Here is a 57,671-nt window from a genome sequence, read left to right as displayed (position 1 = left end):
CGGCTTTCGTCCCTGCCACACGTACAAGCGAGCCGGCTTTGAGCGGTGCTGTTGCTGCCACAAAGCAGGGTCAGTTCTGTCCTCGTGTGATAAAGGGTAACGGTGGCGCCTTCATGGTAAAGGTCAAGACAAAGGCTCAGCGTGCGGGTGAGAAGTTCGATTCCAAGGCGTTTGAGAAGAGACTTCACGAGCAGGCTATGATGGCAGCAAATCCCAACCGTCTGATTGGTGAGCTTTACTTGAAATCAGATGTAGTGGACAACCGTTATCTGTTCTTCTAAGAAAGTATATCGGATATATTGATATATAATAAAGCGGGGATGCGCATCTTGTATGCGTATCCCCGTTTTGTCATAGTGGTGCTTTCAATAGTTGGGATTAGATAAATTAGTCAACAAAATTAAACTGTATTATCGTCCGTACGTAGGATGGATACGCCCCGCAGAGGCAACAAGCATACAGCCCGGGGCAGAGCGTAGCGGCACCCTGGGAACAACACGATTGTATCCATTCGCCCTAAAAGGGCAAAAGCATTAATTATCAGACATTTACAATTTCAATATCCCATATGTTTTTATGCTTTTGCCCTTCCCTGGCGCGTTCATCCTATGTCCGTCCGATTATGTGGTTTAATTTTGTTTACTGGCTTACTTAAATTGAGTTCGATATAAGACAAGTTTCCGACAATTCATGGATGTTCACTCTTGAATCGAACTGCTGGAGCCCTGACATGGGAAAGGGGGGATGATTGTCTTCCCGTTCAAATGATGCAAATATTCGCTTTTGGGAGATATTTGATAGTTTTATATAAAACAGGGAGGATACCATAAGCATTATGGCATCCTCCCTGATTGCTTCGAGACAATTTGGATCTTATTTTATCAGTTCTATCGAGCGCTTGAGGAACGCATCGAGTGATGCGCCCTTGAGCATGCCGTTTTGCAGGAGAGCGAGGTCGATGAGCTGGTGTACGATGCTGTTGCCTTTGGCATAGTCGGTGAGTACGGCCTTTTTCTTGTCTTTCTGCTCTGTAATGGCTTTCTCGGTGTTCTGCAGATCGTCTTTTTCTTCCTGTGTGATTTCCTCCGGCTTCTTCTTGCCCTGACTTTGGTTGAGGGCAGCGCGGCGTGCTTCCTGGCCTTTCAGTTCGCTGACGATAGGTTTCAGTGCTTCTGCCGTGTTGGCGGCGCAGTCGTCGACAACCTTCTTTATCAGCGGATGGTCGCTGTTGAGGATAAGGTTGTAGCTGTCGGGCATCTGTGCGTAGAAGTTCATTCCGGCCTGGAAGCGGCTCATGTCTTTCATGCGTCGCATGTACTCGTTCTGCGTTATGACTACAGGCGAGCCGGTCTCGCCGAGGCTCTGTACCTCCACGTAGAACTCCGATTTCGGAAGTTGTGGCATCTGTGAGCGGAATACGTCTGACAGATTGTCACGTTCGTCGTCATTAAGTTCGCTTTTCTTGATGTCTTCCTTGGCGATGATACGGTCTATGATGTCGCTGTCCACGCGGGTAAAGCGACTCTTCTCCAGCTTCTGCTCGAGCATTGACACGACGGGAACGTCAAGCTGTCCGTCGAGCATCATCACGCTGTATCCTTTGGCCTTGGCCGATTCGATGTAGCTGTACTGCTCTTCCTTGTCGGTGGAGTAGAGGTAGACAAGCTGTCCGTCCTTGTCGGTCTGGTTGTCCTTGATCAGGGTGCGGTATTCGTCGAAAGTGAAGTATTTTCCTTCGCTGTCCTTCATCAGCGCGAAATCCTTTGCACGATCGTAGAAGCTCTCCTCGCTGAGCATGCCGTAGTTGATGAAGAGTTTCAGATCGTCCCACTTCTCTTCATATCCCTTGCGGTCTTCCTTGAAGATGCTTTGCAGACGGTCGCTCACTTTCTTTGTGATGTATGTCGAAATCTTCTTTACGTCGCGGTCACTTTGCAGGTATGAGCGGCTCACGTTGAGGGGGATGTCCGGAGAGTCAATCACGCCGTGCAGCAGCGTGAGGAACTCGGGTACGATGCCCTCGACCTGGTCTGTGACGAAGACTTGGTTGCAGTATAGCTGTATCTTGTTGCGCTGCAGGTCGATGTTTGACTTGATGCGCGGGAAGTAGAGTATGCCGGTGAGGTTGAACGGGTAGTCCACGTTAAGGTGAATCCAGAACATGGGCTCGTCCTGCATGGGGTAGAGCGTGCGGTAGAACGACTTGTAGTCTTCGTCCTTGAGCGTGCTCGGTGCCTTTGTCCACAGCGGTTCCACATTGTTTATGATGTTGTCTTCGTCGGTATCCACTTGCTTGCCGTCTTTCCATTCAGTCTTCTTTCCGAAAGCCACGGGCACTGGCAGGAACTTGCAGTACTTGTTGAGCAGTTCCTCAATCTTGCTCTTTTCGAGAAACTCCTTGCAGTCGTCATCGATGTAGAGAATGATGTCCGAACCGCGGTCTTCTTTCTCTGCGTCGTCGATTTCGTATGCCGGACTGCCGTCGCAGCTCCATTTCACGGCTTTTGCTCCGTCTTTGTGACTGCGTGTGACAATCTCCACTTTCTTGCTCACCATGAACGACGAGTAGAATCCGAGTCCGAAATGTCCGATTATGTTGTTGGCGTTGTCCTTATATTTTTCGAGAAAGTCGTTCACTCCCGAGAATGCTATCTGGTTGATGTATTTGTCAATCTCTTCTTCGGTCATGCCTATGCCCCGGTCGCTGATGGTGATGGTGCCGGCAGCCTCGTCTATGGCTATGCGCACGGTCAGGTCGCCGAGTTCGCCTTTGAATTCGCCCTTGTCGGCAAGTGTCTTCAGTTTCTGCGTGGCGTCGACGGCGTTGGATACCATCTCGCGCAGGAAAATCTCATGATCCGAATACAAGAACTTTTTGATGACGGGGAATATGTTCTCGGTTGTAACCCCGATATTACCTTTCTGCATGATATTTTTTATTTTTGTTATATGGTTGTTGTATTTTTTTAGTTTCTATGAAAGCAAATAGTGTGCCAAAATGTATGAGGGCGGGGATATCCCTCTTTAACCGTTGCATTGGGCAGATAACGGTTTAGCCGAATATCTATAGCAGGACGAGGGAGTTGATTCCACATACAACAAACTGGCGATATGCCTGCTTTTCCTGCTTTATGATTCTGCTTTTGTAAGAGTATGACATGAAAGACATGTGCCAAGACTGTGATAAGTTTAGCTGCATATCTGATCCAATCGACACTGTTTTTTGCGATTTCTTGTGTATTTTTCTGCATTTTCTTTTTGTTTCCGTTTTTTTTTATACTTTTGTATATCAGAAGTATGAATTATGAATATTGTCAATATATTAAGTTAAGAGATATGTACAGAATAATATTGTTTGTTTTCTTTTTATGCGACATCTCCTGTCTGTCAGCCGATGCCCCAAACAAGATGCTTCGTAAATTTCCAAAGTCGTCTCGGAGCAATGGTGTCCTTCTGTCCCAAAGCCGAAACCCAGTAAAGCCCAAGTCACAGGCTGTGGCGGAATCCGCGAAGCCCCTCACCGGTAGCATTTCCGGTCACGACTATGTAGACCTCGGTCTTAGCGTGAAGTGGGCTACGTGCAATGTCGGCGCCTCTTCTCCCTCCGGCTACGGCTCTTACTTTGCTTGGGGTGAAACATCTGACCTTGCGAACTGGGGCGGCAGCTGGCGCCTGCCGACAAAAGCGGAGATAGACGAGTTGGTAAATAAATGTAAGAAAGAATGGACTGTACAAGACGGCAACGAGGGCTATATTGTCATCGGTAATAATGGCAAGTCGATTTTTCTTCCTGCCGCCGGTTGGTACGGCGGTTCGTCGTCTCTCTATGTGGGTGTACTCGGTTATTATTGGAGCTCTTCACCCCGTTCCGTTGAGAGCGGGACATCCAGCGCTGTGGGGGTACGCCGTTTTTATTGGAGTTCCGACGGGAACGTTGACGATTCTGCTTACGGACTGTGTTTCGGCAGTGACTATTTCGATTCCTATTTTCACAGTCGCCAATACAGGCACAGTGTGCGGCTTGTATCAGAATGATACGGAGTACATCCACGTTTGTACAAAGTGCGGAAGAGTATCCTTACCGTATGATTCCTTTTGAGAAAAAGTCATCTGAATACTTGTATTTCATGTTTCGTCCGGACATGCCTTGCGGAGTTTTCAGCGGTGTATGATTTGTCGTTTAGAGGGTGAATATTTGGTTGTCTGATGATTTTTAAACGGCATTGTGTATGTTTTTAGTCGGGAAAATGTTAACTTTGCCTTTGACAAACTAAAAGCTATAAAACAAATGACAGAACCTGAAGTTTCCAAAAGACTGATAACAGACTACTATCGTCTGCATGTCGGAGAGGTGAAGGCCTTTGTCTTAAAACGCATGGACTATTCGGCTGAAAGCGAGGATATCGTGCATGATATATTTCTGAAATTGCTTGAATCGGACAAGATAGTCTCTGCTGTCACGTTGCCGTGCCTTGTATATACAATGGCGCGCAATATGATATATGATTACCTGCGGCATCGTGCGGTGGTTGAGGAATATGAGCATTATATACACAAGGTGTCGGGCAAGTTGGGCGAGGCCGGTTGCAGCTCGGTATATTCGGCTGTCGACATATGCGAGATTCTGGAGCGTGGCATGGCCCGACTGTCGGCCGGACAGCGCAGCATATATCGTATGAACGTGGTCGAGGGCATGCAAGTGTCGGAAATATCGGAGTGTCTCCATGAAAACTACAAGAGCGTGGAAAACCGTCTGGGCATTGCGCGTAAGATGATGAGGATGTATATGAGGCGCATGTTGGCATGACTTTAAATTGTGTGTAGATTTTTACGATTGGATATCTGCCATCAAGGGGTAGCCGTTTTTCAATATTTCCATGGGGAGGATGAGAAGGTGAGCAAAGTGAAACTTGTTTCATCTCTGACGGATATTGTGAAAGCGGCACTTTGGAGATGCGAAAGCGGCACTTTTGCAGTGTGAAAGTGGCACTTTGAGGATGCGAAAGTGCCGCTTTGGGTATATGAAAGCGGCTGTTTGTGATGTTATATTGCGTTGGCGGATGATGTTTTTGGTACTTTTGCACGGCATGGCCTTCCGGCAACGGAGGTGAAAACGGGCAAGAAAAACGGCGCAGCGGGTTCTCGGAAGGGTGTTTTGGGGACGAAAAGTGCTGCTTGAATTCTCCGTTTTACCGATTTAAGATATGTTAATGGGTGTTTTGGGACAGCCAATTCTCCGTTTTCTCCGTCGGATACACTGCGTAATATGTTTACAGAATAAAGCGGTGTTTGTTCCATAATGCGTTTTAAATATGGAATACGGCGGATGTGGTTCGGTTTTTTTTATTACAAAAGTGCCTGTTTTCGGAGAATTGAAAACGGAGAATCTCCGAAAACAGGGTGTACAACTGCTTCTTATATATTGTAATCAAATATTTTATATTTCAATCTGTTATATATAATATATATTATATATAACAGATTGAAATATACCATACGTGAATCGTATATAGTGTATACCTTGTTTTTCAATTCTCCGAATTCTCCGTTTTTGATATTGCACCAATAATTTTGACATTGTCTGCGCGTCAGGTTGTGGTAGACACATGACGGGCATACGTCGCTTTGTCAGTGAAGTTTACGGGGACAGGGTGTATGGCTGTGCATCTGTGCTGTGTTGCGTGAACGAAGGAGGCATGACGCAGTTGTCAGAAAAACCAACATGTTTCTTGAAAAAGCGGAGAATTGGCAGTCCCGATGTACCCATTAACATATGTTAAATCGATAAAACGGAGAATTCGGACCGCATTTTTCATACCGAAATTTGCGTTTCGGAGAATTGTTTCCGTTTTTTGGAGAATTCGTCCTGAGGGGCGTCAATAAAATAGTTATAAGGCTTTTCCTTTGTTTTGCCACAACATGACGAGGCGGCAATGTAGCGAAAGTACATAAAAAGTATTTTATAACGCTTTTATTATCGATGTTTTTAAATACAAGAAAACTGTTATAGTTGCAGTTATTTGAAAGAATTATTGTACTTTTGCAGTGTTTTTTAAAAGCATACGCAATTATGTTTAAGAAGAAGAGAAGATGGCACGTTGACCCATCGCAGGGAGTCACCGAGCTGGATAAGCAGGTGATGTATTGGGAGAACAAAGGCAAACTCGTACCTACCCGCGACTTGATACTGACTCCCGAGCAGATAGAGGGCATCAGGAAGAGCGGCGAAGTGAACACCGGTGTACTCGACGAGGTGGCAAAACATATACATGCAGGTATGAATACACTGGAAATAGACAAGATTTGTTATGACTATTGTGTGGGGCACGGAGCCGTACCGGCATGCCTCAACTATGAAGGTTTTCCCAAAAGCGTGTGTACAAGCATCAACGAGGTAGTGTGCCACGGCATTCCGAAAGAAGAGGATGTGCTGCAGGAGGGCGACATTATCAATGTGGATTTTACGACTATTCTTGACGGCTATTATGCCGATGCCTCCCGAATGTTCATAATAGGCAAGACAACCCCCGAAAAGGAACAGCTCGTGAGGGTGGCAAAGGAGTGCCTGGAGATAGGGGCCGAGACGGCAAAGCCATATTGTTTTGTCGGTGACATCGGCCACGCCATACAGAAACATGCCGACAAATATCACTACGGAGTGGTGCGCGATCTTTGCGGACATGGAGTGGGGCTGAAGTTTCACGAGGAGCCGGAAGTGGCACACTACGGTTATCGCGGCACCGGTATGCTGCTCGTGCCGGGCATGGTGTTTACCATCGAGCCCATGATTAATATGGGAACGTGGAAGGTGTTCATCGATGCCGACGACGAGTATGGCTGGGAGGTCATCACGGGCGACGAGAAACCCAGCGCACAATGGGAGCACACGTTTCTCATGACAGAACACGGCGTTGAGATATTGACAAGATAGAAGATGGTACATGGCTGACGATAAGCATATATATATATTAGGTATAGAGAGCAGCTGCGACGATACGTCGGCAGCCGTGCTTCGCGACGGGGTGCTGCTGAGCAATGTCACGGCGAGTCAGGAGATACACAGGAGCTATGGTGGGGTTGTGCCGGAACTGGCCTCGCGCGCCCATCAGCAGAATGTGGTGCCGGTGGTGGATCAGGCCGTTAAGCGTGCCGGGATATCCAAGGAGCAGCTGTCAGCTGTCGCCTTCACGCGTGGTCCGGGACTGATGGGCTCGTTGCTCGTCGGGGTGAGTTTTGCCAAAGGATTCGCTCGCTCGCTCGGCATACCGCTGATAGATGTCAACCATCTGCAGGGACATGTGCTTGCACACTTTATCCGTGAGGATGGTTCCGATGCGCCGCTGCCGCCGCTGCCGTTCCTGTGTCTGCTCGTAAGCGGCGGGAACTCGCAGATAGTGCGTGTGAATGCCTATAACGACATGCAGGTGCTCGGGCAGACGATAGACGACGCGGCAGGAGAGGCCATCGACAAGTGCTCCAAGGTGATGGGGCTGGGATATCCGGGAGGGCCGATAATAGACCGTCTGGCCCGGCAGGGCAATCCGCATGCCTACAAGTTTGCCGAGCCTCAGATACCGGGGCTTGACTACAGCTTCAGCGGATTGAAGACATCATTCCTGTATTCGATGCGCGACTGGGTGGCTGCAGAGCCGGACTTCATCGAGAAGCATAAGGAAGACATTGCTGCCAGTCTGGAATATACCGTCGTGGACATTCTGATGAAGAAGTTGCGCAAGGCAGTGAAGCAGACCGGCATCAACCATGTGGCAGTGGCCGGGGGCGTGAGTGCCAACAACGGGCTGCGCAATGCTTTCCGCGACCACGCCGAACGCTACGGATGGACAATATACATCCCGAAATTCAGCTATACAACGGACAATGCGGCAATGATCGGCATTACGGGATATTATAAATATCTGGACGGTGACTTTTGCAGCATAGACAAGCCTGCATTCTCAAAGGTAACATTTAAATAAAAAACATATGGATTTTGAAAGTAAGATAATCAGCAGGGAGATAAGTCTGCAACTTTGGGAAATGGAGAAGACGCTGGGAACAGCCGAGAGCTGTACCGGCGGACGTATAGCAGAGGCGATTATATCCATGCCGGGAGCTTCAAAATATTTCAAGGGAGGCATTATATCTTATGTAAACGAGGTGAAGGAAAGTCTGTTAGGTGTAAGCCATGACATTCTGATGGAAAAGACGGCAGTATGCGAGGATGTGGCCGTGAGCATGGTGAAAGGAGCCTGTAAGACTCTTTGCACTGACTATGCCATTGCCGCCACCGGAATAGCCGGACCGTCGGGCGGCTCGCCCGGAATACCGGTAGGAACGATATGGCTGGCATGCGGTTCACGCGATAAGGTGGTGACATACAAGGTGGAAGAGGACCATGGCAGAGATATCAATCTTGCCATAGCTACCAACAAGGCTTTGCAGATGTTTCTGGATTTTCTGAAAGGAGAGAGCGCCGATGCAGAAAATGCAGATGCTACTGAAGTGTCTAAAAAGGAGGGTATAGCAGAATAATATAAAATATTTCTTAAAATATTGATTCTTTTGGGTTAATGTTTTGGATATTATAAAAAATATATTAACTTTGCACTCTGTTTGGAATAAGTTATAAAAAAGGAATCAAAAACTTAGATAGAAATGTCGAAGATTTGTCAGATTACGGGAAAGAAAGCACAGATAGGTAATCATGTGTCCCACTCAAAACATCGCACCAAGCGTAGCTTTGATGTAAATCTGTTCAGCAAGAAATTCTATTATGTAGAAGAGGAATGTTGGATTAGTTTGAAGATCAGTGCCGCCGGATTGCGTATGATTAACAAGGTGGGTCTCGACGCCGCTCTTAAGCAGGCTGTAGCAAAGGGATTTTGCGAGTGGAAAGACATTAAAGTAATAGGAGACTAAGCACTATGGCAAAGAAAGCAAAAGGCAACAGAGTACAGGTCATTCTGGAGTGTACTGAAATCAAGAACAGTGGACTGCCCGGCACAAGCCGTTACGTTACGACAAAGAATCGTAAGAACACTCCCGAGAGAATGGAATTGATGAAGTACAATCCTATTATGAAGAAGATGACGCTTCACAAAGAGATTAAATAACTATATAATATAGCGCTTAAGATATGGCAAAGAAAACCGTCGCCACCCTCCATGAAGGTTCAAAGGATGGGCGTGCTTATACAAAGGTCATCAAGATGGTGAAGAGCCCCAAGACCGGTGCTTACATCTTTGATGAGCGTATGGTTCCTAACGAAGACGTTAAGGACTTCTTTAAGTAAAGATTTTATCTTATAACTTATTAATATAAAAAGACAGGCCGTACGATTGATGTATGGTCTGTCTTTTTTTGTATATCATGCAGAAGGCTCTGTGTTGCGGGATTACTCATGATGATACGGTTCACCCTTGATGATGGTGCATGCTCTATATAGTTGTTCGGTGAATATGAGGCGTACCATCTGATGTGAGAACGTCATCTTGGACAACGATATCATTTCGTTGGCCTTGTCGTATATCTGTTGTGAGAATCCGTATGGTCCGCCTATTACGAAGACAAGTCTGCGGGCGGTATTCTGTTTCTGTACGAGCCACTTTGCAAAGTCCGTGCTTCTATATTCTTTGCCGTGTTCGTCCATAAGTACTACATAGTCCGATGTCTGTATGTATTTTACAATCAGTTCGCCTTCAAGTTGCTTTTGCTGATTCTCTGTCAGCTTCTTCGTGTTTTTCAGTTCGGGGATGGTAATGATATCAAACGGCATGTAATGGTTTATGCGCTGCACATAGTCATTTATGCCTGCTGTAAAGTTCTTGTCAGCGGTTTTCCCAACGAGTATCAGCAGTGTCTTCATTTGTCCTCGTATTCGTGCTTACGTTTCGGATTCATCGGAAACCATCCTTTCTTTACACGTTTCTTTTGGTCGAACAACTCTCCGATGGACCATAGCAGCGATGCTCCTGTTACACCGAGTACTGACGAAACGATAACGTTTTCTACGAACAGGGCGGAGGCAATGGCTGCCACTCCTGTCAGTAGGAAGATCCACCAGAAACGTGTGCCAGTGTGATATTCCGTCTTTATTACTATTGGATGGAATACGCCTATAATAAGAAATGTGCTGACTGCTATGATTATTCCTGTGAAATACAACTGCATATGGGTATGTTTTGGTTGTGGTTATAGAGTGATGTCGGTTATTTCAGTTATCTCAGGTCTATTATCTCGACGTTGGGATATGATTTGGGATTGAAGCGGAACATGTTGTCGTTCAGTGCCGACCTTTTCAGACCGCTGATGCTTATTGTACTCCATTTGTTGCCTTGTCTCATCTTTATTTGCGACGGTACATAGGTGGTCTTGTTGGCATAGATATACATTTCCTGAATGCTACGTTTGCTGTTTGTTGCCTTGAGATGTACTTCGTAGTTGCTTCCGGTAGTCTTCATACTGTATGTGAATCCGCTTTTATATATGTTTATGAAGTTGTACGGATTGATGGCCTGCAGTTCGTTTTCTCCAGGTGTGTTGACGTTTACTTCGTTGTTGTTCTTCATATAGGTCCATTGGGTCTTTCCGTCGAACCAAACGTTGGCTTGTGATGTTGTGGCATAGAATTTCTTTCCCTTCACCGATATTGTTCCGCTGATGCCTCCGTTCTGTACGTTTGATATCTTGAAGTTGGCTGTAACCCCCGTCCGGCTGCTTATTGTTGCTGCTATCTTGTCGAGTACGCTCTTTGCCGTTTGGGCAATCATGATGTTGCACATTAACATCGATATTAATATAAGGCTGATTTTTTTCATTGTCTTGTCTGTTACATTAAATAAATAGGTCAATCTCTTTAATTACTGTATTTACACAAATATCCGTTTCTGTCTATCTCTTTGTCCATGAATTCAGCAGATTGTCGAGGCTGACCTCGTCTTGAATCATTACTTCTCGTGGCTTGCTTCCCATGGCGGCCCCTACAACGCCGGCTTTCTCCAATTGGTCCATCAGTCGTCCCGCACGGTTGTAGCCTATCGAGAATTTGCGCTGTATGAGGCTTGTACTTCCCGATTGATTGAGTACTATCAGGCGTGCCGCTTCTTCGAACAGCGGATCAAGATGCTGCATGTCTACGTCGGGTGCGCCGTCTGCTCCGCTGCCGGTGTCGGTGTCTGGCTCCGGAAGTTCGAACGGTGTGAGATAACCTTGTTGTCTGGCGATGAAGTTGTTGATGTTCTCTACCTCCGGAGTGTCTACAAATGCGCATTGGACACGCACCGGTTCATTGCCGTTGAGGAAAAGCAAATCGCCACGTCCTATCAGTTGGTTGGCACCGGGGCGGTCGAGGATGGTTTTTGAGTCTATCATCGCACTCACTTTGAAAGCTATTCTTCCAGGGAAATTGGCTTTGATGTTACCTGTGATGATGGTTGTTGTGGGTCGCTGTGTGGCAATTACCATGTGAATGCCTACAGCGCGTGCCAATTGGGCAATGCGTGCTATGGGCAGTTCTATTTCTTTTCCTGCAGTCATTATCAGGTCTCCGAACTCGTCGATGATGACCACGATGTATGGCATGAACTTGTGGCCTTTTTGCGGGTTTAGCTGTCTGTCCTTGAATTTTTTGTTATATTCCTTTATATTTCTTGCTCCAGCTATTTTCAGAAGGTCATAGCGTGTGTCCATCTCTTTGCAGAGGCTGTTGAGTGTGCGCACAACCTTTGTTACGTCTGTTATTATAGGTTCTGAGTCTTCGTCAGGAACTTTTGCCAGGAAGTGGTTGGCTATTGGGCCGTATATGCTGAACTCAACCTTTTTCGGGTCGATCAGCACAATCTTCAGTTCTGCCGGATGTTTTTTATACAGCATTGATGTGATGATGGTGTTCAGTCCAACGGACTTGCCTTGTCCGGTAGCGCCGGCCACGAGCAGATGGGGTATCTTTGCCAAGTCAAACATGAACACCTCGTTTGTGATGGTCTTGCCAATGGCACATGGCAGTTCCATAACGCTTTCCTGAAACTTCTTCGAGTTGAGTATGCTCTCCATCGACACGATGTTAGGCTTGGCGTTCGGCACTTCGATACCTATGGTCCCTTTGCCGGGTATAGGGGCAATGATACGTATGCCCAATGCAGAAAGACTTAGTGCGATGTCGTCTTCCAGATTGCGTATTTTAGAAATGCGGACTCCTTGTGCAGGGGTTATCTCATATAGTGTTATGGTCGGGCCGACAGTGGCCTTGATGCTGCTTATTTCCACACCGAAGTTGCGCAGTACCTCGACAATACGGTTCTTGTTTGCCGTCTGTTCAGCCATATCGATATATGGTTTGCCGTCGTTTTCATACTTTTTCAGCAGGTCGAGAGTGGGATAGTGATAGTTTTCCAAGTCGAGTTTCGGATCGTATGGTGCCATCTCTTCATCATCGGGATTTACTAATTTTTTTCCATGCGCTTTCTCTTCGCTCTTGCCCACTTTGATATCCATTTCAGGGTCAGTTCTTTTTGTGCTTTCGGCTTGTGTGTCTGTCATATCGGCACGGTCTTTCGGATTGTCGTTTTCCGCTCTTTCCGGTGTATCCTGCATAGCGGTATCTTCATCGAAATTTATAGTCTGTGCTTCGGGGTTGTCAAATGTATCCGGGTCTTCCACGATGTGTTCCGGTTCCGTCTCCATCTCGTCGCTTTCCGTCTCCAGTCTCATTTCCTTGTTGTTGCTTATTTCAAACTTCACCCTGTCAGTGAAAAATTTTACAGGATTGAGCATTTTTCTTATAACATATATCGTTTCGGTACTGATATATGTGAGGAAACCGACAGCCACAAGACACAGCAGTGCAGTCAGTCCGGGCGATCCTACAAGGTTTTCTATCCATCTTGCAATGTATTGGCCATGGTCGCCGCCGGTGTTGAAACTGCTGTTTGGAAACAATGGCGTAATGAATTTGGCAAGTGTCACCGAGGCCCATACCATAATGATTGTCATGCAGATAAACCATTTCGACAGGTTTATTATGTATACCCTCATCATCTTTAATGATATCATTATCAGGAATGTGGGTATCAGGAATGCCGCAATGCCGAAACAGCGTTTTACGAAATAATATGCTGTATATGCGCCTATCGAACCGCAGTTGTTCATGAATTCTCTTTTCTCGTTCATGATTTCTCCTGCTCTCGGGACTTCAATAAGACTCTGGTCTGCATTCCCTGTGGTGAAAAATGATATGAATGCCATCGTCATATATATGGCTATGATTAGTGAAGCGAGGCCGGTCATAAAGTTCAGTTTCTCGTTATGGAATACTTTGCTGAAGCCGATGCTTTCGCTGAACGATGTTGTATTATTTGCTTTTTTACGTTTTGCCATCTCCAAACTTTCTCAATTATTCTGCAAAAGTAGCAGAAAAAACTTATATTTTATAATAAACTCATTGCTTTTTTGTATTTTTGCAGTTTGAAAACAGCCGATAATGAAAAAACTATTATATAACAAGTACGACAAGTCGCGTATAGCGTCGTTGCCACGTGTGCTTTTTGAGGGACGCATTGTTGTGGTCCTTTCCGATTTCGAGGCTGAGCGAGCCGTAGATTATTTGCTCTCAATGCCTATACTCGGTGTTGATACGGAGACACGTCCTTCGTTCAAGCGGGGTGTCGTACATAGAGTTGCCTTGCTTCAGGTTTCGTCATATGACACCTGTTTTCTTTTTCGTCTGAATCATATAGGAATATCCCCTGTAATAAAACGACTGCTCGAAGACACAACCGTGCCTAAGATAGGTCTGTCTCTTAACGATGACCTTACAATGTTGCGAAGGGTTGCAGACTTTACCCCCGGCAATTTTATTGACTTGCAGGATCATGTCAGAGAGATCGGTGTAGAGGATCTTAGTCTGCAAAAGCTGTATGCTAATTTTTTCGGACAGAAGATAAGCAAGCACCAGCGGCTGACCAATTGGGAAGCCGATGTCCTTTCAGACAAGCAGAAACTTTATGCAGCTACGGATGCCTGGACATGTATCAATCTCTACGAAGAGCTTCAGCGTCTTAAGGCGACTGGCGATTATGAGCTGATAATAAAGGATTCAGACATTAAAGCGTAGGTATGATTATATGTCAATGATTCATTGTATGTTCTTTCGAAATTATATAATTACACTATAAACAATGTATAAGCAGATATATCTAAAGCGAGGCAAGGAAGATAGTCTCAAGCGCTTTCATCCATGGGTATTTTCGGGTGCCATCCATCATGCCGATGACGGTATAGAAGAAGGTGATACAGTGAGAGTAATCACCTCATCTGGTGATTTCATCGCTGTGGGACATTATCAGATAGGGTCTATTGCAGTTCGTGTCTTGTCTTTTCGTGACGTTACTGTGGATTCGTCTTTTTGGGAGTCGCGCATACGCTCGGCACTACGTCTGCGCGTTGCCATGGGTATAGCCGACAATTCCACAAACAATACTTATCGTTTGGTGCATGGCGAGGGAGACAATCTGCCCGGACTTGTGGTCGATGTTTATGGAAAGACAGCTGTCATGCAGGCTCACAGCGTGGGCATGCATATATGTCGTATGGATGTGGCTCAGGCTATCGTCAAGGTTTCTGACGGACGGATAGAGAATATATACTATAAGAGCGAGACAACCTTGCCGTTCAAGGCTGACCTCGGACAAGAGAACGGATTCATCTATGGCAGTAGTGATGACAATACGGCAATGGAAAACGGTCTGCGTTTCCATGTAGACTGGCTGAAGGGGCAAAAGACCGGTTTCTTTGTCGACCAACGTGAAAACCGTAGTCTGCTTGAGCGTTACTCTTATGGTCGCAAGGTGCTCAATATGTTCTGTTATACCGGTGGATTCTCCTTTTATGCCATGCGTGGCGGGGCTTCCCTTGTGCATTCCGTGGACAGTAGTGCCAAGGCCATTGAACTGACACGTCGCAATGTTGAACTGAATTTCCCTGGCGATACCCGTCATGAAGCATTCTGTGAAGATGCTTTCAAGTATCTTGATGAGGCCGGGAGTCACTATGATATCGTGATTCTCGATCCGCCGGCTTTTGCCAAGCATAGGGGGGCCATACGTAATGCGCTCAAAGGTTACTGCCGTCTAAATGCCAAAGCCTTTGAGAAGATAAAAAGCGGCGGCATATTGTTCACGTTTTCGTGCAGTCAGGTGATAACGAAAGACAATTTCCGCAATGCTGTCTTCACGGCTGCCGCCATGTCAGGACGTAAAGTACGCATACTTCATCAGTTGCACCAGCCTGCCGATCATCCCATCAATATTTATCATCCTGAGGGCGAATACCTCAAAGGACTTGTATTATACGTAGAGTGAGCCTTGACAACAAAAGATATTGTATCGGCGTATATTGACCGCTATGGGATGCTGGACAGCAAAGCCAAGCATATCGTAGCTCTCAGTGGAGGAGCTGACAGCGTGGCCTTGCTTCTGCTCTTGATGTCTTTGGGCTATGATGTGGAGGTGGCCCATTGCAATTTCCATCTGCGTGGTGAGGAATCGTGCCGCGACGAGCGTTTCGTGAAGTCATTGTGTGACGAACGCGGCGTGCCTTTCCATGTCGCTCATTTTGCAACTGCCGAATATGCTTCGCTTCACAAGATAAGCATTGAGATGGCCGCTCGTGAATTGCGCTACCGATATTTTGAGCAGTTGCGCCATGATATAGGTGCTGCCGATATCTGTGTGGCTCATCATAGCGACGACAGTGTTGAGACGCTGCTGATGAACCTTGTGCGTGGCACAGGTATACACGGGTTGACTGGCATACGTCCGATAAACGGATATGTGCGTCGTCCGCTCCTTTGCATCAGCCGTTCTGACATTGAAAGTTATTTAGCTTCTGAGGGTCAGGATTATGTCACTGACAGTACAAACCTTGTAGACGATGTTACGCGCAACAAGTTCAGGCTGAACGTAATTCCCCTGCTGAAAGAGATAAATCCTTCGGCAACAGACAATATCCGTCGTACTGCGGAATATGTCGGTGAGGCCGTCCGTGTGTTTGATGATGCTATGTCCGCCGGTCGCCGTCGCGTGACGGAATCTGTCGGTCAGGATGTTATTGTACCGTCTTGCAGTGGGGTCATTTTGGTGACGGCCCGTCTGATGGCCGAACCGTCACCCGAAAGCCTGCTGTACAGTATACTCAGTGACTATGGTTTTACTTCGGCTCAGGTTGAACAGGTGTATGCCAATATTGATGTATCATCATCGGGGCGTGTTTACTCCTCTTCCGGATTTGATCTACTTATAGACCGTGGGCGCATTATTATCGAACCGCGGCACGTAGCGATAAGACTTATGAAAATAATAGACCCTGGGGTATATGTCCTTTCTGACGGGCGTCGTATTACTGTTTCACAGCATGATATCGATAGCGATTTCGTATTGCCACGTACTGCTGATACGGTGTGTCTTGATGCTGATAAAGTGTCGTTTCCGCTCGTTTTGCGGCCTGCTGCTGCCGGTGATCGTTTCGTGCCTTTGGGTATGCGTGGTTCAAAACTTGTGAGCGACTATCTCACTGATCGTAAGCGTACTCTTTTCGATAAGCGCCGCAGTATAGTGCTTGCCGATTGTAATGGAGATATAGTCTGGCTGGTGGGTGAGCGTCCGGACAATCGCTTTCGCATAACTACGCATAGCCGGAGAGTAGTCAGGCTGAAAATAGAAAAAGCTAAGAATTAAAAGTCAAGAGTTATGATGTGCTTTACCTGATTGGTATAGTAATCATAACTCTTGACTTTTTACTCTTTATTTTTAATTCTTGACTTCCAGCGTCAGTTCTTCCGCATTTTCTTTTTTGTCAATGCGTATTGTCGTGCCTGGTGCCGGTTCGTTGTTTATTATCAGTTCGCTCAGTCCGTCCTCTATATAAGTTTGTATGGAACGTTTCAGCGGGCGCGCCCCGAACTGTACGTCATATCCTTTTGAGGCAACAAACTCTTTGGCCTTATCGCTTATCTCGACTTTGTATCCCAATGTTTCCACGCGCTTGAGCATCCCGATGATTTCAATATCCGTTATCTTTTTTATAGCCTCAAGATCCAGCTGGTCGAACGTTACAATTTCGTCAAGACGGTTGAGAAATTCGGGTGAGAACTGTTTGCTGAGTGACTTCTGTATTATACCGCGTGCATATTCCTTGTCTTTCTCGTTGAGTGCCGGACCTATGGTTGTGGCATTGAATCCTACACCACGCGAAAAATCTTTTAACTGCTTTGTTCCGGCATTGCTTGTCATTATGATTACCGTGTTGCGGAAATCGACAAAGCGGCCGTTGCCGTCTGTCAGTCGTCCTTCGTCAAGTACTTGCAAAAGCAGGTTATACACATTGCCGTGAGCCTTCTCTATCTCGTCCAGCAATACGATGGAGTAGGGATGACGGCGCACACGCTCCGTCAGTTGTCCGCCTTCTTCGTAACCCACATATCCCGGAGGCGCTCCGATAAGTCTTGACACGTTGAAACTTTCGGTATATTCGCTCATGTCAATGCGTATCAGTGCATCTGTCGAACCAAACATGAACTCGGCCAGTTTTTTTGTCAGATAGGTCTTTCCTACACCGGTCGGGCCGAGAAACATGAATGCGCCAATAGGGCGGTTGGGGTCTTTCAGTCCCACACGGTTGCGTTGTATGGCTTTCACCATTTTGTCTATGGCTGCATCCTGTGCTATTACGGCACCTTTCAATTCGGCAGCCATGCCTTTCAGGCGTATTCCCTCGGCCTGTGCCATGCGTTGTACGGGAATTCCGGTCATCATCGAAACCACGTCAGCCACATCATGTTCGGTCACGGTCTGACGTTCACCGCTTTCTCCGTTTGTCCATTTCTCATTTAGTTCTTTCAGTTCTGCTTCCAGTTCCGTCTGTCTGTCGCGGTATCCCGCAGCCAGTTCAAAGTTCTGATTTATCACAGCACTTTGTTTCTTCTCTTTGATATACTTTATTTCTTTCTCCTTTTCGGTTATCTCAGGCGGAATCTGTACGCTACCCAAATGTACCCGAGAGCCGACTTCGTCAAGTGCGTCAATGGCTTTGTCGGGAAACTGTCGGTCGGTGATGTATCGGGCTGTCAGTTTGACACATGCCTCAATAGCCTCATCCGTATATATTACATGGTGATGGCGCTCATACCGGTCTTTTATATTGCTCAGTATTGTAAGTGTCTCGTCGGCCGTTGTCGGCTCAACAATCACTTTTTGGAATCGTCGTTCCAAAGCTCCATCTTTTTCTATGCTGTTGCGGTATTCGTCAAGTGTGGTAGCACCTATGCACTGTATCGTGCCTCTTGCTAATGCCGGTTTTAGAATGTTGGCTGCATCCATGCTTCCAGGTGTAGAGCCGGCTCCCACGAGTGTATGTATTTCGTCAATGAATATTATAACATCGGGGTTCTGTTCGATTTCCTTTATCAGAGCTCTTATTCGCTCTTCAAACTGACCGCGGTATTTTGTTCCCGCCACTAAAGACGTCATGTCGAGACTTATCACCCTTTTCCCGAAAAGCACCGGTGATACATGGCGTGAGGCTATCATTTGTGCCAGTCCTTCGACAATAGCACTCTTTCCTACTCCAGGTTCACCTATAAGTATAGGATTGTTTTTTTTGCGTCGGCATAAAATCTCTACAACTCTCATTATTTCACGTTCGCGTCCGACGATAGGGTCTAATTTTCCCTCGGTGGCAACTTGTGTCATGTCGGTACCGAAGTTGTCGAGAACCGGTGTTTTACTTTGCTGTTTCTGCGTATGTGCTATTTTGGATGAGTTGCTGGTATGATTTTTAGAATCATTAATTTGCTCCATATCATCCTCATCCTCATCAGGCAATCCTATACCGTCGTAAGTGTTGTTGTTTAGTTGCAACATGGCGAAAACGTCTTCATAATTTATATTGTTAATCTCCAGTATATATTTGGCTCCGTTGTCAACTTGATCGTGCAGTATTGCGAGCAGTAGGTGTTGTTCGTCTACACGTTGTGTATGTTGTATACGGGCTTCAAGAACAGCGAGCTTCAATATATTGCTAGCTTTTTCATTTAATACAAGTTCAGTTGTTTTTATCGGTAGTCTGAGTTCGTCTTCTCTAACTCGGTCTTCCAAATCTGCTTTTACGGATTGTAAGTCGATGTTAAGTCTTCTAAACACCTCTGCTACCGGACCGTTTTTCATTTTGAGCATACCGAGTAACAGGTGTTCCGGGCCAACCGATCGACTGGCCAGTCGTGTGGCTTCCTCCCTACTGTAGGCGAGTATTTCCGATACTTTAGGTGAAAATTGGCTGGTCATATTTTTTGGTTCCTCCTTTTATTTCTTCAATGATTTATTATTTCTGTTATGTATTTGCAAAAGGCATGCCAAAAAAGTGTTTTAATTGCAAAGAAGATAAAATACTTGTCTAAATAGCTTCATTACACGACTTATTAATACGGGCATACAGAGCAGGCAAGATGGTGGGAAAGTATAGCTCCAAAATGAGATTACGGTTATATATTATTAATTTTGAAGACCTACTAAACCCATAGGTATTACTGTCAGGACAAGTCAGTAATAATGGTTCGTTTCGGTTAAGACAAAGAGTGCCGGGCCATAAATTTCATGGCCCGGCACTCTTTGTTATTATTGCTCTTTTAGTCTTTGTTCAAAAATTAGTTTTTTCTTACAACCAGTTTCGTATTCTTTAAGCCGTCGGTTGTTGCTGTCAGCGTGACTTTTCCTGCTTCACGTTTAGAGCGCAGTATGACCGTAGCTGTTCCATTATAGAGACGACGCTTGTTGCCAACGGTTAGTTCTTCGCTCGTGATGTCACCATTGATTACACCGACAATCTCCGCAGGGCCGTCTATAGCAAATGTCAGATTGTTGTGTGCTCCCCGCACCCGGCGTCCCTTTTTGTCGACGGCAGTTATGCGTACGTGTTGCAGATCCGTTCCGTCGGCTTTCCAGTCTGCATTATCCATCTCTGCTTTCAGTGCCATAGCATCTGTTGTTGTCTCTATTCTGTGACGCGCCACTATCTTTCCGTCTGTTTTTGCCACAGCCTCTATATATCCTGCTTCATATTTCACACCATCCCATTTGATCTTATTGCGTGTCTTAGGTTCTTTCGAATTCTTTTTGACTCCAATACTCTTTCCATTGATAAATAGTTCCACCTCGTCTGCATTGGTATATGTATAGAGCGACATGGAGCTTCCTTGCTTGCGGTTCCAGTGGTCAGACATGCGCTGCGTACCTACTTTCACGTCATTCCACACTGTATTGTCATCGCTGTCGATGATGCCGATGTGCACTACTGGTTCCTCCGGTTTGAATATGCTTCTGAGGAAATAAGCTATCGGTTTCGGTTCGAGTGATATGTCAAACACTCCTTGTGCCCATCCCTTTGCAGGCCAGCCGTTAGATTCTCCCAGATAGTCTATCATGCCCCAATATGCCAAACCGACCACTTTGTCGAGATCCATTTCATAATAGTTAGGTCCCATCATTGCCGTATTAGCCTCACTCTGATAGAATATCATATTGGGGAAACGGCGTCTGTCACCAGGAAAATACATATAGCGATAGTTGTACGATGCTATGTCAGTCTCGTGCACAAGCGGTGCCGGCAGCGAATCCGTCTTCTGATTACGTCCGCGGGGATGCATGGCTACCGTTACAGGCCTGGTCGTATCGTAACGGTGGAGCAATTCGCGTTGCAAACGATATGGGGTAACTCCCCAATCGGCATATGGCAGATTCCAGTATGTCTGTAATTCATTGCCGAGACTCCACATCACTACCGACGGATGGTTACGGTCACGACGTATGAATTCCGGGATATCCTGCTGCCACAGATTTAGCCACTCCGTTCGGCCTCCTGCAAACTGTGTGAGCCATTTGTCGTAAAGTTCGTCTACCACGAGCATTCCATATTTGTCGCATAAGTCAAGAAAAGATTTGCTGTAAGGATTGTGAGAAGTACGTATATGATTGAATCCATACTCTTTGAGCAACTGTATCCGCTTCTCCATTGCACGTGGATATGCGGCAGCACCGAGAGCACCGAGAGTGTGGTGATTGGCTATGCCTTTGAATATCACTTTCTTGCCATTGAGCTTGAATCCGAATTCGGGTGAATATTCTATCGAACGTATACCGAAGTGTTCCTCCACTCTGTCTGCCACGGTCCCGTCCGGACGCATCAGTGTCACAACAGCTGTATAGAGATAAGGAGATTCGCAACTCCACAACTTCGGTGCATCCATGGTAATGCTGTCCACGATATGTTCGTTTATCTTCTGACCACGGTTGAAAGGTATATCCTTTGTGGCATCGTATACGGCATTGCCTTCGGCATCCAGAATCCTTGTGTTTACTTTCAGGTCTTTTATCTTCAGATAGCACGCCATTTCTGCCTGTATCTTCACTGTGGCTTTTTGCTCGCTGACAACCGGAGTTGTGATATATAGCGGGTGACGTGTGAAGTACTGTTGACCGTCTGTCACTATCAGATTGACGTCACGAAACAATCCACCACCTGTATACCAACGTGAATTTTCAGGTCTTTGTGTGTTGGACTTGACTGCAATCACATTCGACTGACCATATTTGAGCAGTTTTGTAACATCAATATCAAATCCTACATATCCGTAGTCAGTTCCTCCAACACGCTGTCCGTTCAGATAAACGTCTCCAACAAGCATTATGCCTTCGAAATCAAGTATAACGCGCTTGCCTTTCCATGAGGCGTCGGGGGTGATGTTCTTACGATACCATCCTATGCCCATTTCCTTGAACCCACGCGAGCTGAGACGGCTTTTCACATTGCTTGCGGCATCACTGTTGTCGGCTTTTTCTCCTTTTTCCGGAGCTATCCACGGCTGATGTATCTGAAAATCGTGAGGCACGTTTATCGTTTGCCATCCACTGTCATCAAAATCAGGAGTTTGCGCACCATCCACATCACCGGCATGGAAACGCCAGTCAAAATTCAGACTTTCAACAATGCGCGGATTGTTGTCGGCCATCATTGGCAAGATTGCCATCACGGCTAAAAAAAATAAAGATATACGTTTCATATTTTAGTAGAATTGTTATTGTGCAAAGATACGAATAAAAGCCGAAAAAACTGACAAAATATAAAAATAATGCGTTGCCGAAACTGCTATAAGAAAAGATTCTGTATAAAATCAGAAGGATACCGAAACACAATTCCGGTACCATTGTCCGGTTGGTGTTCCAGTATCCTTTCCTTCTAAGCTATGAAAAACACAATTATCCTTTATTACAGATTGAGCGACTTTTTAATGGCTTCAATTTTCTCCGCAGCAGCCTTTGTGCAACGCTCGTAGCATCCGGCACACTTCATTGTACTATCCTTTATTTCAATATAGAACTTTATCTTCGGTTCAGTACCTGACGGACGTACGCTTATCTTTGTCTCGTCGTCACAGAACCATTGCAGCACGTTGCTTGTTGTCGGCATATCCATCTTAGTTACTGTTCCGTCGGCACATTTCTGTTCCAATGTCTGATAGTCTTTCCATACAACAACCTTGCTTCCTCCCAATTCTTTTGGCGGGTTGTTGCGGAAGTCCGTCATCATCTGCTTTATTTCGTCGGCTCCGCTCTTTCCTGGTTTTACAACGTTGATAGTGAATTCCTGTGAGAATCCATACTCCACATAGATATCCATCAGCAGATCATAAAGCGTCTTGCCTTGGTCTTTGGCATATGCACAAATCTCAGCCAGCAAAGAGCATGCCGATACGGCATCTTTGTCACGAACGAAGTCTTGTGCCAAGAATCCGTAGCTCTCTTCGCCTCCACCAATATATTGTTGCTTTCCTTCCGACAATGCAATTTCTCGTGCTATCCATTTGAATCCCGTATAGCAGTCGCGCATCTCGATGTTCTGTTTCTCTGCAATCTTTCGTATAACCTCTGTCGTAACGATAGTCTTGACGATAAAATCTCCTTCTTTCATCTTACCCGTAGCTTTACGGTTCGTGATGATGTAATATAGGAACAACAGACATGTCTGATTGCCGTTTATCAGAATCCACTCGCCTTTGTCATTCTTACATGCCATGCCCACACGGTCAGCGTCGGGGTCACTGGCCATCACGATATCGGCATCCATAGCTTTGGCGTCGCGCAATGCCAAAGTGAGAGCCTCGCCGTTTTCCGGGTTGGGTGATACCACAGTCGGGAAATCACCGCTCTTTATCATCTGTTCTTCCACGCAATGTACGTTCTCGAATCCCCAGAACTTCAACGAACGCGGTATCATTGTCATACCCGTGCCGTGTAGTGGAGTATAAACAATCTTCAAATCCTTCTGACGTTCAATTACTTTCGGGTCAATGCAAATTTCCTTTATGCGTTCCAAATAAACCTTGTCTATTTCTTCACCGATAATCTGTATCAGCTCTTTATTGCCTGCAAACTTTACGTCGTCTACAGTCACTTTGTTCACTTCATCGATAATTCCGGTGTCGTGTGGTGAAAGTACCTGTGCACCGTCCTCCCAGTAAGCCTTGTATCCGTTGTATTCGCGAGGATTGTGACTGGCCGTAACGTTGACACCCGCTTGACACTTCAGATATCTTATGGCAAAAGAGCATTCCGGTGTAGGGCGCATATCGTCAAACAGATAAACCTTTATTCCGTTTGCCGAGAAAATGTTTGCCACCGTCTCTGCAAACAGACGGCTGTTGTTGCGGCAGTCGTGGCAAACAACGACTGATATCTCGTTGCGGTCTTCAAAATTCTTCTTCAGATAATTGGCGAATCCTTGTGTCGCCATACCAACAGTATATACGTTCATTCGGTTGCTTCCGGCTCCCATTATACCGCGCAAACCTCCTGTTCCAAATTCAAGGTCTTTATAGAAACACTCGATAAGATTGGTCTTATCCTCATCTGACAACATTTTCTGTACGGCTTGTTTGGTCTCTTCATCAAAAGCCGGTGCAAGCCATTGCTGTGCTTTTGCCTCACATTGGGCAATAAGCTGGGTGTTATTTTCCATAATTGTATAAGTTTTATAAATCAATTTATTTTTCACAAAGATAATAAAAAAATAGATAATCAGTTATATGTATGTACTATTTTTGTTTTTTTTAGCTAAAAACATTCATTGAAAAGATGCAAAGCGCATATGTAAGAGCTGTGTCTTACTTCTCGTTAAGCATCTTGTCTATTTCCTCGAACTTGCGGCCCATGTTCAAGTTCAAATATATTCTGTAAAGTGCAGGAGCCCATTTGTCCTTGTCGTCAGGAGCTATTGTACGATACTTTTCCATGTATGGACAGGCCTTGTCGTATAATTCTTTTAGTTTGTTTTTCACACTCTTTGTTGTACTGCCTTTTTTCTCCATGTCCAACGCCATATTGATATATGCCATACCTGCATAGAAATAGGGTTCCGGCAGAGAGTCATTGATGCTTATGAGCAAGTCGCTCGTCTTTATACAGTCCTCATCCCTGCCCATATTGAACAGCAACATAGATTTGGCCAATAGGAACAACTTGTTTTTGTCGTCAGTATCCAAAGCCTTGTCTGCAACTGCCAATGCGCTGTCAAACATATTATGTCCTGTATAGTAATCTATCAGCCTTGGGAAGAAATATTCATATTGTGGATAGCGCCTGAATCCTTCGTTCAGTGCTGCTACATATCCTTTCCCGTCGCCCGTTTTCTTGCATGCGGCAGCCTTGAAACGTAACAGGTGTCGCAGACGCGATGTGTCCTTGAGTGCCATATCATAGTATTTCATTATCATTTCCGCACTGTCAAGTTTGTACCCGCAATATGAGGCCCAATAGGCGGCCTCTGTCATCTTTCTGTCGGAATCAATATAGTCATATCCGTCGAACAACGGCTGGGCTCCACAATCTATATACATATCATAAAAAGAGAAAGCTTTGTCATAGTTCTTCTTCCTGACATGATAGGCTCCGCCATTGTACAGGTTGGCCCGATAGCCATTCAATTCGGCTGCATTTTTGCGTCTGTATGCCGGTTTCACCTTTCCATGTTTATCAGGCATCATATCCACCGAGTCGAGCCGCTCAAGAATCGTAAACATACGTTTCGTATGATCGAATAGTGCGGCTGTATCATACTGCTCTTTCAGATACAGTTTTTCATTGCCCTTGTCATATTGTTTTTTCACAATCTGATACAAGAGTAAGTGAATCTTTGCCTTGCTGCGCCCCACAGAGTCATCCGCAAGCAAATCAGTAATGATTTTCTCCGCCTTATCCAGATTGTTGCCGCTCTTCAGATAAGACCGTGCCTGAGCCATCTCTTTTCGTTGAGCTCTCAGGCACGGTGTTGTCAATAGTAAGAGAAGCAGTATGTAAACGAGCCTCTTTGTCACTTTTACGTTTTATTTTTTAGTTGTTGCCAAGCAAAGCCTCCATTTCAGCCGATTTTTCTTTCTCACCGAGTGAATAGTATATCTGATATAACGGATATGCCCAATTAACCTTCTCGCGGTTAGGATCGAGTTCGCGCGCTTTCTCAAGATATTCTTTAGACTGAAGGAGTATGTTTTTCACCTTATTAAAATTCTCGGTAGTAAGATTGCCTGTCTTCTTGTCTGCCACCTTGTCTTTGAGTTCGATGGCTTTCGAGTTCAGACAAACACCGGTGTTGAAGATCACCTGCACGAATGTCGGGTCGATCTCGGCTGCTTTCTTATACGAAGCCACGGCTGCATCCCACTGCTGTGAATTCATTTCGGCCTCACCTTTGAGTGCCCATGCCATCTTGTTCTGCGGATAAGCGGCAACTTCCTCTTCGGCCCACTTCTTCATGGCGTTCTTATCGCCCGACTTGATATAGTAGTCCATGAGCAGATTGAAGTATCTGTCCTCTTCAGGATGCTGTGTATGCAACTCCTTTACGGTGTTCACATATGACAGTGTGTCCTCTTTTGTTTTTGCACCGTCCTTCTTGGCGAAGAGCAGAATTTCGTTGGCATCGGCCTTTCTCTCCGGGTCCTCGGCCGCTATCTTGGCATATTTTGTGGCAGCGGCATAATCCTTGTTTTGGTAAGCCAGAAGACCGGCAAAATAAGCTATCTGCGAACGATATTCGTCTTTAGACAGATCCACGCCCTCAAACATCGGGCTTGCCGTACAGTCAACATACAATCCCCATGCCTTTTGGGCATCCTCAGATTTTTTGTGAGTGTGGGCATATTGTCCTGCTGCGATCAGTCCGAGACGTCCGTTGGTGTATCTGTCTTGATTGGCCTTGCGGAAACGTATCTTCACCTTGCCTTTCTCATTGGGTTGCACGTCATACTCGTCACACTTCATTGCTGCCTCCAGCGCCTTCACGATACTGGAGTACATCAATGCCGAGTCGGCTTCGGGTTTGTCCTTCATCACAGCATGTTCGCCGGCCAGCTGACCCTGATGTTCATATTCTTTGTAGCAGATGTTGTTGAGTGTATTCCATGCGGCAGCTTTATCTTTTGTCGCATCCGATGTCAGCGCAGGCGTAATCACTTTCACTGCTTCCCCATATTCTCCTTTGTCACAGAGTTTCTGTGCCTGTTTTACCAGGTCGTCTTGCGCAAACGCAGTAGTGGCGGACATGGCTGCCATAACTGCCATCATCATAATTTTTTTCATTGTGGTAATTTGTTTAAAAGTTAATCATCGTTGTCTCTATACGGTGAGGGCGCTTTCGGAAGTTTTATTCCAAGGGCTGTTCCTGTCCGGCATTCTCATCCGGTTCACCTTGTTCTGCCTCGTCCTCGTCTGTTGCACTCATCACTTTGCATACGCTGGCGATAGTGTCGTTCTTTTTCGTCAGGTTGATCAGACGCACACCCTGTGTCGCTCGTCCCATCACTCTCACGTCGGCCACTTTCAGACGTATCAGTATGCCGCTCTTATTGATTATCATGAGGTCGTTCTCGTCGGTTACTACCTTTATGGCTACCAGACGGCCTGTCTTTTCTGTGATGCTGAGTGTCTTCACGCCCTTGGCTCCACGTGCCGTCTTGCGGTAGTCTTCAATACCAGTGCGCTTCCCATATCCCTTTTCGCTCACCACCATGATGGTTTCTGTCTGAGGATCGTTCACGCACACCATGCCTACCACTTCGTCGTCGCCCTCATCAAGGCGCATGCCCCTGACTCCGGTCGATACGCGGCCCATCACTCTTACGTCATTCTCGTTGAAGCGGATGGCGCGTCCGTTGCGGTTGGCTATTATCAGTTCGTTGTTGCCGTTGGTCAGTCTTACTCCAACCACCTGATCTCCATCGGCTATGTTTATTGCAATCACGCCGTTGGCTCTCGGCCGGCTGTAGGCATCAAGGCACGTCTTTTTTATAATGCCGTTCTTTGTAGCGAACACTACATAGTGGTTCTTTACAAATTCCTCATCGTCAAATTTTTTGATTCGCAGCACGGCATTGATAGCGTCGTCCGATTCTATGTTGAGCAGGTTCTGTATTGCGCGGCCCTTTGCGTTCTTTGTGCCTTCTGGTATTTCGTAGCACTTCAACCAATAGCAACGGCCTTTTTGGGTGAAGAAAAGCAGCGTGTTGTGCATCGTGGCAGGATATATATATTCTGTAAAGTCGGAATCGCGTGTCTGCGCTCCCTTGCTGCCCACGCCACCGCGGCTCTGCTCGCGGAACTCTGTAAGCGCTGTGCGTTTTATGTATCCCATATGGCTGATGGTTATCACCACAGGATCGTCGGGATAGAAATCCTCGGCATTGAACTCATCGCTGGAGTATTTTATTTCGGTACGGCGTTCGTCTCCATATTTCTCTTTGACTTCGAGCAGTTCTTCCTTCATCACTTTCTTACATAGCTCCGGGTCGTCCAGTATTGACTGAAGGTATGCTATGAGTGCCTGCAGGTCCTCATATTCCTTGTGTAGCTTGTCCATGTTGAGGCCGGTGAGCTGTGCCAGACGCATATCGACAATGGCCTTGGCCTGTACGTCGTCAAAATCGAAACGCTCTTTCAGTTTCTCCACGGCTTCCTGCGGTGTCTTTGAGGCACGTATCAAGTGCACCACCTCGTCAATGTTGTCGCATGCCACAATGAGTGCTTGCAATATGTGGGCGCGGTCCTGTGCCTTTTTCAGGTCGAATCGTGTGCGGCGTATTGTCACGTCGTGGCGGTGGTCTATGAAGTAGCGCACGCAGTCTTTAAGTGACAACAGGCGTGGACGACCCTTGACCAATGCAATGCAATTCACTGAGAATGAGCTTTGAAGAGCCGTCATCTTGAAGAGTTTGTTGAGCACAACATTGGCGTTGGCCTCACGTTTCACGTCTACCACGATGCGCATGCCCTGACGGCCAGACTCATCGTTGACATAACTGATTCCCTCGACTTTCTTTTCAACAGCCAAATCAGCGATGTATTTCACCAAATCGGCTTTGTTTACACCGTAAGGAATCTCCGTTATTACAATCTTGTCGTGGGTGTCGCCGCTCTCAATTTCGGCCTTGGCACGCATCACTATGCGTCCTCTACCTGTCTCATAGGCGTCTTTCACACCTTGTATACCATATATATACGCTCCCGTGGGAAAGTCGGGTGCCTTGATGTACTGCATCAGTCCGTCGGTGTCTATATCCGGATTGTCTATATACGCGCAGCATCCGTCTATGACCTCGCCAAGGTTGTGTGTGGGGATATTTGTTGCCATACCCACTGCAATACCGTTGCCGCCGTTGACCAGTAGATTAGGGATTTTTGTGGGCATCACTGTAGGTTCCTGCAACGAATCGTCGAAGTTGTTGGCCATGTCTACGGTGTCCTTCTCCAGATCGTCCATCACATGCTCGCCCATCTTCGACAGACGGCACTCGGTGTAACGCATGGCAGCAGCCGAATCTCCATCGACAGAGCCGAAGTTGCCCTGTCCGTCAACCAGCGTATAGCGCATGTTCCACTCCTGAGCCATGCGTACGAGGGCTCCATATACAGAACTGTCACCATGGGGATGATACTTTCCAAGAACTTCGCCCACCACGCGTGCACATTTCTTGTATGGTTTGTCACTGCTGTTGCCGATACCCATCATTCCGTATAGGATACGGCGGTGCACAGGCTTGAAGCCGTCGCGCACATCGGGAAGGGCACGGGCCACGATGACTGACATCGAATAGTCGATGTACGAGGATTTCATCTCTTCCTCGATGTTGATTTTAATGATTCTGTCTTGATCTAATGTCTGATCCATTGAATGTTATTGAATATATCTCTGTTTTGATTATTATTCCTTGCATTTCTGCCGAATTTACGCTATCATGCCAGAATCAACAGCGACACTGACATTTATATGCAAAATGGCATTTAAGCATGTTTTTGGCCGTTTTGACGGCATTTGTCTCTTTTTAGCTTTCAAAGATACTACATTTTTTCAACATCAAAAAATATATTAAGTAATTTTAAACAAGCGTCACTCCGATATTAATTGTTTCGTCTTCTAAGGACTATTGCATCCGTGTGAATAGGAATAGTCAAACCGGTTAAAATCAAACCAATGCCATAGAGCTTTCACAAAGTGCCGCTTTTGCGTTCCCAAAGTGCCGCTTTTGCAGTGTAAAAGCGGCACTTTCGTATCCTAAAAGTGCCACTTTTGCAATATCGGTTGAGATTGTCGTCAACCTATAAAACTGAAGTTTCTCATGTAAAAAAATAGTTTGCTCTAATTGTTTGGATGGAAAAGGAGGTATTGTATATTTATGAGTATGTATAAAAAAGACAACAAGCGCTCTGTAACGAGTTTGTGCGCTTGTTGTCTTTCAAAAAAAATGGTCTCGGCTTTTTCTGCCCTGAGTTCCCCTTGTCTAATAGCTTCTGGCAATGATCACTCGGCACTTGGCAGGCTTGCCGCTCACCATGTCTACGCCCGGTGTCTGTTCATAGGCGAATGGTACGCAGCGTATCGTGGCCTGTGTATCTTCTTTTATCTTTGCCTCAGTCTCGGCAGTTCCGTCCCAGTGGCAGAGGAAGAAGCCACCGTTCTTGACCTTTTCCTTGAACTCTTCGTAGTTGTTACACTCGTACACGTGGTCGTCGCGGAACTTGCGTGCTTTCTCGAAGATGTTTTCCTGGATGTCACCGAGCAGTTTCTCCACATATTCTACAATTCCGTCGAGCGATACAGTTTCTTTCTCGAGTGTATCGCGTCGCATCACTTCGAGTGTGTTGTTCTCGAGGTCGCGGCCTCCCATGACAAGGCGCACTGGTACGCCCTTGAGTTCGTAGTCGGCAAATTTGAATCCCGGTCGTTTGTTGTCCGCATCGTCATATTTAACGCTGATGCCTGCGGCACGCAGCCCTTCGACGATGGGAGTGAGACGCTCGGTGATGGCCTTGAGCTGATCGGCACCTTTGGTGATTGGTATGATTACCACTTGTATGGGGGCGAGTTTCGGAGGGAGCACAAGTCCGTTGTCATCGGAATGGGTCATGATGAGCGCACCGATGAGTCGTGTTGACACTCCCCATGATGTGGCCCATACGTATTCAGGACGGTTGTCTTTATTAAGATATGTGACATCGAAAGCCTTGGCGAAGTTTTGTCCGAGGAAGTGGCTCGTTCCGCTTTGCAGCGCCTTTCCGTCCTGCATCATGGCCTCGATGGTATAGGTGTCAAGTGCTCCGGCGAAACGTTCGGTCTCGCTCTTTACTCCCTGTAGCACTGGCACTGCCATCCATTTCTCGGCAAACTCGGCATATACGTGAAGCATCTTCTGTGCCTCGGCTTCGGCCTCTTCGCGTGTGGCGTGCGCGGTGTGTCCCTCCTGCCACAGAAACTCGCTTGTGCGCAGGAACGGACGTGTACGCATCTCCCAGCGCATCACGTTGCACCACTGGTTGCACATCAATGGCAGGTCGCGCCACGATTGTATCCAGTTCTTGTACGTGTTCCATATTATCGTTTCAGATGTAGGGCGGATAATGAGTTCCTCTTCAAGACGTGCTGCCGGATCCACTTCTACACCGCTTTTGTCATCCTTGGCGCGCAGTCGGTAATGTGTAACCACGGCACATTCCTTCGCAAATCCCTCTACATGTTCAGCCTCTTTCGAGAGGAACGACTTGGGTATGAGCAGGGGAAAATATGCATTCTGTACTCCTGTCTGCTTGAACATGTCGTCAAGCTGGCGTTGCATCTTTTCCCAAATGGCGTAACCATAAGGTTTTATTACCATACATCCTCTGACGGCAGACTGTTCTGCCAAGTCGGCCTTGACAACCAAGTCATTGTACCACTGACTGTAGTTGTCGGCTCTTTTTGTTAACTCTTTTAGTTCCTTTGCCATATTGTATTGCTTATTTTTCCAAAATTTGCCTGCAAAAATACAAAAAAAACTTGTAACCGATATGATATTTGAATAAATAGATTATCTTTGCATCACGAAAAAAAATGTTTAACTAAAAAATAAGTGACATGAAGAAAATCAAAGCATTGGCCTTGGCTCTCTGCCTCGGCATTATCATGGTAGGATGTAATAACACACAAAAGGGCGCTACAATAGGAACGGCTGGCGGTGCGGTTTTGGGCGCGATAATCGGTAAGATAGCCGGTAATGCCGGAGTGGGTGCTGCTATCGGCGGTGCTGTGGGTGCCGGAACGGGTGCCATCATCGGCAATCGTATGGACAAGGTGAAGAAGCAGGCCGAGGCCGTACAGAACGCTCAGGTGCAGCAGGTGACCGACGCTAACGGTCTGCAGGCCGTAAAGGTGACTTTCGACTCTGGTATCCTCTTCCCCACAAGCAGTTCGACGCTGCAGGCTTCGGCACAGAGTTCGCTTATACAGTTTGCTAATGTGCTCAAGCAGAACACTGACGCAGACGTGGCCATTCAGGGTTATACCGACAACGATCCCTGGAAGGGTTCTACAGCCGAACAGAGTGTGCAGAAGAATCTGAATCTGTCACAGCAGCGTGCACAGTCGGTATCTACATTCCTCATCGGTCAGGGTGTGTCCGGCACACAGATCAAGTCGGTGCAGGGATTCGGAGAGCAGAATCCCGTGGCTGACAACTCTACGGCTGCCGGTAAGGCCCAGAACCGCCGCGTTGAGATTTATCTCTATGCAAGCCAGGCAATGATAAACGCTGCCAACAACGGAACTCTCAAGTAAAGAGTGGGAATGACGTATATTCTGAAAAGAATACGCAGGACGATAAGATGGATGGTGGTAGCCTTTTTCGGCTCCACCATTCTTTCTGTTGTGGCCCTTCGTTTTTTGCCCGTATGGTTCACCCCGCTTATGTTCATACGTGTGGTACAACAGGTTGCCGACGGGCGCCAGGTTAGATTGTATCACCGGTGGATGCCAATAGATAAGATTTCACCGGATTTGCCGGTGGCAGTAATGGCAAGTGAGGACGGGCGATTTCTCGAACATCACGGTTTTGATTTTCAGGCTATAGAACATGCAGCCCGGCAGAACATTAAGAATGAAGGCAGACGCAGGCTCGGAGCCAGCACCATATCGCAGCAGACGGCCAAGAACGTGTTTCTTTGGCCTGGCCGTACATGGTTGAGGAAAGGACTGGAGGCTTACTTCACCGTACTGATAGAACTTATGTGGAGCAAGGAACGAATAATGGAGGTTTATCTCAACTCGATAGAGATGGGTGAAGGCATCTATGGTGCCGAGGCTGTGGCAGAGCATCATTTCGGATGCCATGCCGGTGAACTTACACGGAGCCAGTGTGCGCTGATAGCCGCTACCCTTCCTAATCCGCGCAGATACAGTTCGGCTGATCCGAGTGCCTATATGAGGAAGCGCCAGAAAAGAATTCTCCGTGAAATGAAGTATGTAAAGGGATGGAAAAAGGAGAATATTTACTGATTTTCATATCAACGAAGCAGAGGGAGCTGTATTAGTCAGTTCCCTTTTCTGTATAGAACTCAATTAACCGTGTCAGTGCCTGACGGCAAACGGGACAGAATTCCTGTACATCGTTTGTTCTCATGCGGCAGTTTTCCGAACCACGGAAAACGCCTTTCGACTGATATCCGCCGCCTTCGAAGAGTCCGGCTTTTTTTACGGAAATCAGATTTTCCCATTTATCCTTGAAGTTGTGCATGGTTGTAAGGTTGGGTTCCCATGGCTCTGTGTCGGCAAAATACATAGGATCGTCGTCGCCATATTCGTATTCGTCACCCAATCCGCCGAAACTGTGGCCGAATTCGTGTACCACTACAGGTTTGAAGTTGTCGCCGCCGGTATAAGACAGGTTGTAAGAGTTGTATATACCTCCGCCGCCATATTTTTTCGTGTTGACGAGAACAATGATATGTTCATATGGTGTGCCTGCCAGTAAATCGTGCAAGCGTTTGAGGCGGAGTGTGGTAAGGTAGCGGTCGGAATAGAATGTATCGAAATGTGAACCGAGTGCGGTGTTCTTCCACAGTCCGCCGGCAGGTTCGCTCGTCCCGCTGTCGTGTGACGGTGACATTACAGCTGTGATGTGGAAACGGTCTTTCATTGTCTTGAAAGGTTCGTGGGCAAACATTGCCTCGTCGGCCGTACGGACATCTTCAAGAAAGGCGTTCATTTCCTCATCGGTATATCCTTCGGCTATATAAGTTATGTGTATGCACCGTGTGGTGTCAGTAGCCTGTCGGAATGTGGTGTGTGGCGTGATATTTTTCTCTCCGGCATGCCTTATCAGGATGTCTTTCGGGTCGATGGTATGTGTCAGGACAGCAATGTTACGGTCGTGGCTGTCCTGTAGTTCAACGGTGATGCTGACAGTTTTTTTCGGATAAGGCACGAGGAATACGTTTTCAAAACTGCGGCTCGTGTGCTTAGCCTCGGATGTGGCCAGCCATTCCTGGAACAGGGTGGAGAATGAGTTACGGTAGATCACTGTTCCGTCGTTCAGGTCGCGGACCGTTATTCGGCCGTTGCCTTTTAATGGAAGTTCGGACAGCCGGTGTCTGCGCCCGTACCATCGTGGCATTGATATTGGACTATCAAGGTATATCGCCTGATGGGCAGAGTCGCCTGCGAAGATGTAGTCAAGCCGTAAAGTTCTGTCCTCGAAGTACTTGTCAAACTCCTGGGCTTGGACGGTGGTGGAGAATAATGTCAATGTAATGATTGCAAGTTTTTGAATTGTTGTTCTCATATTTCCTTTATTAGTATTTTAATGTAATCCCGTTGCCAGTCTTCAACATGTTCTGTGTTATCTCCGTATTTCAGAACGTCTATGTCCATGGGAATTATACCTTCGGACTTGCTGGCATCGGTGCTTCCGCATTCTATTTCGATGTTTTTCAGAATTTCACGGAGACATTCGCGTGTGGCAGAGCAATGACCGGATACAAGAATGTTGAGGAATTTCTCGTCAGTGGAATTTGTTCCGGATTTCATGCCTATTGGTTCCGTCCACATCTTGCGGCTGCATTTCATGTCGGTGATGATATTTCCGAGCCTGTTGAGAGCAAGCGAGATATTGGCATTTTGGCCGGTGTTTGTGCCAAGTGCCATTATGACTTTTTGTGGTGATTGTCTGCTTATTGTTGCCATTATAGTCTTTGGTTTAGTGGAGGATGCTGTGTTCAGGCTTTATTTAATAAGTTCTGTTTCTAAAAATGCGTCAAACTTGTCTTGGTATCCATTGAATACATTGATGTCTACATCCCCATGTATACCATTTGTCTTTCCATCGGGACACAACTGCCAATAGACGAGACGCACGTCGGGGCGGTATTCGCCGTAGCGTGCTATCCAGATGTTGTAGTCTCGCTTGATATCTGGGGCGTCGGCCAGATACTTGTTGACAAATGTCTGGTTGACATAGAGTATAGGCTTTACACCGGTATGTTGTTTTACGATGCGCATCCATGTTCTGATGGCATCTGCAAGTACGGCAGGACCGCCCATCTTCATTATCTGTCTGTTGCTTGGTTCCACATCGAGCACAGGCGGAAAGTCTCCTTTACGGAAAAAAGTGTTGCGTATGAAATAGCGTGCCTGGGAGGCAGCGTCCGACTTTACCGAATAGAAATGGTATGCTCCACAGTGCAGACCGTGACGACGTGCCTGGCGGTAGTCGTCGGCATAGTATTTGTTGCGTATGGATATTCCCTCTGTTGACTTTATGTAAACGAACGATACGGGATAGTCAACGTTGCCGCTGACACGTTTTTTGCTTATGTTGCCAAGATGAGTTATGCGCAGTTTATTCCAATGGATGGGATAATACTTTTTTCCTTTGCCGTGCTGATAGCGTGAAATGTCTATGCCGTAGATGCGCTCGGACGTGTAATGCATGCGTTCGCCACGGTACTTTCCGGTGTCCCATTCTCCGGCTCTCAGCCTGTCGGTACTTACTTCGAATCCGAAGCCATGACGGGTGTCTCTATACCAATGGCCTTCATAAAAGGTTCCGTCGGATGATGTATATTTGCCGTGTCCTGATGGAATGAGAAGTCTGTCAAACTGTCCGTAGTATGTGCCTATACTGTCAGTCCGTCGTCCTATGGTCATGGTGTCGGCATGCCATATACCGCATATTGTTCTTCCGCTACAATCTATTGATATACCGTTTCCGCTTCTTGTCGTTTTAAGCCATCTGCCGTCTTTCCATACACCTCCTCTGTATTCAATGAATACCGATGGCTTTGGTGTGATTGCACTGTCATTTCTTACAGTGCGGATGATGGCGAGTGAAGTATGGCCGGTAATTCGGCTCAACACAGAGTCGGTATGTTTCAACATCTTGTAATTTCCGGTAATGTTTTCTGCATGGGCGACTATCATGTCATATCCTTCATCGTGTACGTTGTGCACACCAAGGTAGTAATGTATCTCGTCTGTTATGGAGTCGAGTTCCGCTGTTTTCTGCCTTATTCTTTCTCTGCATTTCATTATAATGCGGTGAAGATTTTTCTCAGACATGTTGATCACATGACCTTGGCGGATGGAGTCGGGGGTGGTGGACAGATTGGTGAAGCAAGAGTCATTGCTGATACCGCTGAAATAAAGCAGTGGCCGTCCATCAGCAGTCAGTGTGTTGTATGAACTGTTTTCATTAGACGGAATGTAGTAGGGACTGGGTGGCTTTGACGTCACAATTGTGTATATTCCGATTCCGACGGCTGCAATAAGGAGTATGGACGCACAGCCTTTTCGGGCTGTTTTCTTCTTTATCATTATAAAGTCTTTCACATCAGAGAAACTTGAAATATTTAGTCGCTATATTTAAACTTACCACATTAAACAAAAAACACTGTAACTTTAAACTTTGTGAGTGTATTTCCCAATGTTTAATGTTACAGTTTTTATGTTGCAAATATTATTGTATTGCAGATGAAAGAATCGTATATTATCCGTTCATTGAGAGCAGAAACTCTTCATTGTTGCGTGTCTGTAGCAGTCTGTCACGCACAGTGTTCATAGCCTCCATAGGGTTCATCTCGCTTATGAACTTGCGTATGATCCACATGCGGTTGAGTGTTGTAGGGTCTTGTAACAGATCGTCGCGACGGGTACTTGATTGTACGAGGTTTACTGCGGGGAATATGCGCTTGTTGCTTAGCGAACGGTCGAGCTGAAGCTCCATGTTTCCCGTACCTTTGAATTCCTCGAATATCACTTCGTCCATCTTTGATCCTGTGTCGATGAGTGCAGTGGCAATGATGGTCAGGGAACCGCCGTTTTCTATGTTGCGTGCTGCTCCGAAGAAGCGTTTTGGTTTTTGTAGCGCGTTGGCGTCGACACCACCTGTGAGTACTTTGCCACTGGCAGGACTCACTGTGTTGTATGCACGTGCCAGACGTGTTATCGAATCGAGGAATATCACCACATCATGTCCGCATTCTACCATGCGCTTTGCCTTTTCAAGAACTATACCAGCTATTTTTACATGACGGTCAGCGGGTTCGTCAAACGTAGATGCTATAACTTCGGCATTGACCGTGCGGCTCATGTCGGTAACTTCTTCCGGACGTTCGTCTATGAGCAGCATCATGAGGTAGGCTTCGGGATGGTTGGCAGCGATGGCGTTTGCAATATCCTTCATGAGGATGGTTTTACCCGTTTTAGGCTGTGCCACTATTAATGCACGTTGTCCTTTTCCTATAGGGGAGAACAAGTCTACGATGCGCACGCTGGGATTGGTTGTGGTACGATCACCGCAGAGTTGAAACTTCTCTTCGGGGAACAATGGTGTGAGATGTTCGAAAGCTACTCGGTCGCGCACTTCCGATGGTTTTCTTCCGTTAATGGTGTTAATGTTGCTTAACGCAAAATATTTCTCGTTTTCGTGGGGCGGACGTACTGTACAGTCCACCACGTCACCGGTCTTGAGTCCGTATTTCTTTATTTGTACTGGTGATACGTAAATGTCGTCAGGTGAAGAGAGATAATTGTAATCGCTGGAACGCAGGAAACCGTAGCCGTCAGAAAGGACTTCGAGAACTCCATTGCCAGAGATTATGTCATTGAAGTCAAAGATCTGTTTGGGGCTTATGGGTATTGGTTGTGGTACATGCGAAAACTCCATCTCATGATGGTGTATGGTGGGACGGTCGAAAATGTCGAGTGTCGGTATGGCTCCCTGATCTTCTATAGGCAAATCGACAATAGTGATAAAGTCGGTTCCATCGCCGGGGTCTCCTTCCCAAATTCTAGTATCACTCATTTTCCTATTGTTGTCGTTGTTGTTGTAATTGTGTTGCGATATTTTCTCTTGCAGTTGTTCTATAAGTTCTTTTCCGTCAGGAAAAGCGTCTTGTTTTTCTACTGGAGCGAATTCGGCTTCGGGAACTATGTCTGAGATATCTTCTGTATTTTCGGTTGGTAGAACTTCTGATTCCTCAGGCTGTTCTGTTGCATTATCTGTGTTAGATAGGGGTAGTTCCGTTTCATAAACGGGCTTCGTTTTTGGTTTGCGTCCACGTTTGGCCGGTTCTTTAACTACTGTTACAGGGTCTTCTGCCGGCTGTTCGCTTTCAGGTATTTGTGGTAAGTCGTTTTCCTGCATTTGTGGCAATTCACCAAAAAGCGATGCCGGTTTTGTTTCGGCTATTTTCCCCTGTTTGTTTTTTAAATCAAAGTTTTCGCCTTCTTTACCATTAACAGTGTATACCTTATTGGTGTCTTTCTTTACAATTCTTGTTCTTTTTCTTTTAGGCGATATTGCAGCATTGGCAGCACTGTCCTCAGCTGCCTTATCTAATATTGCATATACCACACTTTCCAATTGATCTTCGGGAGAAACTTTCACTCCCAACTGTTCCGCGATTCCCATAAGTTCTGGGATATTCATGGATTCAAGTTCTTCTTTTGTATACATACTTCTTTTCTAAGTATATTGTGTTTTGGATTTCTGAATTTGTGATAAAAATGTTTCACGAATGGAAACGCTGTTTAGAAAATCTCTGCAAAGGTACTACTTATTTTTTAAACAGCCAAATAAAATAGGATAATAATCATCAACGGTCAGAGATGGATTATTTTTATTATGGTATTATTCGCTTTACTCATTTTTTTAAAGTAACTTTGCATATTCTTATTTCATTAAGTTACAGATGATTTCAGTAGAAGGACTAAAAGTAGAATTTGGAATAAAGCCTTTGTTTTGTGATGCAAATTTTGTCATCAACAGTCGTGACAGGATAGCTTTGGTTGGTAAGAACGGTGCGGGAAAGTCTACAATGTTGAAGATATTGTGTGGCATGCAGAAACCTACAGCTGGTGTGGTAGCAGTTCCCAATGATACAACGATAGGCTATTTGCCGCAGGTGATGCGTTTGCAGGATGATACAACCGTGCGTGAAGAGACAAAGAAGGCATTTGCGGGTAACATGCAGATGAAGGAACAATTGGATGATATGAATCGTCTGTTGGCGGAACGTACCGACTATGATAGTGATGAATATATGGAGTTGGTGCAGAAATTCACCCAGGAGCACGAGCGATATATGATGATGGGGGCTGAAAATTATGAAGCAGAGATAGAGCGTACACTCTGTGGACTTGGTTTTCTGCGTTCGGATTTTGACCGTCCTACTTGTGAGTTCAGTGGCGGGTGGCGTATGCGTATAGAGTTGGCAAAGATTCTGTTGCAGCGTCCTGATGTTCTGCTTCTTGACGAGCCTACCAATCATCTTGATATAGAGAGTATTCAGTGGTTGGAGCAGTTTTTGGCGCAGGCGCCTGGTGCAGTCGTCCTAGTGAGTCATGACCGTGCTTTTATAAATAATGTTACCAACCGCACACTTGAGATTTCGTGTGGCAAGGTTGTGGATTATCGTGTGAAGTATGATGAATATGTTGTGTTGCGGAATGAACGCCGCGAACAGCAGTTGAGAGCATATGAGAATCAGCAGAAGGAAATAGCTGATATGAAAGACTTCATAGAGAAGTTCAGATATAAACCAACTAAGGCTGTGCAGGTGCAGAGCCGTATTAAACAATTGGCCAAAATAGTACCAATAGAGATTGATGAGGTTGACACGTCGGCTCTAAGATTGAAGTTTGCTCCGTGTTTGCGAAGTGGTGATTACCCGGTGATATGCGATGATGTTCGAAAAGATTATGGCGTTCATACGGTTTTTGATCATGTGACGTTGACCATAAAACGTGGTGAAAAGGTGGCTTTTGTAGGAAAGAACGGTGAAGGCAAGTCTACACTTGTTAAATGTATCATGGGAGAGATAGCACATACAGGTACGCTTAAGATAGGTCATAATGTTCAGATAGGATATTTTGCACAGAATCAGGCACAGATGCTTGATGAGAATATTACTGTGTTTGAAACGATTGATAATGTAGCCAAAGGTGATATCCGTATGCGTATAAACGATATTCTTGGGGCTTTCATGTTCGGAGGAGAAGCTTCGGACAAGAAAGTTAAAGTGCTCAGCGGAGGGGAACGCAGTCGTTTGGCGATGATAAAACTGTTGTTGGAGCCGGTGAACTTGTTGATACTCGATGAACCGACAAACCATCTTGACATGCAATCTAAAGATGTTCTAAAAGAAGCTGTACGGGCTTTCGACGGTACGGCAATTGTGGTCAGTCATGACCGTGAGTTTCTTGACGGCTTGGTGACAAAGGTATATGAGTTTGGGGGAGGTTGCGTGAAAGAACATATCGGAGGTATATATGATTTCCTTCGCGAGCGTAAAATTAGCTCTCTCATTCAGTTGGAAAATACCAATTTCCCGGATTTGGCAAAGACAAATAAGGCTAAAGAATCTGTAATCTCACCGCTGAATGCATATAATGATAGTATATATTCAAAGCAGAAATCAAATTATGCCGAGCATAAGGAACAACAGAAAAAATTACGCAAGGCGGAAAAAGCTGTATCAGAGTCGGAAGCACGGATTGAACGTATGGAGAAAAGACTGAAAGAGCTTGATGATATATTGTGTATTCCAGAAAATGCATCAAACATGGACTATATATCAGAATACACAGTTACAAAGAAAAACCTTGATGAAGAGGTGGAGAAGTGGGAGAAATTTTCGGAAGAACTGGAATTGTTGAACAACTAATTAATATTAAAGCAATGAAAATTAACAGAATCATTCCTATTGTTGCCATAGCGTCAATGTCGGTGACGAGCATGGCACAGGGAGAACTAAAATCCGGTATAGAGTTGGCAAATCTTGATCGGAGTGTAAACCCGGCAGAGGATTTCTATGAATTTGCTTGTGGTGGATGGATGAAGAACAATCCGTTGCCGGCAGCAAATTCACGTTATGGTAGTTTTGACAAGCTTGCCGAGGATAACGACAAGAGAATCAATTCTATTCTTACAGATTTGAAAAACAATACGTATGAGTCCGGTACGACGGAAAGAAAACTTAGCGATCTTTATAAACTGGCGACTGATTCCGTGCGTCGCAATAGAGAGGGCGTTGCTCCGCTTATGCCGATTATCATGAAGTTGGAAAAAGCCAAAACGCTTGATGCGTTGTTTGATGTTCAGTTGGAAATGGCGGCTTATGGAGACAGTGAATTTTATGGAACGTATATTGGTGCTGATGAGAAGAATGCAACTTGCAATATTCTCAATGTCGTTCAGAGTGGCATCACATTGCGCCAGAAAGAGTATTATCTGGATACAGACTCGTCAACCGTCACAATACGTGAAGCTTATAAAAAGCATATAGTGAGAATGTTCAAACTGTTTGGTTTTAAAGAAAAGGTTGCAACGGCAAAAATGCAGAATGTTATGAAACTTGAGACCGAATTGGCAAAGGTATCCAAGTCTATGACTGAGCTGCGTGATCCTGAAGCTAATTATAATAAAATGAAACTTAGTGACTTCGAAGCACGTTATCCTAATTTGAAGTTGGTCAGAGTGATGAATGCTACGGGGCTTAAGGTTGAGCATATACAAGAACTTGTTGTAGGTCAGGTAGAATTTTTAGATGGAGTAAATAAGTTGATTGCTGGTCTTACTCCGGCCGAATACCGAGATTATATGGAGTGGGGGCAGATAACAAGCTATGCCAACTATCTTAGTGATGAAGTGGTATCGGCCAATTTTGATTTCTTCGGAAAGACAATGTCCGGACGTAAAGCTAATCATCCTCTTTGGAAACGTGCCACAGGTCAGGTGGAAAATATGATGGGACAGGCTTTGGGGAAGATTTACGTGGAGAAATATTTTCCGGTTTCTTCAAAAGAAAGAATGCAGAAATTAGTAAGAAATTTACAGACATCATTGGGAGAGCGCATAAAGCAACAGAATTGGATGGACGTTTCTACCAAAAAAAATGCGTTGGACAAATTGAATTCTTTTTATGTGAAAATAGGTTATCCGGACAAGTGGATAGATATGTCTGCATTGAAAATCGATTCCAAGAAATCGTATTTGGAGAATATTCTTGAGTGTAATAGGTTTTGGAACAAGTGGACTATTGATGAAAAGGCCGGTAAACCGGTAAATAAAGATGAGTGGCACATGTTTCCACAGACTGTAAATGCTTACTATAACCCGACAACAAACGAAATCTGTTTTCCTGCCGGTATATTACAGGTGCCTTTTTTCGATCCTACCGCAGACGATGCTTTCAACTATGGAGCCATAGGCGTGGTGATTGGACATGAAATGACTCATGGCTTTGATGATCAGGGACGTCATTATGATAAGGATGGAAATATGAGTGACTGGTGGACAGAATCTGACGGAAAGAACTTTACCGAGCGTGCGGATGAATATGCTGACTTTTTTTCAAATATAAAAGTTTTGCCCGATTTGAATGCCAACGGACGTTTTACTCTTGGTGAAAATCTTGCCGACCATGGAGGTTTGCAAGTTGCTTATTATGCTTTTAAGAATGCTACAAAAGATTCTCATCTGCCTGTCATAGACGGATTTACTCCAGAACAGCGTTTCTTCCTTGCTTATTCTGGGGTATGGGCTGGCAATATAACAGATGCCGAGATACGTAGCCGTACGAAGAGTGATCCGCACTCATTGGGCAAATGGCGCGTTAATGGTGCACTTCCTCATATCGATATGTGGTACGATGCTTTTGGCGTGAAAGAAGGTGACAAGATGTTTGTTCCAAAATCTAAACGTTTGTCTTTATGGTAATGCCGCTTTAAATAGTGATTTGAATGTTTGACACAGCCAACATACGAGGCTGTTTCAAAATATAGATATTGCAAAGTAGGGATTATTCTTATATTTGTCCGTCAGATAAATGTAAAAAATCAACATGTCACAAATGTACAGATATAAGAATATTTCCCTACAAGTTTAAAGAGTCGAATTTTGACACACCTTCATAATTAAGGGAAGTTGTTCGCAGTATTGCCTTTTCAGAATACATGTCTTATTTTATTTATCAGATTGTATGTTTCAAATTTTGTTTTACTTACATTAAGTTTTAAAAAAAGCTCCAATACATACTCCATTGTCTCTTATTTTCATTATCTTTGCAAAAAATATACTGCAATAAGCAAAATATCAGAATGTCTTAATGTGATAGCGCTTTATGGTAGCATGGCATTATTGTAAATGGAAGTCTATTTCTCCAAGTTGATATAATATGACAGAAAATAAAACTACGAGCCAAGATAAAATAAATCATATAGACAGGACTTTATATCCGGAAAAGGCAGAGGATAGTGTCATTACAGAACAAAATCTTGTGCAACATACAGTCGGGTATTCTCAATCTGAGAATATCCCCAAAGGTATTTGTCCTAATTGTGGGGCAGAAATTGATGTAGACATGGATTATTGTGAGTCGTGTAATAGTTATATTAAAAATGATATATGTCCGTTTTGCGGTTCACATACAAGTTCTGATGCTGTCTATTGTCCGGAGTGTGGAAATCCGCGTATGGGGATAGCCTGTCCGGTTTGTCATACGGTTAATGAATTTTCTTTTTGTAAACAGTGTGGGACCGCCTTGACGGATGAAGCAAAGGTATTGGTGACAGAATTTCGGAATAATAAAGATTATATGCATATACAGAACGTGGTTCATGAATTTGCAGAAGTTGACAATATTCTTCCTTATATATTAGGAAGTGATAAGGAGAAAGAACAACAAATAGAGGATTTGCGTATAAGAGTACTTACGATTCTGGCACATGACCAAGGAAGTGAACCGAAGGTAGAGAAGATTGAGTCAAAACGCATGACCGTCGATGAACTGGAAAAACGTAGGGCGGATGTGGTAGGCAGACTGACAACGATGTTGGAACGATTGGAAACTAAACCAACCGTGTCGCCGGTAAAAGCCCGAAATTATATCATGGCGAGCAAGCCGGCCGGTGTTAAATTGGCGTGGGTATGCAATTACAAACATGCAATGCATAGTAGTCCATGCGGATGTGCCAAGCCGCATTTGGGTGGAAAGTGGGTTATATTGGATAATGTTAATGTTGATCAGATAAAGGACGATAGGTAATGATTACAGATGATATCACATTGAGAACAGATAATACCATATATTCTCCGATGGTTAATAAAGCCGTGAGCATGGATGATAATGATACAACATTGCGTGCAGATGGTGGTAGCCTTCCCGTATATAAATCCAAAACAAACCATACCGATGTATTCATGTTGCATGGCCGGACGTATGTTTATTTGAGAAGTCTGAGTGAAGGTTCTGGTGAGGCAGAAGTGTTTCTTGTGACGAATGAAGATAAGGAGTATGTGTTGAAGGTGTATTATCCTGATATTGACATAAATAAAGATACATTGAAATTCTTGGTCAATCTCAATTTTGACATGGTTGTCAAGTTGTTTGATTTTGGCAAGATATATTTGGATGGTAAGAAACGCTATTGTGAACTCATGGAATATCTGCGTGGAGGTACATTGAATTCTTATGAGATAAAGGCTGATATAAATAAGTTCAGACGAATAGCTTTACAGGCTGCTGCAGCTCTTGAATGTTGCCATAAGAATAATGTGATACACAAGGATATAAAACCAAGCAATTTCTTTTTCAGGGATGAAGCCCAAACAGAGGTAGTTCTTGGAGATTTCGGCATATCATCCATAATTACTGACGGCAGCTATATGCATTGTACTACTCAGTCGAGAACTCCTGTATATGCAGCCCCAGAGATGTATGATGATGTTATAGACGGAAAAGTGGAGATATCTCCGGCAGTCGACTATTATTCTCTTGGCATTATGCTTATGATTCTGTGGCTTGGCAGAAATCCGTTGGATACTAATGAGCGTATGATCATTAAGCGGAAAAGTGAAGGCCGTTTGCCTGGTGTCTGTGAGTTACCCGACAGAGTCAGACTTATTGTCCAGGGGCTTACTTCGGTAAATCCGGAAACGAGATGGACATATGAACAAATTGAGAGATGGTTCATGGGGGAGTCTCCAAAGGTTGACATTACTTCACCTCATCTGAAATACTGTAGTTTTGTTGTTGATCCAGAGCGTAATCTCGTGGCAGATAATATAAACGAACTCATACCATTATTGCTTGATAATGAACGTACGGCATGCGGGTACTTGTATAGTGGTAAGATATCAGAGTGGATGGCACAGTGTGGCAACACAAAACTCAGTATAGCTCTTGATGACATAGTGAAAAACCTTTATCCGGCAGATCAAAAAGCCGGTCTTATGGCAGCCGTATATACAATGGACCCGGCGTATCCTTACATAGATATTAGTGGCAATGAATGTAGGAATGTCCATGAGATTGCAATTTCGATGTTGAGTCATGCGGATGAATATATAGCGTTATTGGCAAATCGTAACGACAATTTATATGTTTATCTTGAAACACATTCTGTATGTGATGTTAATAGAATAAGAGGATATTTCTCTTCTGGAGACATACGTAATGGCAAAAAGGCGTTGATGTGTGCTGTATATGAGATTGATGTGGATATGCCAATGTTTGAGGGGCGTCCTTCTTCAACGTTAAAAGATATAGTAAGAGTTTTTGGTGGCTCTGATGTGTCAGAGGACGACTGGGAAGCTGTTACGGATGGAAGATTGCTGTCATGGATGTACAGACACGAGGGGGGGATAGCATGTGAGTCGCTCCGTATAATGATTGATGGACAGCCGTATTCACATCGTTTGGCATATAAAGTGTTATACAACTTGGACAGAAATACAGCGTTTGATATACGTCAGGCCGATACACCAAGCAAAGTTGGTGAGTTATTGTGTGACAATCTGTGTCGGTGGCAACATCTCAGCGATGAAGAATTTGCTGATAGCATATCTGAATTCTGTAGTCCTGATGGGCGTTTTTGTTATTATGCAAAGTTGCACGGATGGGTGGAGTTATTGGATGAAGTACAAAGATGTTTTGACCTTGATTGTGAAGAAAATAAAGAACGTCTTGGTTTTTATGATTTGCGTACTGCCGCTTATCGGTTCTGCAGAATACTTGGGGTTACTCCGGCTTATGAATTTGATGACGGAACGGTACTGAAAGACGGACTTGATATAGACAACAGATACAGGTCGAAGATAAGAACCGAAATGCATTCCGGATGTTTCGTTCAGTGGCTTTCCGTATTTTATCATGAGAATCCTAATAAGGATTTCAGTGAGCCTTACTGTTATGAACGCATGTTGGAGATGTGGATAAACAAACTTGGTGAGTATGATGCACAGAATCTTTATTATAAAAGATTTACTACAGCCAAGGAGGAGACAGCCCGTAAGTACAAAGAGGTGCGTATTGAATATATGCGTATAAAGAATAAAGAAAAATTATTGCGCATGATATTCAATGTCTTCAATGCTATATGGATACTTATGTTGATGATATTCGGTGTGGATAATCGGGAATACTTGTTTGAAAATACCATTCTTACTATAGGATTACCTGTGGGTGGCTTTTCTGCAATTATTATAGGAACTAAAGCATTTTTCCGAGGTTATGGTTTTATCTTGTCTTGTCTTTGGGGAATGCTCGGTTTCTTCTCTTCGTTGATACCGTCATGGGTATTGAAATATACAGACAGTCATTGGCCTGTAATGTTTATACCTGTTATAATCCTTTTGACATTGGTTTATATGGCAATATGCCATTACACGAGTTTAAGCTATGACTCAAAGGAAGATGACAAACTGATATGTGATATGCTGGAAAGTGATGTAAAGTCAACATTGATAGAGCCTCTATACTATACGTTCAAGACAAAGGCATATCGTTTCAAGGGGTCAAAGTTTGGTATTCTTGATGATATATACAACCGTATATTGTCTTATACAGGTGAAAGGGTTCTTCATTATGCGCTATGGACAGCTATGGTGGCAACACTTTTGATTGAGATGATATTATTAAATACCAATCTTATATTATGAAATGCCTACATTGCAATAAAGAAAACCGTGCTGTAGCCAAATACTGCAAATGGTGTGGAAAGCAGTTTGTGGTACATGATGTGTTAGAAGGGATTGTCGGACTTGACAATGTAAAGTACCAGCTCAAGAATATCACAGATACCTACACGTATCTGCGGTCGAGAGGGGACATTAATAAAGTGCGTATCAGTATGAATACGATAATTATCGGTGAGACTGGTACAGGCAAGACCATGCTTGCCGGAATTATACGTGACTACTTCCATCAGCATAAGATAATAGACAAGCCACGTTTGACAATTGTTGATGCCGTAGACTACCAACGTTTTGTAGATCGTTGGGATGACAATATAAAGAAAGCCCGTGGAGGGATATTATTCTTTGATAATGTTCAAAAGTTACTTCCGGACAGATACTCCAATCATGTTAATCCGTTAGACAAACTCTTTGTTGAAATGGATCATTGGGATGATGATCCTATTGTGATAATATCAGGACTGACAAAAGGGTTGGATGAATTCCTTTTAAATAACCCGTCCGTAACCCATCGTTTTAAGTATCGTTTTGACTTGCCAGTGCCAGGATACAAGGATTTATACCATATATGCCTCAATATATTAAGTAGCAAATATGGTATAGTGAGCTATACGCACGAGGCAGAAAAGAAGTTGGAGAATTATTTCAAATATCAGGTTAAGACAAAGGATGAAACATTCGGATACGCCCATTTAGCAACAATGGTGGCCGAAGATATTTTCACTTCTTTCATTAGTCGTGGTGTTGGTGTATGTGTTGTAGAGGCCTGTGATATACGTGGTTATGTGCCGGAGGAGCGTACACTTGAAGATATTTTGTCAGACATGAATCGCTATATAGGCATGTCGGATGTGAAACGTGCTGTCACGGAAATTGCTTATACTGTGAAAAATGAAGCCGAGAGAGCAGAGCGTGGATTGGGTAACACTGCCAAGGCTGGTATGCATATCGTGCTTACAGGTAACCCTGGTACCGGTAAAACTACTATAGCACGTAAACTTGGTGAGATACTGGCTGCCATTGGCTATCTTGACAGTGGGCATGTGGTTGAGACTGACCGTGCAGGAATGGTGAGTCCTTATCAGGGTGAAACTCCTAAACTTGTAGATCGTCTTTGTGACAGGGCCATGGGAGGGATACTCTTTATAGATGAAGCTTATACATTGGCTCCGTTGAGTCCGTCGGGGGAGCGTGATGTTCAGGGTACGCAGGCGCTTGAGAAATTAATGAAACGTATGGAGGATGACCGAGGCCGGTTCGTTGTTATTTCGGCCGGCTATAGGACCGAGATGGACAATCTGTTCCGTATAAATCCCGGATTTCGCAGTCGGTTCAATTATTTCCTCAACATAGACGACTATTCTCCAGATGAATTGTACCAAATACTTCTTACATTTGCCAACGAAAAGAAATACGTATTCTCAAGCGATGCGGAAACCATAGCACGTAAGATGATAGAAGATATATACGAATGTCGTGACCGTGATTTTGCCAATGGCAGGACAATGCGACAACTCTTCGATAACATCTGCAAGAGGCAGGCCGGTCGTTTGGAATGTCGTGAAGTGCAGACACTGACTGATGAGGAGTTTATGTTGATAGAACCATCTGATATTCCATACGAAGTACCCAAACCTGTCGATTATAAAGAATGTCTAAAGGCCTTTGATGGTCTTGTGGGAATGGATGGCGTGAAGAAGGAAATAGAAGGATTGGCAGCGTTCCTCAATTTGCAGGTTCGTCGTGGTGAGACAAGTATGTTTCAGGGTAAGCATTATGTCTTTACCGGTAGTCCGGGAACAGGAAAGACAACCGTGGCACGCATTATGGCAGATGTCTTTGGTAAACTTGGAGTTCTTAGTCGAGGTCAACTTGTTGAGGCTGACCGTAGTAAACTTGTGGCTGGATATAGCGGTCAGACAGCCATTAAAACCAATCAACTTATAGATTCAGCCATAGGGGGAGTCTTGTTTATAGACGAAGCGTATACTTTATCGTCGGATAGCAGTGACGTGTTTGGTCATGAAGCGATAGATACTTTGCTTAAACGTATGGAAGACGATCGCGGTAAATTTGTTTGTATTGTGGCGGGATACACCGACCGTATGCACGACTTTATAGAATCCAATCCAGGTTTGAAGAGTCGTTTCACTCAGACAATACATTTCGATGACTATACGGCTGATGAACTTACAGATATTTTCATGAATATGGCGGAATCAGGAAAGTTCATTGTCGGTTCTGATGTTGCACTTGCAGTGAAGCGTATGTTTGAAAGATTATACTTGCGACGTGACAGAAATTTTGGCAATGCGCGGGAAGTACGCCGTGTTTTTGATGAGACTATAGAAAGACAAAGTCGTCGTCTTGTCGGTGAAATGGGTAAACCGTATTTTAAGGAGTCCGATATGTACATTATTGAGATGGCTGATATTCCGCAACAATCCGAAGATACTATACGCCCGTTGGATGAAGTGCTTAATGAACTTGATGAGTTTATAGGTATGCGTTCTGTTAAAGATATGATGCGTCGTTTGGCTGTGCAAAGTATGTTTATGAAGCAGCGATCTGTACAGGGGGTTGGCCGTATACAGCAGATATCGCTCAATTTTATACTTACCGGCAATCCAGGAACAGGTAAGACCACGATTGCGCGCAAAATGGGTGAAATATTGCAAAGTATGGAAATATTGCCTACGGGCAATGTCGTGGAGGTTAGTCGTGCCACATTGGTAGGAAAATATATGGGAGAAACCCCAAAGATAGTGAACAATATGTGCGATAAGGCTATGGGTGGGATTCTTTTCATAGACGAGGCGTATACATTAGGTGGTGAGAACGATACATACGGCAATGAGGCAGTGGAGACATTGATGAAACGTATGGAGGACGATCGCGGCAAGTTTGTTGTGGTTGCTGCAGGTTATAAGGAACAGATGGACTCTTTCCTTACTTTGAATCCCGGACTTGCAGGTCGTTTTACTCATCGTATGAATATTGACGATTACAACGAGGATGAATTGTTGGCCATATATAAGAAGATGGCTTCTGATGAACAATATATTGTGTCTCCGGCAGCAGAGTTCAAACTGATGGATATTATATTCAGAAAAGTGGTCAATAAAACTGCTATGTTTGGCAATGCCCGTGAAATGCGGACACTTCTCGACACCACGATACAGCAGTTGTCTGTCAGGGTTTCACATATACCGCCGTCACAGATTACAGCCGATACTTACCGATTGATAATGCCGGAAGACATTACAATATAAGCTATAATGAAACATGTAGGATAAAATATGAAGAATTATGATAAAATGTCCAAATTGCAATGAAGAGATAGATTCCGATTCCTTTTACTGTGACCAATGTGGGCAGAAATTGCAGTTCTGTGTAAGTTGTGGCGAAGTTGGTCTGGGGAAGCGCTGTACTCGTTGCGGTGGGGGGATGGGAGAAGCTCCGGCAGAGACGGAAGCGGTTGCCATGATTCCCGTACTTACATTAAGCAACAATCAGGATATTCGTTTTACAGGAGTCAGTGGTGCCTTGATAGGCCGAAAGCAAGGTCCTTACAGTCATCTGTTCTGTCAGAATAGATATGTTTCGGGTGTGCATGCCCAGTTGGTTTACAAATCTGATATGGGTTGGTGTGTTATTGACAAGCATTCGTCCAATGGAACTAAAATAAATAATGTCCGGTTATCGCCGGAAACGTTCTCTCCTTTGCATTCCGGTGACATTTTGTCGATTGCAAATGTTGATCTGACAGCAGATATACGATGAAGTTTTATCTCCGGTCATTAGCTTGATAGGTTTGTTGAATATAGACCGTCAGAGTGCTGATGAGTAAGACAATTTACGTAATGTATGATATATATTGTATATGACAAGAATAAAGATTGTATAAAAAGATATTGAATTATGCCATTAAGACTACCCGACAAACTTCCGGCCATAGAGCTGTTGAAGCGTGAGAATATTTTTGTTATGGATAACTCTCGAGCCATTTCTCAAGATATCCGTCCGCTAAAAATTGTTATTCTCAATCTTATGCCTTTGAAAATAACCACAGAAACAGATCTTGTCCGTCTGCTTTCCAATACTCCATTGCAGTTGGATATCAGTTTTATGAAGTTACGTAGCCATACTCCCAAGAACACGCCTATAGAGCATATGATGATGTTCTATCGCGATTTTGAGGAGATTATTGACGAGAAATTTGATGGAATGATAGTTACCGGTGCCCCGGTTGAGACATACGAATACGAAGATGTTACATATTGGAATGAGATGAAAGCCATATTTGCGTGGGCACGTAGTCATGTCACTTCTACATTGTATATATGTTGGGCTGCGCAGGCAGGTCTTTATTTTCATTATGGCATTCCCAAGTATCCACTGAAGAAAAAGATGTTCGGCATATTCCGTCAGTATACCGACGGCTCTCATTTGCCGATTTTCCGTGGTTTCGATGATGTTTTTTACATGCCTCACAGTCGGCATACTGAGATCAGACGCGAGGATATAATACGAAGTCCGGGACTTTCACTTATTGCAGAGTCACCGGAGAGCGGCGTGAGCATAGTCATGGGGCGTGGCGGACGTGAATTTTTCATTACCGGTCATCTTGAGTATGCACCCGATACTCTCGACAACGAATACAGACGTGACAGAGACACGCGAGATGATGTGGATATGCCTGTCAACTATTATCGTGACGACAATCCTTTGAATCCACCACTTGTGACATGGCGTGCCCATGCCAATTTATTCTATAGCAATTGGATAAACTACTATGTATATCAGGAAACACCATACGATATAAATCAGATAAAATGAGACATTTGGAACTTTTGGCTCCAGCCCGTGACCTTGAGTGTGGCAAGGCTGCCATTGACCATGGAGCAGATGCCGTATATATTGGTGCCAAACGCTTCGGAGCGCGTGCGGCAGCAGGCAATTCCATTGACGATATTGCTGAACTCTGCCGTTATGCTCATGGCTTTGGTGCGAAGGTGTATGTTACTGTCAATACTATAATATATGATGAAGAATTGGACGTTACCGAACGTTTGTTAAGTGAACTTGAGCATGCCGGAGCAGATGCCGTATTGGTTCAAGACATGGCCCTTGTCGGCCGTACAGGTCGGATGGCTCTTCATGCCAGTACACAGACGGATAACCGTACTATAGAAAAGATACGTTGGCTGCGCAACATAGGCTTTGACCGTGTTGTCCTTGCACGCGAACTGTCGGTTGGAGAAATTGCAGAAATACATAACGCTGTGCCGGATATGGAGCTTGAAGTCTTTGTCCACGGAGCTCTTTGCGTGTCTTACAGTGGTTTGTGTTATGCTTCACAACAATGCTTTGGCCGTTCTGCAAATAGGGGAGAGTGTGCACAGTTCTGTCGTTTGCGTTTTGACTTGACCGATAGTGAAGGCCGGGTCGTAGAGAGGGGAAAGCATTTGCTGTCGCTTAAGGATATGAATCAAAGCGCCAATATAGAACGTTTGGTTGAGGCGGGGGCCGTTTCTTTCAAAATCGAGGGACGGCTGAAAGACATTACTTATGTGAAAAACGTGACAGCTGCCTATAGCCTTATCCTTGATGATATTGTCAGGAGGCATCCGGATAAATATTGTCGTACTTCATTGGGTCGTTGCCGTTATACATTTACACCAAATCTTTACAAGACATTCAATCGTGGTTTTACAACCTATTTTGCTGATGGACGGTGTCCGGACATATCTTCTCCTGATACACCGAAAGCTATTGGAGAGTTTGTCGGTACGGTGAAGGAGTTGCGTGGCATTTCGTTCACTGTTGCCGGAGTCGCTTCTTTTGCAAATGGTGACGGTATCTGCTTTATCAATTCTAACCGGGAACTGGAAGGTTTCAGGGTGAACAGGGTGGAGGGCAATCGACTTTTCCCGCTGAAGATGCCACTTAGTCTTAAGCCGGGCCTGCATCTTTACCGCAATAATGATCGTGAGTTTGAGAAATTGCTTAGTCGTCCGAGTGCGGTGAGGAAGATTCCGATAGAACTGTCTTTGAATGTAACCGAACTGGGTTTCTCGCTCTGTGCCGGTGTGTATGGAGGTCGTTCTGTAACCACAGAGATAGAGACAGAACATGTAGAAGCTGCATCTCCGCAACATGACAATATAGTGAGGCAGCTCACGAAGTTAGGTAATACCATATATGAATGCGCAGATGTTACACTGCCGGTAGGTTTCTCATATTTCATTCCCGGAAGCAAACTTGCCCAATTGCGTCGTATTACCGTTGAAATGTTGGAAAAGGCATATACATCAGATATTGTCAGAGTATCGAATGCCGGTATCCGGCATGGTGTAATTCCCCCTGAATATTCTCATCCGGTGATGTATAACATTGCCAATACCGAGGCTCGTCAGTTCTATGCCGATTGTGGTATGAATGGAACAGTGCCGGCATTCGAGTTACATTCTGATGGCAGTGTGCCGCTAATGCAGTGCCGCCATTGTTTACGCTACACATTGGGTTATTGCATGAAGCATGGTGGACGTAAGCCATCGTGGCGTGAACCGCTGTGGTTGTCGTTGCCGGATGGCCGACGTTTCCGTCTTGAGTTCGACTGCCATAGGTGTCAGATGAATGTTATGTCTGAATCCTGACATGGCCAAACCGATTTATTCTTGTGATATTGATGCAGTATAGTACAGAGAGGTAATACAGAACTTCAATATATTAATAATAGCATATCGTACCAAAGATAATGATATCATCATCAAACATTGTCTATATGGAAAATTTTTCATGTCATGGAAAGAACTTATGGCGCGTAGCATTGCTCAGTACCGCTGTAATATTTGTTATGTTGCTGTCATCGTGTTACAATCCGTATGATCGCACTCCTGATGCTTGGAACCTCACAGAAAGGGAGATGGATTCTATATCGTTTTCCACTACACACCATTATTCGCAGAATTATAATTTTATTGTCAAGGCTGATACGTTGAGTCTGTCTTGTCATGCTCCGGATGAATTGCCGTTTGATACGGTCGTGGTAGTACGTGGTGACAGGGTGGTGGTGGCCGATATTATGACTATGCCTTCCGATACGATAGATTCCGTTTGGGTGAAGATAGCCCGTGACCAAGTCACACAAGGATGGATACGTGAGAACAGGATGCTGCCGTCGGTTAAGCCCGATGATCCTATATCGCAATTTATAGACATGTTTTCCGATGTCCATAAACTTATTTTTCTTGCTTTTGCCGTAATTGTAATTGCTACTTACGGGTTGCGTAGCCTGTTCCGGCGTAATGCCCCGATAGTGCATTTCCACGATATCGGCTCATTTTATCCTACAATGTTGGCATTATTCGTAGCTATGGCAGCAGTGTTTTATGCCTCTATACAGCTTTTCGGAGCAGAGTCGTGGCGTCATTTTTATTATCATCCGTCACTCAATCCATTTGCTCTACCGCCACATTTGGGAATATTTGTGAGCATAGTATGGAGCATTATAATAATGTCTATAGCAACGGTAGACGATGTTATGAGGCGTTTGGAACCTGTAGATTGTGTGATATATCTGTGTGGATTGGCAACCGTATGTGCTGTAGACTATGTGGTTTTCAGCATCTCTACCTTATATTATATAGGCTATCCGTTATTTGTCTTATATGTTTGTTTTGCTCTTTGGCGCTATTTTCGCTATTCGTGCAACCGTTATGTTTGTGGTCGTTGCGGTCGTGAACTTCTCAAGCGGGGAGAGTGTCCGTACTGTGGCACAGTAAACACTTAGAATTGTTTATTGTTAAAATCCATATAAATGGGGATTGTCAGTATTATGAACTTTTCTTAACTTTGCATTCGTAAAAACAAGATTGATTTTCGAATGAAGAATAGAAGCATTATAGCATATATGTTGGTGCTGGTATGTATGCCGGCAAAAGCGACGGCAGCAATAGAAAATGATGTCATGGTTACAGGGGCTGACACAATAGTCAAGCGTATGGTAGACCTTGACGAATTGGTCGTTGTGTCACAGCCGAAGGAGAACAGACGTCTGCGTTGCCAGCCTGTGGCCGGCAGTATGTTTACCGAAAAGGAAATGACCGGACTTGGCATATCCGATCTCAGCAGTTTGTCTGCCTATATCCCGTCGTTTAGTATGCCGGCGTATGGCTCACGTCTCACCTCCTCTATGTATATAAGAGGAATAGGGTCGCGTTCGGGTAGTCCGGCAGTGGGAGTATATTACGATGGAATACCTTTAATCAGTAAAAGTGCCGTCAACAGTCATTTTTATCAGACAGACCGTGTTGACGTGCTTCGCGGACCTCAGGGCACATTATATGGTATCAATGCCGAGGGTGGGTTGGTACGTGTTTATTCCAAGAACCCTCTCAACTATCAAGGCACGGATATACGGGCAGGCTTGGGTACCGGACTTTACAGCAATGCCGAGGTTGCCCACTATCATCGTCCTAATGACAGATTGGCATTTTCCACGGCCGTCTTCTATAGCGGTCAGCGTGGTTTCTTCCGCAACACTTTGCTTGACGGGCGGGCTGATTTGACGAATGAGGCAGGCGGTAAGGCTCGTTTGATATGGCTGCCGTCACAACGTTTGAAAATAGATTTGACGGCAGATTATCAATATGTCAATCAAAATGGCTTTGCTTACGGACAATACGATATTTCTACGGGCAAATTTGATGAACCTTCTACCAATATAATGAACGGATATCGAAGGAATCTGCTCAACACCGGACTGAATGTCAGCTATGATATGGGGACATTGCGGCTTGTGTCAGTCACAAGTTGGCAGTATCTGCATGACTTGATGCAGATGGATCAGGATTATCTCCCCGAGGATTATTTACGTCTGGAGCAGCGTGAACATATGAATGCCATTGTCCAAGAGCTTACGCTTGATGGAAATGTCGGCAATAAATGGCGACATGTGTCCGGGGTGTTTTTCAGCCATCAGTGGTTGCATACGGAGGCACCGGTATTTTTCGGTGAAGCGATGAACAAGAAGATTCTCGGGTCTATGGGAATTCCTCCAGTTGTGTCCTCAGCCTTGACTATAACAGACAACCGTGTACCAGGTAAATTTGAAACTCCGGTAACAAACATCGGCATATTCCACGAGTCGAACATTGATATCACTCCCAGACTTATGGCAACATTGGGACTGAGATACGATTATCAGCGTGTTGGAATAGATTATGACACATACTCACATTTTACCCTCGAAAACGCAGGTATGCCGCAGATGCACATCGGAGCTTCGGCACATAGCTATACGTCGTTGATGCAGAACAAGACGACAAAGTCGTACAATCAGCTTTTGCCCAAGGTCGCTCTTACATATAGAATGAATGATGCCGGCAGCAACGTTTATGCCACTGTAAGCAAGGGATTTCGTGCCGGAGGATATAACTTGCAGATGTTTTCGGATATATTTCAGAGCGAGCTGCGTTCGAAAGGAAAAGAGATGATGGTGCTGATGAATGGGGATATGTCGGTAGAGCATGATGCCGAAGATTACAGTCGTATCGACAATACAATATCATATGAACCTGAGACCAGTATCAACTATGAGGTGGGGGCGCATCTTAATCTGTTCGGTGGACGGGTCAATGCCGATTTTTCAGCTTTTTGCATGCGGATAAACGATCAACAGTTGTCGGTGATGGCCGATAGATACGGTTATGGCCGTATGATGGTCAATGCAGGACGGAGCCGCAGCCTGGGGGCTGAAGTGGCATTTCGGGGCAATGCTTTCGGCGGACGGATGACGTGGGCTGCCACATACAGTTGGGTTCAGTCAACATTCCGTCGGTATACCGATAGCGTTACAGTGGCGACAGATAAAGGTCTGGCCACGGAGAAGCGTGACTATAGGGGTAATCATGTTCCGTTTGTGCCGCAGCATAATTTCAGCATCATGGCTGACTGGCGTATGGATATAAGTCAGAATGGTTTGCTTCGGTCTATGGTATTAGGGGTAGACTTGTGTGGAAACGGAAAGACATATTGGGATGTTGACAATCAATACAGCCAAAAAGCGTATGCTACGCTCGGTGCCCACGTCATGCTTGATTTCGGTTCGGTGAACGTGAATTTGTGGGGGCGCAACCTTACGGATACGAAGTATAATACATTTCTCGTAAACAGTGCCATAGATGGAGTTTCGCGCTCGTTTGCACAACGGGGCAATCCGCTGCGTTTTGGGGTTGATGTAAGCCTGCATATTTAGTGTTTGCTATAGAAACTGTTTTTGAGAATGGATGGCATCGTCTTGCCATGGATAATTCATACTGGTTTCGTTGTGTGTCTATGGATTGTTCTGATTGCTCATTGTATGCTGGAAGATAGTGTTGACAGGCCCGTCTTCCTGATTGGATTGGAAAGCATTGCATCAACATATAGTTAAGATACATCAGAATCGCGGTTTTCGGACAAGGCTCCGACAATCGCGATTTTCAGTTCGGATAGTGTATACAGGCAGCCGGCATGTTGTGGACATATCACTTTGTCAAAAAAGCAGAGAGGGCCGTTCGGGCTTGCAATAACGGCACTTTCAGCTTGCAATAACGGCTGTTTTGCAATACAAGACAGCCGTTATTGGAATATAAGTTAGTCAACAGAATTAAACTACATAATCGTCCGAACATTGGAAGAACTCACTCTGGATGAACGCGCCCTGGAAGAACGCGCCCCGCAGGGGCAACAAGCACATAGCCCGGGGCAGAGCGTAGCGGCACCCCGGGATTCATATTCAATTGCATAT

At 45.0% G+C, this 57,671-nt stretch carries 41 protein-coding genes (1 of these 41 running past the window's edge); 24 read left to right on the top strand and 17 right to left on the bottom strand.

Annotation, left to right across the window (positions count from 1 at the left end):
• Window positions 1-281: the end of a SurA N-terminal domain-containing protein gene (locus HPS55_RS07310; RefSeq protein ID WP_172175539.1), read on the top strand. 1,864 nt of this gene lie to the left of the window's left edge; the window shows 281 of its 2,145 coding nt (coding positions 1,865-2,145); the start codon falls outside the window, past its left edge; its stop codon occupies window positions 279-281.
• A gap of 592 nt (window positions 282-873) precedes the next feature.
• Here HPS55_RS07310 and htpG read toward each other — a convergent pair.
• On the bottom strand, window positions 874-2,928 hold the full coding sequence (gene htpG, locus HPS55_RS07305) for a molecular chaperone HtpG (protein ID WP_172175541.1): 2,055 nt from the start codon (window positions 2,926-2,928) through the stop codon (window positions 874-876).
• A gap of 38 nt (window positions 2,929-2,966) precedes the next feature.
• A complete protein-coding gene (locus HPS55_RS07300) occupies window positions 2,967-3,251 on the bottom strand; it encodes a hypothetical protein (RefSeq protein ID WP_172175543.1) in 285 nt (94 codons plus the stop codon).
• 157 nt (window positions 3,252-3,408) lie between these two features.
• Here HPS55_RS07300 and HPS55_RS07295 point away from each other — a divergent pair, with 157 nt between their 5' ends.
• From HPS55_RS07295 to HPS55_RS07260, 8 genes are all read left to right on the top strand, one after another.
• Window positions 3,409-4,035, top strand: coding sequence for a fibrobacter succinogenes major paralogous domain-containing protein (locus HPS55_RS07295; protein ID WP_172175545.1), 627 nt, complete (start codon window positions 3,409-3,411; stop codon window positions 4,033-4,035).
• A gap of 253 nt (window positions 4,036-4,288) precedes the next feature.
• The gene (locus tag HPS55_RS07290) at window positions 4,289-4,807 is read left to right on the top strand and encodes an RNA polymerase sigma factor (protein WP_172175547.1); all 519 of its coding nucleotides are present in this window, start codon (window positions 4,289-4,291) and stop codon (window positions 4,805-4,807) included.
• Window positions 4,808-6,070: 1,263 nt separating this feature from the next.
• Complete coding sequence (gene map / locus HPS55_RS07285) at window positions 6,071-6,931, top strand: type I methionyl aminopeptidase (RefSeq protein ID WP_216653111.1); 861 nt, start codon at window positions 6,071-6,073, stop codon at window positions 6,929-6,931.
• A gap of 10 nt (window positions 6,932-6,941) precedes the next feature.
• Entirely contained in the window at window positions 6,942-7,976 is a 1,035-nt protein-coding gene (gene tsaD / locus HPS55_RS07280) for a tRNA (adenosine(37)-N6)-threonylcarbamoyltransferase complex transferase subunit TsaD (protein WP_172175549.1), read from the top strand.
• Window positions 7,977-7,983: 7 nt separating this feature from the next.
• Window positions 7,984-8,532 carry a CinA family protein gene (locus HPS55_RS07275; protein ID WP_172175551.1) on the top strand — a complete coding sequence of 183 codons (549 nt, stop codon included), beginning with the start codon at window positions 7,984-7,986 and terminating at the stop codon, window positions 8,530-8,532.
• Window positions 8,533-8,655: 123 nt separating this feature from the next.
• A complete protein-coding gene (rpmB, locus tag HPS55_RS07270) occupies window positions 8,656-8,919 on the top strand; it encodes a 50S ribosomal protein L28 (RefSeq protein WP_172175553.1) in 264 nt (87 codons plus the stop codon).
• 5 nt (window positions 8,920-8,924) lie between these two features.
• Window positions 8,925-9,113 carry a 50S ribosomal protein L33 gene (rpmG, locus tag HPS55_RS07265; RefSeq protein WP_172175555.1) on the top strand — a complete coding sequence of 63 codons (189 nt, stop codon included), beginning with the start codon at window positions 8,925-8,927 and terminating at the stop codon, window positions 9,111-9,113.
• A 23-nt stretch (window positions 9,114-9,136) separates the two neighbouring features.
• A complete protein-coding gene (locus HPS55_RS07260; RefSeq protein ID WP_172175557.1) occupies window positions 9,137-9,292 on the top strand; it encodes a DUF4295 domain-containing protein in 156 nt (51 codons plus the stop codon).
• A 102-nt stretch (window positions 9,293-9,394) separates the two neighbouring features.
• Here the strand turns inward: HPS55_RS07260 and rlmH are convergent, their stop codons facing one another.
• The 4 genes from rlmH to HPS55_RS07240 all read right to left on the bottom strand — a co-directional run bounded on the left by rlmH (window position 9,395) and on the right by HPS55_RS07240 (window position 13,374).
• The gene (gene rlmH, locus HPS55_RS07255; RefSeq protein WP_172175559.1) at window positions 9,395-9,865 is read right to left on the bottom strand and encodes a 23S rRNA (pseudouridine(1915)-N(3))-methyltransferase RlmH; all 471 of its coding nucleotides are present in this window, start codon (window positions 9,863-9,865) and stop codon (window positions 9,395-9,397) included.
• Entirely contained in the window at window positions 9,862-10,170 is a 309-nt protein-coding gene (locus tag HPS55_RS07250; RefSeq protein ID WP_172175561.1) for a DUF4491 family protein, read from the bottom strand. The genes rlmH and HPS55_RS07250 overlap by 4 nt, the downstream gene beginning before the upstream one ends.
• A gap of 47 nt (window positions 10,171-10,217) precedes the next feature.
• A complete protein-coding gene (locus HPS55_RS07245; protein ID WP_172175563.1) occupies window positions 10,218-10,817 on the bottom strand; it encodes a LolA-like putative outer membrane lipoprotein chaperone in 600 nt (199 codons plus the stop codon).
• A 73-nt stretch (window positions 10,818-10,890) separates the two neighbouring features.
• Window positions 10,891-13,374 (bottom strand): FtsK/SpoIIIE family DNA translocase, encoded by a 2,484-nt coding sequence (locus tag HPS55_RS07240; RefSeq protein WP_172175565.1) that lies wholly within the window; start codon window positions 13,372-13,374, stop codon window positions 10,891-10,893.
• Between the two features lie 103 nt (window positions 13,375-13,477).
• Between HPS55_RS07240 and HPS55_RS07235 the strand changes: the two genes are divergently transcribed.
• The 3 genes from HPS55_RS07235 to tilS all read left to right on the top strand — a co-directional run bounded on the left by HPS55_RS07235 (window position 13,478) and on the right by tilS (window position 16,730).
• Window positions 13,478-14,110 carry a 3'-5' exonuclease gene (locus HPS55_RS07235; RefSeq protein ID WP_172175567.1) on the top strand — a complete coding sequence of 211 codons (633 nt, stop codon included), beginning with the start codon at window positions 13,478-13,480 and terminating at the stop codon, window positions 14,108-14,110.
• A 64-nt stretch (window positions 14,111-14,174) separates the two neighbouring features.
• Window positions 14,175-15,356, top strand: a complete 1,182-nt coding sequence (locus HPS55_RS07230; protein ID WP_172175569.1) for a class I SAM-dependent rRNA methyltransferase — start codon at window positions 14,175-14,177, stop codon at window positions 15,354-15,356.
• A 3-nt stretch (window positions 15,357-15,359) separates the two neighbouring features.
• Window positions 15,360-16,730, top strand: coding sequence for a tRNA lysidine(34) synthetase TilS (gene tilS / locus HPS55_RS07225; RefSeq protein WP_253945798.1), 1,371 nt, complete (start codon window positions 15,360-15,362; stop codon window positions 16,728-16,730).
• Window positions 16,731-16,802: 72 nt separating this feature from the next.
• Here the strand turns inward: tilS and HPS55_RS07220 are convergent, their stop codons facing one another.
• The 7 genes from HPS55_RS07220 to proS form a co-directional block, all read right to left on the bottom strand.
• The gene (locus HPS55_RS07220) at window positions 16,803-19,334 is read right to left on the bottom strand and encodes an ATP-dependent Clp protease ATP-binding subunit (protein WP_172175571.1); all 2,532 of its coding nucleotides are present in this window, start codon (window positions 19,332-19,334) and stop codon (window positions 16,803-16,805) included.
• A 359-nt stretch (window positions 19,335-19,693) separates the two neighbouring features.
• Window positions 19,694-22,072: a glycoside hydrolase family 2 TIM barrel-domain containing protein gene (locus HPS55_RS07215; protein WP_253945799.1), complete on the bottom strand. Its 2,379-nt coding sequence runs from the start codon at window positions 22,070-22,072 to the stop codon at window positions 19,694-19,696.
• A 239-nt stretch (window positions 22,073-22,311) separates the two neighbouring features.
• On the bottom strand, window positions 22,312-24,060 hold the full coding sequence (locus HPS55_RS07210) for a phospho-sugar mutase (RefSeq protein WP_172175575.1): 1,749 nt from the start codon (window positions 24,058-24,060) through the stop codon (window positions 22,312-22,314).
• A gap of 145 nt (window positions 24,061-24,205) precedes the next feature.
• Window positions 24,206-25,339 (bottom strand): tetratricopeptide repeat protein, encoded by a 1,134-nt coding sequence (locus HPS55_RS07205; RefSeq protein WP_172175577.1) that lies wholly within the window; start codon window positions 25,337-25,339, stop codon window positions 24,206-24,208.
• Between the two features lie 91 nt (window positions 25,340-25,430).
• On the bottom strand, window positions 25,431-26,678 hold the full coding sequence (locus HPS55_RS07200) for a tetratricopeptide repeat protein (RefSeq protein WP_172175579.1): 1,248 nt from the start codon (window positions 26,676-26,678) through the stop codon (window positions 25,431-25,433).
• 64 nt (window positions 26,679-26,742) lie between these two features.
• A complete protein-coding gene (gene gyrA / locus HPS55_RS07195) occupies window positions 26,743-29,262 on the bottom strand; it encodes a DNA gyrase subunit A (protein WP_172175581.1) in 2,520 nt (839 codons plus the stop codon).
• A gap of 610 nt (window positions 29,263-29,872) precedes the next feature.
• The gene (proS, locus tag HPS55_RS07190; RefSeq protein ID WP_172175583.1) at window positions 29,873-31,354 is read right to left on the bottom strand and encodes a proline--tRNA ligase; all 1,482 of its coding nucleotides are present in this window, start codon (window positions 31,352-31,354) and stop codon (window positions 29,873-29,875) included.
• A 128-nt stretch (window positions 31,355-31,482) separates the two neighbouring features.
• Here proS and HPS55_RS07185 point away from each other — a divergent pair, with 128 nt between their 5' ends.
• Both HPS55_RS07185 and mtgA read left to right on the top strand, forming a co-directional pair.
• Window positions 31,483-32,181, top strand: a complete 699-nt coding sequence (locus HPS55_RS07185; RefSeq protein ID WP_172175585.1) for an OmpA family protein — start codon at window positions 31,483-31,485, stop codon at window positions 32,179-32,181.
• 9 nt (window positions 32,182-32,190) lie between these two features.
• Window positions 32,191-32,898: a monofunctional biosynthetic peptidoglycan transglycosylase gene (mtgA, locus tag HPS55_RS07180; RefSeq protein WP_172175587.1), complete on the top strand. Its 708-nt coding sequence runs from the start codon at window positions 32,191-32,193 to the stop codon at window positions 32,896-32,898.
• A gap of 31 nt (window positions 32,899-32,929) precedes the next feature.
• Here the strand turns inward: mtgA and HPS55_RS07175 are convergent, their stop codons facing one another.
• The 4 genes from HPS55_RS07175 to rho form a co-directional block, all read right to left on the bottom strand.
• On the bottom strand, window positions 32,930-34,171 hold the full coding sequence (locus tag HPS55_RS07175) for a M64 family metallopeptidase (RefSeq protein ID WP_410543861.1): 1,242 nt from the start codon (window positions 34,169-34,171) through the stop codon (window positions 32,930-32,932).
• Between the two features lie 8 nt (window positions 34,172-34,179).
• Window positions 34,180-34,584 carry a 2-amino-4-hydroxy-6-hydroxymethyldihydropteridine diphosphokinase gene (locus tag HPS55_RS07170; RefSeq protein ID WP_172324881.1) on the bottom strand — a complete coding sequence of 135 codons (405 nt, stop codon included), beginning with the start codon at window positions 34,582-34,584 and terminating at the stop codon, window positions 34,180-34,182.
• Between the two features lie 39 nt (window positions 34,585-34,623).
• Complete coding sequence (locus HPS55_RS07165) at window positions 34,624-36,213, bottom strand: GH25 family lysozyme (protein ID WP_253945800.1); 1,590 nt, start codon at window positions 36,211-36,213, stop codon at window positions 34,624-34,626.
• 172 nt (window positions 36,214-36,385) lie between these two features.
• A complete protein-coding gene (rho, locus tag HPS55_RS07160) occupies window positions 36,386-38,356 on the bottom strand; it encodes a transcription termination factor Rho (protein ID WP_172175593.1) in 1,971 nt (656 codons plus the stop codon).
• A 235-nt stretch (window positions 38,357-38,591) separates the two neighbouring features.
• Between rho and HPS55_RS07155 the strand changes: the two genes are divergently transcribed.
• From HPS55_RS07155 to HPS55_RS07110, 10 genes are all read left to right on the top strand, one after another.
• A complete protein-coding gene (locus tag HPS55_RS07155; protein WP_172175595.1) occupies window positions 38,592-40,565 on the top strand; it encodes an ABC-F family ATP-binding cassette domain-containing protein in 1,974 nt (657 codons plus the stop codon).
• 14 nt (window positions 40,566-40,579) lie between these two features.
• The gene (locus HPS55_RS07150; RefSeq protein WP_172175597.1) at window positions 40,580-42,619 is read left to right on the top strand and encodes a M13 family metallopeptidase; all 2,040 of its coding nucleotides are present in this window, start codon (window positions 40,580-40,582) and stop codon (window positions 42,617-42,619) included.
• 457 nt (window positions 42,620-43,076) lie between these two features.
• Window positions 43,077-43,946: a zinc ribbon domain-containing protein gene (locus tag HPS55_RS07145; protein ID WP_172175599.1), complete on the top strand. Its 870-nt coding sequence runs from the start codon at window positions 43,077-43,079 to the stop codon at window positions 43,944-43,946.
• Window positions 43,946-46,840: a serine/threonine protein kinase gene (locus HPS55_RS07140; RefSeq protein WP_172324879.1), complete on the top strand. Its 2,895-nt coding sequence runs from the start codon at window positions 43,946-43,948 to the stop codon at window positions 46,838-46,840. Before HPS55_RS07145 ends, HPS55_RS07140 begins: the two co-directional genes overlap by 1 nt.
• Complete coding sequence (locus HPS55_RS07135) at window positions 46,837-50,148, top strand: AAA family ATPase (protein ID WP_172175603.1); 3,312 nt, start codon at window positions 46,837-46,839, stop codon at window positions 50,146-50,148. Before HPS55_RS07140 ends, HPS55_RS07135 begins: the two co-directional genes overlap by 4 nt.
• Window positions 50,149-50,185: 37 nt before the next feature.
• Window positions 50,186-50,659, top strand: coding sequence for an FHA domain-containing protein (locus tag HPS55_RS07130; protein ID WP_172175605.1), 474 nt, complete (start codon window positions 50,186-50,188; stop codon window positions 50,657-50,659).
• A 138-nt stretch (window positions 50,660-50,797) separates the two neighbouring features.
• Window positions 50,798-51,715 carry a homoserine O-acetyltransferase MetA gene (metA, locus tag HPS55_RS07125; protein WP_172175607.1) on the top strand — a complete coding sequence of 306 codons (918 nt, stop codon included), beginning with the start codon at window positions 50,798-50,800 and terminating at the stop codon, window positions 51,713-51,715.
• Window positions 51,712-53,535 (top strand): peptidase U32 family protein, encoded by a 1,824-nt coding sequence (locus HPS55_RS07120; protein ID WP_172175609.1) that lies wholly within the window; start codon window positions 51,712-51,714, stop codon window positions 53,533-53,535. Before metA ends, HPS55_RS07120 begins: the two co-directional genes overlap by 4 nt.
• Before the next feature lie 128 nt (window positions 53,536-53,663).
• Window positions 53,664-54,671: a TFIIB-type zinc ribbon-containing protein gene (locus HPS55_RS07115; RefSeq protein ID WP_172175611.1), complete on the top strand. Its 1,008-nt coding sequence runs from the start codon at window positions 53,664-53,666 to the stop codon at window positions 54,669-54,671.
• Window positions 54,672-54,764: 93 nt separating this feature from the next.
• Entirely contained in the window at window positions 54,765-57,137 is a 2,373-nt protein-coding gene (locus HPS55_RS07110; RefSeq protein WP_172175613.1) for a TonB-dependent receptor, read from the top strand.
• Window positions 57,138-57,671: the final 534 nt, after the last annotated feature.

The organism is Xylanibacter rodentium (genome assembly GCF_013166575.1).
Taxonomy (GTDB): Bacteria; Bacteroidota; Bacteroidia; order Bacteroidales; family Bacteroidaceae; genus Prevotella; species Prevotella rodentium.
Note: the sequence above shows the minus strand (reverse complement) of the source record. Positions and strands in the feature narration are given on the sequence as shown.

Bases quoted from the DNA above. Each gene is read 5' to 3' on its own strand.
- htpG (WP_172175541.1), bottom strand. From the start codon at position 2,928: ATGCAGAAAGGTAATATCGGGGTTACAACCGAGAACATATTCCCCGTC.
- HPS55_RS07300 (WP_172175543.1), bottom strand. From the start codon at position 3,251: ATGCAGAAAAATACACAAGAAATCGCAAAAAACAGTGTCGATTGGATC.
- HPS55_RS07295 (WP_172175545.1), top strand. From the start codon at position 3,409: ATGCTTCGTAAATTTCCAAAGTCGTCTCGGAGCAATGGTGTCCTTCTG.
- HPS55_RS07290 (WP_172175547.1), top strand. From the start codon at position 4,289: ATGACAGAACCTGAAGTTTCCAAAAGACTGATAACAGACTACTATCGT.
- map (WP_216653111.1), top strand. From the start codon at position 6,071: ATGTTTAAGAAGAAGAGAAGATGGCACGTTGACCCATCGCAGGGAGTC.
- tsaD (WP_172175549.1), top strand. From the start codon at position 6,942: ATGGCTGACGATAAGCATATATATATATTAGGTATAGAGAGCAGCTGC.
- HPS55_RS07275 (WP_172175551.1), top strand. From the start codon at position 7,984: ATGGATTTTGAAAGTAAGATAATCAGCAGGGAGATAAGTCTGCAACTT.
- rpmB (WP_172175553.1), top strand. From the start codon at position 8,656: ATGTCGAAGATTTGTCAGATTACGGGAAAGAAAGCACAGATAGGTAAT.
- rpmG (WP_172175555.1), top strand. From the start codon at position 8,925: ATGGCAAAGAAAGCAAAAGGCAACAGAGTACAGGTCATTCTGGAGTGT.
- HPS55_RS07260 (WP_172175557.1), top strand. From the start codon at position 9,137: ATGGCAAAGAAAACCGTCGCCACCCTCCATGAAGGTTCAAAGGATGGG.
- rlmH (WP_172175559.1), bottom strand. From the start codon at position 9,865: ATGAAGACACTGCTGATACTCGTTGGGAAAACCGCTGACAAGAACTTT.
- HPS55_RS07250 (WP_172175561.1), bottom strand. From the start codon at position 10,170: ATGCAGTTGTATTTCACAGGAATAATCATAGCAGTCAGCACATTTCTT.
- HPS55_RS07245 (WP_172175563.1), bottom strand. From the start codon at position 10,817: ATGAAAAAAATCAGCCTTATATTAATATCGATGTTAATGTGCAACATC.
- HPS55_RS07240 (WP_172175565.1), bottom strand. From the start codon at position 13,374: ATGGCAAAACGTAAAAAAGCAAATAATACAACATCGTTCAGCGAAAGC.
- HPS55_RS07235 (WP_172175567.1), top strand. From the start codon at position 13,478: ATGAAAAAACTATTATATAACAAGTACGACAAGTCGCGTATAGCGTCG.
- HPS55_RS07230 (WP_172175569.1), top strand. From the start codon at position 14,175: ATGTATAAGCAGATATATCTAAAGCGAGGCAAGGAAGATAGTCTCAAG.
- HPS55_RS07220 (WP_172175571.1), bottom strand. From the start codon at position 19,334: ATGACCAGCCAATTTTCACCTAAAGTATCGGAAATACTCGCCTACAGT.
- HPS55_RS07215 (WP_253945799.1), bottom strand. From the start codon at position 22,072: ATGGCAATCTTGCCAATGATGGCCGACAACAATCCGCGCATTGTTGAA.
- HPS55_RS07210 (WP_172175575.1), bottom strand. From the start codon at position 24,060: ATGGAAAATAACACCCAGCTTATTGCCCAATGTGAGGCAAAAGCACAG.
- HPS55_RS07205 (WP_172175577.1), bottom strand. From the start codon at position 25,339: ATGGCTCAGGCACGGTCTTATCTGAAGAGCGGCAACAATCTGGATAAG.
- HPS55_RS07200 (WP_172175579.1), bottom strand. From the start codon at position 26,678: ATGAAAAAAATTATGATGATGGCAGTTATGGCAGCCATGTCCGCCACT.
- gyrA (WP_172175581.1), bottom strand. From the start codon at position 29,262: ATGGATCAGACATTAGATCAAGACAGAATCATTAAAATCAACATCGAG.
- proS (WP_172175583.1), bottom strand. From the start codon at position 31,354: ATGGCAAAGGAACTAAAAGAGTTAACAAAAAGAGCCGACAACTACAGT.
- HPS55_RS07185 (WP_172175585.1), top strand. From the start codon at position 31,483: ATGAAGAAAATCAAAGCATTGGCCTTGGCTCTCTGCCTCGGCATTATC.
- mtgA (WP_172175587.1), top strand. From the start codon at position 32,191: ATGACGTATATTCTGAAAAGAATACGCAGGACGATAAGATGGATGGTG.
- HPS55_RS07170 (WP_172324881.1), bottom strand. From the start codon at position 34,584: ATGGCAACAATAAGCAGACAATCACCACAAAAAGTCATAATGGCACTT.
- HPS55_RS07165 (WP_253945800.1), bottom strand. From the start codon at position 36,213: ATGATAAAGAAGAAAACAGCCCGAAAAGGCTGTGCGTCCATACTCCTT.
- rho (WP_172175593.1), bottom strand. From the start codon at position 38,356: ATGTATACAAAAGAAGAACTTGAATCCATGAATATCCCAGAACTTATG.
- HPS55_RS07155 (WP_172175595.1), top strand. From the start codon at position 38,592: ATGATTTCAGTAGAAGGACTAAAAGTAGAATTTGGAATAAAGCCTTTG.
- HPS55_RS07150 (WP_172175597.1), top strand. From the start codon at position 40,580: ATGAAAATTAACAGAATCATTCCTATTGTTGCCATAGCGTCAATGTCG.
- HPS55_RS07145 (WP_172175599.1), top strand. From the start codon at position 43,077: ATGACAGAAAATAAAACTACGAGCCAAGATAAAATAAATCATATAGAC.
- HPS55_RS07140 (WP_172324879.1), top strand. From the start codon at position 43,946: ATGATTACAGATGATATCACATTGAGAACAGATAATACCATATATTCT.
- HPS55_RS07135 (WP_172175603.1), top strand. From the start codon at position 46,837: ATGAAATGCCTACATTGCAATAAAGAAAACCGTGCTGTAGCCAAATAC.
- HPS55_RS07130 (WP_172175605.1), top strand. From the start codon at position 50,186: ATGATAAAATGTCCAAATTGCAATGAAGAGATAGATTCCGATTCCTTT.
- metA (WP_172175607.1), top strand. From the start codon at position 50,798: ATGCCATTAAGACTACCCGACAAACTTCCGGCCATAGAGCTGTTGAAG.
- HPS55_RS07120 (WP_172175609.1), top strand. From the start codon at position 51,712: ATGAGACATTTGGAACTTTTGGCTCCAGCCCGTGACCTTGAGTGTGGC.
- HPS55_RS07115 (WP_172175611.1), top strand. From the start codon at position 53,664: ATGGAAAATTTTTCATGTCATGGAAAGAACTTATGGCGCGTAGCATTG.
- HPS55_RS07110 (WP_172175613.1), top strand. From the start codon at position 54,765: ATGAAGAATAGAAGCATTATAGCATATATGTTGGTGCTGGTATGTATG.